The sequence below is a fragment of the Acidobacteriota bacterium genome, from assembly GCA_012517875.1.
Classification (GTDB): domain Bacteria; phylum Acidobacteriota; class JAAYUB01; order JAAYUB01; family JAAYUB01; genus JAAYUB01.
The window spans coordinates 1-57,671 of record JAAYUB010000026.1; the positions used below are offsets into that span (position 1 = coordinate 1).

General features: G+C 64.2%; 50 protein-coding genes (1 of these 50 running past the window's edge). 20 read left to right on the plus strand and 30 right to left on the minus strand.

Translation table 11 applies throughout. From position 1 onward, the window contains the following. Positions 1-35: 35 nt before the first annotated feature. Positions 36-1,970, minus strand: coding sequence for a hypothetical protein (locus tag GX414_03485; protein ID NLI46146.1), 1,935 nt, complete (start codon positions 1,968-1,970; stop codon positions 36-38). A gap of 123 nt (positions 1,971-2,093) precedes the next feature. After that, entirely contained in the window at positions 2,094-3,449 is a 1,356-nt protein-coding gene (locus GX414_03490) for a serine dehydratase subunit alpha family protein (protein ID NLI46147.1), read from the minus strand. Between the two features lie 154 nt (positions 3,450-3,603). On the opposite strand from GX414_03490, the gene GX414_03495 reads away from it, so the two are divergent. Then, positions 3,604-4,686 carry a DUF1786 domain-containing protein gene (locus GX414_03495; GenBank protein ID NLI46148.1) on the plus strand — a complete coding sequence of 361 codons (1,083 nt, stop codon included), beginning with the start codon at positions 3,604-3,606 and terminating at the stop codon, positions 4,684-4,686. A gap of 33 nt (positions 4,687-4,719) precedes the next feature. Here GX414_03495 and GX414_03500 read toward each other — a convergent pair whose 3' ends face one another. Further along, a complete protein-coding gene (locus tag GX414_03500; GenBank protein NLI46149.1) occupies positions 4,720-6,201 on the minus strand; it encodes a hypothetical protein in 1,482 nt (493 codons plus the stop codon). Between the two features lie 203 nt (positions 6,202-6,404). On the opposite strand from GX414_03500, the gene guaA reads away from it, so the two are divergent. Beyond that, positions 6,405-7,940, plus strand: coding sequence for a glutamine-hydrolyzing GMP synthase (gene guaA / locus GX414_03505; GenBank protein ID NLI46150.1), 1,536 nt, complete (start codon positions 6,405-6,407; stop codon positions 7,938-7,940). Positions 7,941-8,030: 90 nt separating this feature from the next. Here guaA and GX414_03510 read toward each other — a convergent pair whose 3' ends face one another. From GX414_03510 to GX414_03520, 3 genes are all read right to left on the minus strand, one after another. Beyond that, on the minus strand, positions 8,031-8,405 hold the full coding sequence (locus tag GX414_03510; protein ID NLI46151.1) for a diguanylate cyclase: 375 nt from the start codon (positions 8,403-8,405) through the stop codon (positions 8,031-8,033). Beyond that, positions 8,402-8,728 carry a DUF134 domain-containing protein gene (locus GX414_03515; protein NLI46152.1) on the minus strand — a complete coding sequence of 109 codons (327 nt, stop codon included), beginning with the start codon at positions 8,726-8,728 and terminating at the stop codon, positions 8,402-8,404. Before GX414_03515 ends, GX414_03510 begins: the two co-directional genes overlap by 4 nt. Before the next feature lie 109 nt (positions 8,729-8,837). Continuing rightward, on the minus strand, positions 8,838-9,296 hold the full coding sequence (locus GX414_03520) for a porin family protein (protein ID NLI46153.1): 459 nt from the start codon (positions 9,294-9,296) through the stop codon (positions 8,838-8,840). A gap of 353 nt (positions 9,297-9,649) precedes the next feature. Between GX414_03520 and GX414_03525 the strand changes: the two genes are divergently transcribed. The 8 genes from GX414_03525 (at position 9,650) to GX414_03560 (ending at position 19,990) form a co-directional block, all read left to right on the plus strand. After that, positions 9,650-11,902 carry a penicillin acylase family protein gene (locus GX414_03525; GenBank protein NLI46154.1) on the plus strand — a complete coding sequence of 751 codons (2,253 nt, stop codon included), beginning with the start codon at positions 9,650-9,652 and terminating at the stop codon, positions 11,900-11,902. Between the two features lie 50 nt (positions 11,903-11,952). After that, positions 11,953-12,843 (plus strand): D-alanyl-D-alanine carboxypeptidase, encoded by an 891-nt coding sequence (locus tag GX414_03530; protein NLI46155.1) that lies wholly within the window; start codon positions 11,953-11,955, stop codon positions 12,841-12,843. 31 nt (positions 12,844-12,874) lie between these two features. Next, positions 12,875-14,494 (plus strand): tetratricopeptide repeat protein, encoded by a 1,620-nt coding sequence (locus GX414_03535; GenBank protein NLI46156.1) that lies wholly within the window; start codon positions 12,875-12,877, stop codon positions 14,492-14,494. 397 nt (positions 14,495-14,891) lie between these two features. Then, positions 14,892-16,400 carry a PLP-dependent aminotransferase family protein gene (locus GX414_03540; GenBank protein NLI46157.1) on the plus strand — a complete coding sequence of 503 codons (1,509 nt, stop codon included), beginning with the start codon at positions 14,892-14,894 and terminating at the stop codon, positions 16,398-16,400. Between the two features lie 20 nt (positions 16,401-16,420). Then, on the plus strand, positions 16,421-17,650 hold the full coding sequence (locus tag GX414_03545; protein ID NLI46158.1) for a PLP-dependent aminotransferase family protein: 1,230 nt from the start codon (positions 16,421-16,423) through the stop codon (positions 17,648-17,650). Positions 17,651-17,675: 25 nt separating this feature from the next. Further along, the gene (locus GX414_03550; GenBank protein ID NLI46159.1) at positions 17,676-18,467 is read left to right on the plus strand and encodes a PhzF family phenazine biosynthesis protein; all 792 of its coding nucleotides are present in this window, start codon (positions 17,676-17,678) and stop codon (positions 18,465-18,467) included. A gap of 120 nt (positions 18,468-18,587) precedes the next feature. Continuing rightward, entirely contained in the window at positions 18,588-19,649 is a 1,062-nt protein-coding gene (locus tag GX414_03555; protein ID NLI46160.1) for a threonine aldolase, read from the plus strand. Between the two features lie 11 nt (positions 19,650-19,660). Further along, the gene (locus GX414_03560; protein NLI46161.1) at positions 19,661-19,990 is read left to right on the plus strand and encodes a multidrug efflux SMR transporter; all 330 of its coding nucleotides are present in this window, start codon (positions 19,661-19,663) and stop codon (positions 19,988-19,990) included. Positions 19,991-20,041: 51 nt separating this feature from the next. Here the strand turns inward: GX414_03560 and GX414_03565 are convergent, their stop codons facing one another. Next, positions 20,042-21,286 carry an adenosine deaminase family protein gene (locus tag GX414_03565; GenBank protein NLI46162.1) on the minus strand — a complete coding sequence of 415 codons (1,245 nt, stop codon included), beginning with the start codon at positions 21,284-21,286 and terminating at the stop codon, positions 20,042-20,044. Between the two features lie 98 nt (positions 21,287-21,384). Here GX414_03565 and ffh point away from each other — a divergent pair, with 98 nt between their 5' ends. Continuing rightward, positions 21,385-22,950, plus strand: coding sequence for a signal recognition particle protein (ffh, locus tag GX414_03570; protein ID NLI46163.1), 1,566 nt, complete (start codon positions 21,385-21,387; stop codon positions 22,948-22,950). Then, complete coding sequence (locus GX414_03575; protein NLI46164.1) at positions 22,950-24,506, plus strand: oligosaccharide flippase family protein; 1,557 nt, start codon at positions 22,950-22,952, stop codon at positions 24,504-24,506. The genes ffh and GX414_03575 overlap by 1 nt, the downstream gene beginning before the upstream one ends. 69 nt (positions 24,507-24,575) lie before the next feature. Here the strand turns inward: GX414_03575 and GX414_03580 are convergent, their stop codons facing one another. From GX414_03580 to GX414_03610, 7 genes are all read right to left on the minus strand, one after another. Further along, positions 24,576-25,049 (minus strand): Rrf2 family transcriptional regulator, encoded by a 474-nt coding sequence (locus GX414_03580; GenBank protein NLI46165.1) that lies wholly within the window; start codon positions 25,047-25,049, stop codon positions 24,576-24,578. Positions 25,050-25,101: 52 nt separating this feature from the next. Continuing rightward, entirely contained in the window at positions 25,102-25,710 is a 609-nt protein-coding gene (locus GX414_03585; protein NLI46166.1) for a threonylcarbamoyl-AMP synthase, read from the minus strand. A 144-nt stretch (positions 25,711-25,854) separates the two neighbouring features. Next, the gene (locus GX414_03590) at positions 25,855-27,171 is read right to left on the minus strand and encodes an ATP-dependent 6-phosphofructokinase (GenBank protein ID NLI46167.1); all 1,317 of its coding nucleotides are present in this window, start codon (positions 27,169-27,171) and stop codon (positions 25,855-25,857) included. A gap of 54 nt (positions 27,172-27,225) precedes the next feature. Then, positions 27,226-27,810, minus strand: coding sequence for a helicase (locus tag GX414_03595; GenBank protein NLI46168.1), 585 nt, complete (start codon positions 27,808-27,810; stop codon positions 27,226-27,228). A 76-nt stretch (positions 27,811-27,886) separates the two neighbouring features. After that, positions 27,887-29,362, minus strand: coding sequence for an insulinase family protein (locus GX414_03600; protein NLI46169.1), 1,476 nt, complete (start codon positions 29,360-29,362; stop codon positions 27,887-27,889). Beyond that, complete coding sequence (locus tag GX414_03605; GenBank protein ID NLI46170.1) at positions 29,359-30,870, minus strand: insulinase family protein; 1,512 nt, start codon at positions 30,868-30,870, stop codon at positions 29,359-29,361. Before GX414_03605 ends, GX414_03600 begins: the two co-directional genes overlap by 4 nt. 155 nt (positions 30,871-31,025) lie before the next feature. After that, a complete protein-coding gene (locus GX414_03610; protein NLI46171.1) occupies positions 31,026-31,745 on the minus strand; it encodes a DUF4097 domain-containing protein in 720 nt (239 codons plus the stop codon). A 234-nt stretch (positions 31,746-31,979) separates the two neighbouring features. On the opposite strand from GX414_03610, the gene GX414_03615 reads away from it, so the two are divergent. From GX414_03615 to GX414_03645, 7 genes are all read left to right on the plus strand, one after another. After that, positions 31,980-32,969 carry a MoxR family ATPase gene (locus GX414_03615; GenBank protein NLI46172.1) on the plus strand — a complete coding sequence of 330 codons (990 nt, stop codon included), beginning with the start codon at positions 31,980-31,982 and terminating at the stop codon, positions 32,967-32,969. 4 nt (positions 32,970-32,973) lie between these two features. After that, positions 32,974-33,867 carry a DUF58 domain-containing protein gene (locus tag GX414_03620; protein ID NLI46173.1) on the plus strand — a complete coding sequence of 298 codons (894 nt, stop codon included), beginning with the start codon at positions 32,974-32,976 and terminating at the stop codon, positions 33,865-33,867. A gap of 197 nt (positions 33,868-34,064) precedes the next feature. Next, positions 34,065-35,663 carry a B12-binding domain-containing radical SAM protein gene (locus GX414_03625; GenBank protein NLI46174.1) on the plus strand — a complete coding sequence of 533 codons (1,599 nt, stop codon included), beginning with the start codon at positions 34,065-34,067 and terminating at the stop codon, positions 35,661-35,663. Between the two features lie 169 nt (positions 35,664-35,832). Then, a complete protein-coding gene (locus GX414_03630) occupies positions 35,833-36,108 on the plus strand; it encodes a hypothetical protein (protein ID NLI46175.1) in 276 nt (91 codons plus the stop codon). 152 nt (positions 36,109-36,260) lie between these two features. Continuing rightward, positions 36,261-37,454, plus strand: a complete 1,194-nt coding sequence (locus GX414_03635; protein NLI46176.1) for an aminopeptidase — start codon at positions 36,261-36,263, stop codon at positions 37,452-37,454. A gap of 334 nt (positions 37,455-37,788) precedes the next feature. Then, on the plus strand, positions 37,789-37,938 hold the full coding sequence (locus GX414_03640; GenBank protein NLI46177.1) for a hypothetical protein: 150 nt from the start codon (positions 37,789-37,791) through the stop codon (positions 37,936-37,938). Positions 37,939-38,884: 946 nt separating this feature from the next. Further along, positions 38,885-39,292 (plus strand): hypothetical protein, encoded by a 408-nt coding sequence (locus GX414_03645; protein NLI46178.1) that lies wholly within the window; start codon positions 38,885-38,887, stop codon positions 39,290-39,292. A gap of 141 nt (positions 39,293-39,433) precedes the next feature. Here the strand turns inward: GX414_03645 and GX414_03650 are convergent, their stop codons facing one another. The 4 genes from GX414_03650 to GX414_03665 all read right to left on the minus strand — a co-directional run bounded on the left by GX414_03650 (position 39,434) and on the right by GX414_03665 (position 44,866). Then, positions 39,434-41,200 carry a hypothetical protein gene (locus GX414_03650; GenBank protein ID NLI46179.1) on the minus strand — a complete coding sequence of 589 codons (1,767 nt, stop codon included), beginning with the start codon at positions 41,198-41,200 and terminating at the stop codon, positions 39,434-39,436. Next, the gene (locus GX414_03655; GenBank protein NLI46180.1) at positions 41,197-43,236 is read right to left on the minus strand and encodes a hypothetical protein; all 2,040 of its coding nucleotides are present in this window, start codon (positions 43,234-43,236) and stop codon (positions 41,197-41,199) included. The genes GX414_03650 and GX414_03655 overlap by 4 nt, the downstream gene beginning before the upstream one ends. Positions 43,237-43,324: 88 nt before the next feature. Beyond that, complete coding sequence (locus GX414_03660; GenBank protein ID NLI46181.1) at positions 43,325-44,224, minus strand: hypothetical protein; 900 nt, start codon at positions 44,222-44,224, stop codon at positions 43,325-43,327. A 66-nt stretch (positions 44,225-44,290) separates the two neighbouring features. Next, positions 44,291-44,866: a GNAT family N-acetyltransferase gene (locus tag GX414_03665; GenBank protein NLI46182.1), complete on the minus strand. Its 576-nt coding sequence runs from the start codon at positions 44,864-44,866 to the stop codon at positions 44,291-44,293. Between the two features lie 149 nt (positions 44,867-45,015). Between GX414_03665 and GX414_03670 the strand changes: the two genes are divergently transcribed. Beyond that, positions 45,016-45,606, plus strand: a complete 591-nt coding sequence (locus tag GX414_03670; GenBank protein NLI46183.1) for a hypothetical protein — start codon at positions 45,016-45,018, stop codon at positions 45,604-45,606. 51 nt (positions 45,607-45,657) lie between these two features. Here GX414_03670 and GX414_03675 read toward each other — a convergent pair whose 3' ends face one another. The 12 genes from GX414_03675 to GX414_03730 form a co-directional block, all read right to left on the minus strand. Further along, positions 45,658-46,005, minus strand: a complete 348-nt coding sequence (locus GX414_03675) for a hypothetical protein (protein NLI46184.1) — start codon at positions 46,003-46,005, stop codon at positions 45,658-45,660. Positions 46,006-46,067: 62 nt separating this feature from the next. Further along, a complete protein-coding gene (locus GX414_03680; GenBank protein ID NLI46185.1) occupies positions 46,068-46,688 on the minus strand; it encodes a hypothetical protein in 621 nt (206 codons plus the stop codon). A 192-nt stretch (positions 46,689-46,880) separates the two neighbouring features. Then, positions 46,881-48,074 carry a PP2C family protein-serine/threonine phosphatase gene (locus GX414_03685; GenBank protein ID NLI46186.1) on the minus strand — a complete coding sequence of 398 codons (1,194 nt, stop codon included), beginning with the start codon at positions 48,072-48,074 and terminating at the stop codon, positions 46,881-46,883. Further along, positions 48,075-48,377: a hypothetical protein gene (locus GX414_03690; protein ID NLI46187.1), complete on the minus strand. Its 303-nt coding sequence runs from the start codon at positions 48,375-48,377 to the stop codon at positions 48,075-48,077. It abuts the gene before it with no gap. A 303-nt stretch (positions 48,378-48,680) separates the two neighbouring features. Next, complete coding sequence (locus GX414_03695) at positions 48,681-49,445, minus strand: ParA family protein (GenBank protein ID NLI46188.1); 765 nt, start codon at positions 49,443-49,445, stop codon at positions 48,681-48,683. 150 nt (positions 49,446-49,595) lie between these two features. Then, the gene (gene truD, locus GX414_03700) at positions 49,596-50,774 is read right to left on the minus strand and encodes a tRNA pseudouridine(13) synthase TruD (GenBank protein ID NLI46189.1); all 1,179 of its coding nucleotides are present in this window, start codon (positions 50,772-50,774) and stop codon (positions 49,596-49,598) included. A 36-nt stretch (positions 50,775-50,810) separates the two neighbouring features. Continuing rightward, entirely contained in the window at positions 50,811-51,893 is a 1,083-nt protein-coding gene (locus GX414_03705) for a toxic anion resistance protein (GenBank protein ID NLI46190.1), read from the minus strand. Between the two features lie 17 nt (positions 51,894-51,910). Continuing rightward, positions 51,911-52,558: a DUF2059 domain-containing protein gene (locus GX414_03710; GenBank protein NLI46191.1), complete on the minus strand. Its 648-nt coding sequence runs from the start codon at positions 52,556-52,558 to the stop codon at positions 51,911-51,913. A gap of 34 nt (positions 52,559-52,592) precedes the next feature. After that, positions 52,593-53,363 (minus strand): 16S rRNA (uracil(1498)-N(3))-methyltransferase, encoded by a 771-nt coding sequence (locus GX414_03715; protein NLI46192.1) that lies wholly within the window; start codon positions 53,361-53,363, stop codon positions 52,593-52,595. Then, a complete protein-coding gene (locus tag GX414_03720; protein ID NLI46193.1) occupies positions 53,333-55,462 on the minus strand; it encodes a hypothetical protein in 2,130 nt (709 codons plus the stop codon). The genes GX414_03715 and GX414_03720 overlap by 31 nt, the downstream gene beginning before the upstream one ends. A gap of 50 nt (positions 55,463-55,512) precedes the next feature. After that, on the minus strand, positions 55,513-56,034 hold the full coding sequence (locus tag GX414_03725) for a hypothetical protein (protein ID NLI46194.1): 522 nt from the start codon (positions 56,032-56,034) through the stop codon (positions 55,513-55,515). Between the two features lie 166 nt (positions 56,035-56,200). Then, positions 56,201-57,671, minus strand: the 3' portion of a protein-coding gene (locus GX414_03730) for a hypothetical protein (protein ID NLI46195.1). The gene runs 449 nt beyond the window's last position; only the last 1,471 of its 1,920 coding nucleotides appear in the window; its start codon lies beyond the right edge, outside the window; its stop codon occupies positions 56,201-56,203.

A 57,671-nucleotide genomic window follows, 5' to 3' on the forward strand; every position in this document is an offset into this window, starting at 1 on the left:
GGCTTCGTTGTAAACCGGAATCAGCACAGATAGCTTCATGGACCGACCCCAGGCGAAACGGGCGACGGCGCAACACCGATCCCGACCGGTGGAGGTATGGCGAACAGCTTGACCGGCCCGCGGGTATGAATTATCTGCAGGTAATGGTCCTGGAATTCCGGTTTGAAAAATTCTGACACGCGTCGGCGGTCCACGTCGGGCGTCAGCCAGTCGGTGTTGACGATGACGTGGGTCAAGCGCGCACGGTGGCACCGGGTGAGGATGACCTCCGGATCGTGCTCGGTGCCGGCGAATGCCCCTTCCTTCGAAAAGGCGTACAGCAGCGGCCAGCGGCTCCAGTAGGCCGCCGCATCAAACGAGAGCAGCCGCACCGAACCGGTCAGATTGCGGTTGGCCCAGTCATAAACCGGAAAAAATGGATTCCGGGCGGCAAGATACTCCTCGCGTGGCATGATCCCCACTGCTGTCTTCAGTTCGGCCGCCCCCACCCGGATCTGAAAGGAGACGCCGGGATGCACCCATGGATAGACGAGCGGTGACAAGTATGCGAGCTGGAGCGCCAGCCCCACTCCCCAGGCAATCTGGAAAGCGCGGCCCCAGCGTTCACCCAGAACCAGCGGCCGCAGAATCAACCAGGCGGCCAGCGGCAACACGGGCAGCAGGTAGCGGATCTCCTGGGCGGTGAAGAACCAGACCAGCGTACCGAACCCGAAGGACAAGGCGAACCATCGGTCCCAACCCGAGCTGCGCCGCCACCACAGCGCCAGCAGGGGCAGGGCCAGGAATACCAGCGGCCCCGGACCGCCCCGGAACGCTTCGGGGTGGATCAATAGATTCCAGGGCAGGGCGGCCAGCGCGCTCCATTCGCGTCCGAAACCGAAAGCGAGTTGTTCCCGGCGCACCTCGGCCACGATCGATGGCGTGATCAGGTCAGAGTGGAAACCGGGCAAGGGTATCGGGAAGAGCGGATTTCCTGTCAGGAAATACGTGCGGAACAGCCATGGCGCGACAATCAGGACGGCCAGGGCGCTGAAGATGCCGGCGTGGAGAAGCACGTCGCGTCGCGGACGGCGCAGGAAGGCGCCGAACACGAGCACCGCGCCCGTCAGCCAGCCCAGCCACGGCAACGCCGTGAGCTTGGCAGTCAGTGCAAAACCGGTGAAGATGGCGGCTAAGGTCAACCAGCCTTCTGTACCAAACCGGCGCCACCTGAACAAGCACAAGATCGCCGCAAACAGAAACAGCGTCACACCCAGATCGGTATAGGCCGAGGACATCTCCCACATCACCACAGGCAGCACCAGCCAAAAAGCCGCGAACAGCCAGGTGCCTCCGGGTTCGAGCCGCTCCTCCACAAACACGCCGGGCAGCAGCGCGATCAGGGCACCCAGGCAGAAATGCAGCAGCTTCGCGCCGATTTCTCCGCCCGCCAACCCCGCCGCGCCGAAGAGCGCGGCAATGGCGTTGGGAATGTACGCGTTCCAGTTGCTGGGTTCCACCGGCAACACCCCGGTGGCGGCCAGCTCGCGGGCCAGCCAGAGATGAGTGCGCAAGGCGTCGAAATTGAGTTCCGGCACAAAGCACAGCAGGAACGGCGCACCGAGCAGCACCAGGGCCAGCGCCGGCCAGCGGCCGTGATCGCACAGGCATGCCCACACCGGCCGGCCCGGCTGACCGCGCTGCCCCCACCACCAGAACCCGACGGCCAGCGCCGCGACCACCGGCAGCCGCACCAGGCCCACCAGTGACAGGCCGTAGAACAGTTGGGCCATGGCGCCCAGTCCCAAGGCAGTCTGGAACGCGAACGTGAAGGCGCTGTGACGCCGGGGATGCTCCTCGACCGGCAGGATGAACCCTTCAATCCGGGCACCCAAGCCGCGGCAGCCCGCCACCAGGACGGCGACCCAGGCCAGGGCGAACCCGGACTGGATAACGGCTGGCAGAGCATTGAGCCAAGGCAGTGGAGTCATCTCCCGGTCCCCGCAGAATCAAGTCTCCGGCGATCGACCCGGCCTGCGCCGCTGGCGGCAACATCTGTCCTGCTGTCGACCGGTCCAGCGCCCCCCCGCTGTCCGGTTGCCCGTCCGCGTCACTCAGCGGCGGGCCTTTTCGTCCATGATCTCGATGATCTTCCGATCCACGGCCCGCATGGATCGGCTCAGTTCCGCCAGGTTACGGATGGTGGCTTCGGGTGTCAGCGCGACGATGCCGTCATCCGCCGACACCTCCATCTGTTTCATGGCCATCTGGGCCGCGCGGGTGGCCATATCCGCCGAGGAACTGACTTTCAGCGCGCAGCCCGGCTTGGCGCCGTCGCAGATCATCCCGGAGAGCGTGGCCGCCATGATCTTGACCGCCCGTCCGATGTCCGTGACATCCCCGCCCATCGCGTAGGTGATGCCGCAGGCTGCCCCGATCCCGGCCTTGATGGCCACGCCGCAGAGCGCGGACAGGTAACCCACGTGCAGGGTGATGTGCATGGTGACCAGGTGGGCCAGCGCCACCGCCTGAACCAGCCGGTCCTCCGGCAGGCCCGCACTGCGGGACCAAGCCACCACCGGGATTGTCGCGATGATTCCCTGGTTGCCGGATCCCGCGGAACTCATCACCTCCAACGGGAAGCCGGACATGCGGGCATCACTGCCCGCCGCCGCGACGCTGGAGACGTGATGGGGCAAGTCGACGTGGTCGTCGGTGTCGCCGCCGGCGCCATGAAATCCCGCGCCCAGGCCCAACGGTTCGATCAACCCGGCCTCGCAGACACGCATGTTCAGCGCGATGGTCCGGCGGATCAGCTCCACAACCGGATTTGGCAGATCAGCCACCAAGGCGACCATCTCGCTGAACTGCATCTGGCGCAACGTTTCCAGGTCCGCGTCGGCCGATCGGTTCCCGGTGGCCTCGGGCTGATCGCGATAGGTTTCCCGGCCACCGGCAAGCAGGCGCACGATGTGCGTGTGTCGGTCCTGGATGCTGCAGCCGCCGGCAAGAATATCCGGTCCCCGCTGAAAGCGGACTTCCGCCTCGATGTACAAGTCGACCGGCGGCAGGTTTTCGTCGACAGTCACCGAGACGCGGCCTTGGTCGATGAGCCACCGGGCCTGGCCGACCGTGGCGTCGTCCACCTGGTTGAACAGTTCCAGTTCCAGCAGCGGATTGCAGAAGGCGCCCAGCGCCGCCGAGATGTAGATGCCCTTCAATCCCGGAGCATTGGGGATCGGAATAGCATATGCGTTCTTGTAGATGCACGGGGTGACCCGCACCGTGATATCCCGGATGTCTGCGGCCCTCAATCCGGACACCGGCAGGTCACGTTGCCCCACCACCCAGCCGCCGGCGGCCTGGACGGCCGAGCCGACCGCCAAGGCCACCGCCACCGGTTCCGTGCAACCGAGAGCCGGTTTCAGAATGGCATGAAACAGTTTTTCCAAATTGATCGGTCCGCTCATCCGGGCCTCGTGCTGACGATATCGATCATTGCGTCCAAGAGTCGTTATTGTACCGGCATGCCCCCCGGGCAGCAACCATTTCTTCCGGGCCGGGGCGAGCAGCCGGACCGCCGTCTCTTGGCGGGTGAATCCGGTTCGGCTATAATCCAATTCCATGGACCCTGCCGTTTTCTGTGACCTCGGACTGATGGTGACGCCGCGCGCGTCCCGCGTTCTGCTTCAATCCGGGACCAGCGCCGGCATCGAACTGCGTCTCACCGGTTACGCCGAGCGACTATCCGAACTGCTCCGAACCTGCTGCGAGGAACGAGTGCCGCCCCATCTGGGCGGCATGCTCCCACTGGCGGTGGAGCATGTGGATGCCATCCGGCTTCTGGCGGGGGCGGACATCCCCATCTGGGCCGACCGCGAATTCCAGCTGCAGCTGGAGCGGCTGTTTCCCGGCACCGATCTGCCGCTGCGTACCGCAGCGCATCCACCGGCCGCGACATTCCCCGTCAATCCCTGGACTCTCGTCCGGGATCCGGTGTGGCGGCTGCTGGTGGAACTGGCCATCCCGCTTCCCCGGCGGCTGATCCTGGCGGTGGAGGAACCGTGGATGTCGTTGCATCGGTCCCGCGATCAGGCCGGCGACCTGTTCAGCCATTTTTTGGACTCGGGCGGCGCCGCGGCCGACCTGGTACATCCCGCCGTTCAGCCTTATCCGTCCTTGGCCTGGGGTCTGAGCCGGGTCTTCTCGAACAGCCTCTTCGTCGCCCCGCCGGCGGCCGCACTCATCGGACTGCAAGCCGGTCATCCCCTCCTGCATCCGGCCCAGCCGGCGCGCTGGTTCCTGGTGCACGCCGGTGTCGCGATCACCACCGTCTGGGTGCTCAAGGGATCGCAAATCCGGGCGGGGCTGGCGCACCGGACCGACCGACTGACACCCGCCAAGCTGGGCGACTATCTGATCCAGCTGGCCAGCGGCCACGATCTCAACAGCGAGGTGCGGCTCGACGGCGGGTTGTTCGCCGCTACTCGACTCCTGCCGGAAGAAGAGGGCCCCTGGCGGCCGGTGATCGTAACCGGTCCCGGTGCCGAACCGTTGGCTCTCTGCGCCGACGGTTGGCCCCCGGAGCTGTCCGGCCGGGACTGGGAGGCCGAGGGCCTGCGTCTTCTCCTGGCCCGTCCCGGCTGCCGCGCCGTGGCTCGCCCACCCGGCGCGGACACGCTCCCGCCAGACGGATCGGTCATCTGACCCCGCTGCCACTCCTGACCAACCGACTGCAGGTCAGTCCGCCTTCGACGGCGGGGGTATCTCATAATTCACGTTGACCTGAACCTTCTGATAGTCGCTGAACCGGGAGACCACCCGGACATTGACACCGGAAACCAGCAGCACCCTCGCGGCGATGTTGCCGTCGGTGAGATGCGGCAACCACACCTCGCCGGCCACCTTCCGCTGTTCCACCAGAAAGCGTGTGTTCGGCGCGACCGAGGCCAGCAGCCCCCCGCCAATCTTGAACTTGTCCGTAAGCCGCGCCTCGACCCGGGCGACCTCCCGGGCGTCCTCGTCCACCCAGATGGTCCCGGCCAGTTTGCCGAGAAGGGTCTCCGTCTGGCTGCGCGGCTTGAAATCGGCTCGCGGCTCGAAGTCGAAGGCGATGACTTCCTGGCCATGCAGCTGCTCCCGTCGGAGCGAGTGGATCTCCGCAGCCCGAAGAAAGATCAGCACCGCGTCTTCCTCAGCCGCCGATCCGCGCCGTTTGGATTTCCTGTCCGAATCTTTGATCATCTTCTCGACCTGTTCCGCGACGCGCTTGTCCTCTTTTGCCTGTTCCTTGGCTGACAAGGGCTTGCCGTTCTTGCTCACCAAGCGTTCTACAAACGCCCCGTTCACCGGCGTCACGTCGTAGGTCGTGGCTTCTGTCTTTTTGACACGACCGGATCCATCCATCTCCTGAACCGTCCGGTTCTCGCGGAACGTGTACCGCTCCCGCATACGGGCGTTCTTCTCCTGGTTGGCGGAGATCTCCCGCAGCAGCACCGCCGGATCAGGCAGCGGCCGGCCGCCGGCCTCGGCTGGAAAACGGAATGTCTCAGCGGCCAAACCTGAACCATGGCTGACGCGCGCCAGCGTCACACGGAATTCACCGGCCGGACCCTGATACGCCAGGGCGTATGGCTCCAACACACCGTCCACGCGACGGAAATCATCAAACTGCCACGACTCCGTTCCCGCATCCGTCCGGCGTTCCTGCCGAAGGAGCAGATAGTTCGCGGAATCGAACACAAGGGTGACCGTCTCCTCACCCTGCGTCAGGTCGACGGCGACCGCGGCCCGGTCCTCCACCCGAACGGTGCGTACCGTCGGCCCCAGCCGGATCCGGTGGCGGGACAGGTCCCCCAGCCGCGCGGCGGTCAGCAGCGCCCGCAGGCGCAGCGCCGCGGCGTCTCCGCCGACCAGTGTCCGGAGCCCCGCCGCATCCCGCCGCCAGGCGGACATGCCGTTGTAGCATTCGGTAAAAGCGACCGCACCCAGCTCCACGTCCAGGCGGTACCGGTCCGGCACCGACATCCGCAACGCGAACCGACCGGTGCGCCCGTCGGGAGCGACGGCGGTACCCGACCACTCCGTCGCCCGCACGGCTTTCACGGCTTTTCCGCCGATGGCCGTCCGATACTTGTCGATGATCTTCCCGGGTGACTGGGCGCCGAGCGCGAGCGCCAGACTCCCAATGCCCAGCAAACAGGCAACCAGCAAACGTTTCATCTTCCCTCCGGTTTCCTTTGCACGTTAGACCGGTGATTCAGATTCAGGCGTCCACCGGAAAGTTCACCGGAGCCGATTTGATCTGTCCCGGCCGGGTTTGTTAAGATGCACTGTATCGCAGGTCGCCGGCAACCGCAAGCTTCGGGGCGGGTCCCGGGCGGCGCTCCGGCCACCGCCGAACACCGTCTACCGGGAGCGATCGCATGAAGCCACGCCACGAGATCCTGATCCTGGATTTCGGTTCCCAATACACGCAGCTGATTGCCCGTCGGATCCGCGAGTGCCGTGTCTACTGCCAGATCGTACCCTTCAACGTCTCTCTAGACGCGGTTCGGCGGCGCCCGGTTAGCGGCATCGTGCTGTCAGGCGGACCCATGTCGGTGCTCCACCCGGACAGCCCCCTCTGCGATCCCGGCGTATTTGAGCTGGGCGTGCCCGTGCTGGGCATCTGTTACGGGCTCCAGCTCGCCGCCCGGTTGCTCGGCGGCGAGGTGCGGCAGGGCACCTGCCGGGAGTATGGCCGGGCCGTGATCCGGCGGATCGGCCAGACTCCGCTGCTAGACGGAGTCCCCGATGAAACCGTCGTCTGGATGAGCCACGGCGACGATGTCCGGCGGCTGCCGCCGGGTTTCCGGGCGGTTGCGGAGTCGGACCAGACGATCGCCGCGGCTGAACATTCCGACCGGCGCTGGTACGGGTTGCAGTTCCATCCCGAGGTGGCGCATACCCGCGAGGGGACGCGGATCCTTCGGAATTTCCTGTTCACCATCTGCGGCTGCCGGCGATCCTGGTCGCTGGCCTCGTTCGCCGGAGAGCAGGTGCGCCGCATCCGGGAGCAGGTGGGCGCCGGCCAGGTGATCTGCGCCCTGAGCGGCGGTGTGGACTCCACCGTGGCGGCGACACTGGTCCACCAAGCGGTGGGTCGTCAGCAACTGTGCCTCTTCGTGGACAACGGGTTGCTGCGGCAGGCCGAATTCACCGCCGTGCTGGAGCGCTACCGGCAACTGGAGCTCAACGTCGTGCCGGTGGATGCCGCCCGCCGCTTCCTCGCTGCGCTCGCCGGGGTGGCCGATCCGGAAGCCAAGCGGAAAATCATCGGGCAGCTGTTCATCGAGGTCTTCGAAGCGGAAGCCCGCAAATTGGGCCGGGTGGACTTCCTCGTCCAGGGCACGCTCTATCCTGACGTCATCGAGTCGGTGTCGGTTCGGGGCCCGTCCGCGGTCATCAAGAGCCACCACAACGTGGGCGGCCTGCCCGACCGGATGAATCTGAAGCTCATCGAACCGCTCCGAGAGTTGTTCAAGGACGAGGTGCGACGGCTGGGCCGCCGCCTAGGCATCCCCGACACCTTCATCCAGCGGCAGCCGTTTCCGGGACCCGGTCTGGCGGTGCGCCACCTGGGACCGGTGACTCCGGAAGGCCTGGACATCCTCCGTCGCGCCGACGGCATTGTGCTCGACGAGATCCGCGCAGCCGGTCTGTACACGAAGCTGTGGCAGTCGTTCGCCGTGTTGCTGCCTGTCCGCAGCGTCGGCGTGATGGGTGACGAGCGGACCTACGAATACACCGTGGCCGTGCGGGCGGTCAAGAGCGAGGACGGGATGACCGCCGACTGGGTCCGCCTGCCCTATGCCGTGCTGGAACGAATCTCCACCCGCATCGTCAATGAGGTCCACGGTGTCAACCGCGTGGTGTACGACATCAGCGCCAAGCCGCCCAGCACCATCGAATGGGAATGATCTTGCAGCCAGCGACGCATCCGCTTGCCGGTTGTCCCGTCTCACCCGATCGAAACCGTCACTCGTTGTTTCGGCGCCAAACCCGCCGGCTCAATGATCGTGACCGTGCCCGTGGTGGCCACAGGCTGTCTCACGGGTGATTGGAACCAAGCGTCCGGCGGCGAAAGCTACCAGCGCCTCCGCCACCGTGGAATGCTCGGCCCGGAACACCTGGATGTTGGCCGACTGAAGCTTGAGGCAGGCGCCCCAGCCGATACCGCCCACCACCAGTGCCTCGACCGATTGGCCCGTCAACGCGGCCAGCGGCTGGCACATGCCGTGGGCGTGGTGCTGATCGGCGTTGACCACCGCTTGCGTGGCGCGCGTTTCGGTATCCACAATCAGAAAGACAGGCGCAGACCCGAAGTGCGGGCACAACGGGCTGTTCAGACCTCGGTTTTCATCCACCGGGAAACAGATGTTCATGATGAGACCTCCTGATCTTCCGGATCGGACAAGATCAAAGCACAACCCTCCATGAGCGCCCGGGCGACTTTGTACCGGGCCCGCCACACCAGCCGCTGCACCGTGCCACGCGAAACGCCCATTCGGCGCCCGGCGGCATATTGTGAGAGCCCAAGCAGATCGCACAGGCGCAACGTCTCCAGTTCGTCCTGAGCCAGATGGATGGGCTCCAGGTCACGCAGAGGAATACGGGTGGGCTTGAAAGCGCGGCCGCCATACGGGCAGCCGCAGTGTCGGGGTTTGCAGGGACGGGGGCTCACGGGTGATCGCCTTGTTATGTGCATATGCACATAACAAGAGTAGACCAGGGGCCGGCTGTTGTCAACACCTCATGTCGAGATTGATGGGTTGCCTGAAATGGCTCGCGGAACTGCCGGTCGGCCGGGGTGGCAATCAGAACGCCAAGACCACGCCACCGCGTAGCGAGTTGGTCCAACCGGCGTCATCGTCGTGGACATAGGCATACTCGATCCGGCCGGCCACGTTGGGCAGGATGAATACCTTGGTCCCCACACCCAACTGGAGGTGGATGAGATTGTGGGTACCCGCCAGACCGTAGAATTTGAACCGGCCCGGCAGCGGGGCCTGCAACAGCGCGTTGAGATTGAGCCAGGTGTCGGAGTTGGGATCGTCGCTGCAGTGTTCCACCCCGCCCTCCACCATGAGATAGGGCAGGACATGCCGGCCGTAGTTGAATCCAACCAACGTGGCCGACCAGTCGCCGTAGAGGTCGGATACCCCCGCCCACACGAAGATCTCATTGTCGCGGTCTCCGAACAGAATGGACTGGGCCGGGGCGGTGCCGGCCGCGGCCGCCAGCAGCAGAATCACCAGTAATGCGCGTTGGACCATAGAGCCTCTCTTCGCCCGGCCGAACACTGGCTACGCCGGTTGCAGCGACGGGCACGTTATGCAAGATGGACGAATTTTATCACACTGCGCCTCGGCATCCGGGCAGTGCACTTTTCGGTTGCATCCCGTCCACCAGACCCGCTACCATCTGACCCATGAGCACCGCCGCCGAACCGCCTCCGCCACCTCGCCCTCGACGGGCTGTACGGCGTCTGATCCGCCCCATCTTTCTTTGGACCGCCTCTGCCAGCGTATTTGTCGTCGGCTCGTTTTTCGGCTGGGCTTGGTTTACCGTGCGCGGCAGTCGCCCCGTTCTGAACGGAACAATCGCCGTAGCTGGACTGAACCACCCGGTGACCGTGTCACGAGACGCCCGCGGGGTTCCATGGATACGCGGCGGCTCCCGGGTGGATGTCGCGCGCGCGTTGGGCTTCATTCACGCCCAGGAGCGCTTCTTCCAGATGGACCTGCTGCGGCGGCAGGCGGCCGGCGAACTCGCCGCCCTGCTGGGCGGCCAGGCGCTGGAATGGGATCGCCAGGCCCGCAGCCACCGGTTTCGGAGCCGGGCGAAAGCCTCGGTGGCCGCCGTGCCGCCCGTCGACCGCCGCCTCATCGACGCCTATACCGCCGGCGTCAACGTCGGTTTGACCTCCCTGAGCGCCGCACCGTTCGAGTACCTGCTCCTGCGCGTCGAGCCCGAGCCGTGGCGGGCGGAAGACACAATGCTGGCGCTGGTGGCGATGTTCTTCGCTCTGCACGACACCAGCAACCGGATGGAGTCCGACCTTGCCGTCATGGCGGACAAAATTCCACCCGCACTGCTCCCTTTTCTGGCGCCACCGGGAACCACTTGGGACGCCCCGCTCCAGGGCGGCAGCATGCCCGTCCCCGATCTGCCTTCCGCCGACCTTCTCGATCTCCGCCGCCGGCCACCGGCTCCAGTGCAGGCGAATCGGTGGACTGCCCCGCTCGATCCCTGCTTCGGCAGCAACAACTGGGCGGTTGCGGGACAGAGGACGTCTCACGGTGGCGCCCTCCTGGCCAATGACATGCATTTGGGATTGCACCTCCCGAACACCTGGTATCAGGTCGCCATGGTCTGGCCGGCCAACGACGGCGAACGGCAGGTGGCTGGCGTCACCCTGCCCGGGACGCCCGCCTTGGTCGTCGGCACCAACCGCCGGGTCGCGTGGGGATTTACAAACAGCTACGGCGACTGGCTGGACTGGGTGATTGTGCATCCCGATTCCGGGGACCCCGGCCGCTACCTCACGCCGGCAGGTCCACGGAAGTATGAGAAAATCGTGGAGCGCATAGCCGTGCGGGGCGGTGCGCCGGTTGACCTGGAGGTCGTGAACACAATCTGGGGACCGGTAGTGGGCCGCGACCACCGCGGCCGGCCGCGCGCTCTCCGGTGGACCGCCCACGAGCCGGACGGAATCAACCTCCGACTCCTGGACCTCGAAAACGCACAGACTGTCGACCAAGCGATCGAGTGGGCCGCCCGCTGCGGCATCCCGCCTCAGAATTTTGTGTGTGTGGATGCTGCCGGGCGGATCGGCTGGACCATATGCGGCCGGATCCCTCGCCGCGTGGGCTTCGACGGGCGGCGGCCGGTTTCTTGGGCTGACGGCACCTGTCGGTGGGACGGGTGGCTGCCGGCAGCGGAATACCCGCGCCTGGTTGATCCGCCGTCCGGGATCATCTGGACCGCCAACAACCGTGTGACGGCGGGCGGCGATCTCCTTCGCATCGGCGATTCGGGATACGATCTCGGCGCCCGGGCCCGCCAGATCCGCGACGGCCTGGCCGCCATATCCGCGCCGGACGAGGGGGCCATGCTGCGCCTCCAGTTGGACGACCGGGCGGTGTTCCTGACCCGTTGGCGGGATCAGGTGCTGGCGCAGCTCACACCAGAGGCGGTAACCGGTCATCCGGGTCGCGCCGAGTTCCGGCGGCTGGTCCAGCACAACTGGAACGGACACGCCAGTACCGACTCCGCCGGATATCGCCTGGTGCGGGCTTATCGCCTGACGCTACTGGAGCAGGTGTACGGCTGGTTCATCGCCCCCTGCCGCGCCGCGGATCCGGATTTCGGCGAGTCGGGTCGCAGGCAGTGGGAAGATGTGCTGTGGCGCCTGGTGACGGAGCAGCCGCCTCACCTCCTCGACTCCCGGTACCGCGACTGGCCCGCGGTCTGCCTGGCCGCGGTGGACCGGGTGGTGGCCGAGCTGACAGCCGGCGACCGGTCGTTGGCGGCGTGCACGTGGGGTGACCGGAACAACGTGAAAGTCCGCCATCGCCTCAGCGGGGCGGTCCCGCTCCTGGCCGAGTGGGCAGACATGACCCCGCGCCCGCTGCCGGGTGACTCACACATGCCCCGGTTCCAGTCACCCGGCGCCGGCGCCTCCGAGCGGTTGGTGGTTTCCCCCGGCCGCGAAGAGAGGGCGATCTTCCACATGCCGGGCGGTCCCAGTGGCCACCCGCAATCCCCTTACTACGGCGCCGGCCATGCCGACTGGGAGGAAGGATGTCCTACGGCCCTGCTGCCCGGACCGGCCCGTTGGATTCTGACTCTGACGCCTGCGGCGACACGGCCGGATTGATTGTCCCCCTCGCCCCACCCGGCCTCGCCGCCGCACCGAGGAGCGAAATTTTGCGCCGGATGTTCGGTAATCTGCTGTTTGTTCTGGTGCTGCCGGCGATGCCGATCCTCAGCGGCACACCGCCAGCCCCGGCGGCGCGCCCGTCGACCGGCGCCTTGCCCGCAGCAGCCCCTCCCGGAATCCGCTCGCCGGCGGCCATAGTCGCCGACTTGAACACGGGCCGGGTGCTCTACTCCAAAGAGGCCGATCAGGCCCGGCCGGTGGCCTCGCTTACCAAGCTCATGGCCGCCCTCGTTCTCGTCGAGTCCGGATTGGATTTGAACACATCCCAGACCATCACCAAAACCGATCACCGCTTGGTGAAGCGGGGCGCCCCGTCGCGCCTGCGCTCCGGTTGCGCGTACACTCACCGCGACCTGCTGCACGCCGCCTTGATGGTATCCGATAACGTCGCCACAGTCGCACTGGGCCGTTCCATGGGTTGGACACCCGAGGCGTTCGCCCACCGGATGACGCTCCGGGCGGTGGAAATGGGCCTGAGTCACACGCGATTCACGGATCCGACCGGTCTGGACGCGGGCGATGTGTCCACCGCGCGGGAGATGCTCGCCATCCTGCAGGCAGTGCTCAATCAGCCGGTCCTTCAGTCAACCTGCCAGAAAGAGCTGTACGTCATTATCCCGGTCAGCGGCAAGGGTCACCCCATCCTGTACCGGCACACCGACGCCTATATCCGCCGCCACCCCTGGGACATCCTGGGTGCCAAGACGGGCTACACCCACCCGGCCCAGTACTGTCTGGCCATCGGCGCGGCGCTGGACGGACGCCCCATCGGCATGGTCTTCCTGGGCGCCATCGGCGACCTGACCCGTTTCGGCGACTACTCGCGCGTCATGCGCTGGCTCACCAAGCAGTCCAGACCGCCAGCAGTCACCGGTTGACCCGAAAGGCTGTATCGGCTGGAGGTTGCATTTGGCATCGACATCCACAGGAGCGACCGCTCCGGAAAATAATGCGCTAGCTTCCGGTCGTCGCCACCCGGCTCGCACAGCGTTGGCCCTTCTGCTGCTGGCCGGCTCCGTGGTCGTCGTGTACATACAGGTCTGCAATCACAGCTTTATCAATTTTGACGATCACGGATATATCACCGAAAACGAGATCGTGAAGGGCGGTCTTTCCTGGAATGGGCTGGTCGCCGCGCTCCGATCCTTCAAATGCTCAAACTGGCATCCGCTGACGTGGCTGGCTCACACGGCGGACTATGCGTTGTGGGGTGATTGGGCGGGCGGGCACATTCTTGGCAACATCTTTCTTCACCTTGTCACCACGTTGCTGGTGTTCGTATTTTTCAGACGACACAGCGGCAAGTTCTGGCCGTCATTCTGGGTAGCGTTGGTGTTCGGTGTTCATCCCGCGCATGTGGAATCCGTCGCCTGGGTTTCGGAGAAAAAGGACGTGTTATGCGCCCTGCTCGTTTTGGCAACGCTGCTGATTTACGGGGAGTATGCGCGCAAACGGAAACGACGGGCCTGGTGGGGCGCGCTGGGCGTGTTCGTTCTGGCTCTGATGGCCAAACCAATGGCGGTCACCGTGCCGTTCCTGTTGTTGTTGCTCGATTTCTGGCCGTTGCGGCGTGTCGGGCGGGCGGGTACTCCCGCTAAGGACGGGGTGGAAGGCATCGGCGGGATGAGCGGGGTGATCGGTTTGGATCCGCGGCTGTGGTCCCTGGTGGGGGAGAAGATTCCCTTCTTCATGCTCAGCGCCATCTCCGCTTTCCTGACGCTGATCGCCCAGGAAGGCGCATTACAACGCGGGTCGGATATCTTGCTGGCGGACCGGATCGCCAACGCCGGCCTGTCGATCTGGAAGTACATTTTCAAAATGGCGGCGCCTGTTGACCTGGCATTTTTTTACCCGTATCCAGACAGCCCCCCGCTGGCTCTGTCGTTGTCGGCGCTGGCTGGCTTGATTGCGGTGACGGTCCTCCTGTACCGCCTTCGGCAAGCTCAGCCGGCCTTGCTGGTGGGCTGGCTCTGGTTTGTCGGAATGCTGATCCCGGTGATCGGGTTGGTTCAGGTAGGTGTCCAGGCCATGGCCGACCGCTATACCTATCTGCCATCCATCGGATTGAACGTAACCGTCGTCTGGGGGGTGGCGGCTCTGACGGCCCGCGGCCGGCGGGTGCTCGTCGTCGCGCTGGCCGGCGGGACTCTTTGCCTGGTGTACGCTGTGAGCGCCCACCGGCAGGTCGGCTACTGGAAAGACAGCGAAACGCTGTACCGGCGGGCGCTGTCCGTGAACGCCGCCAACAGCGAGGCATGGTTCAACCTGGCCGTGTATTATCATCAGAACAAGCGCCATGACGAAGCCGAATCTTGCTATCAGCGCGGCCTGCAAATCAATCCTGATGACGCCAACGGCAATTACAATTACGGCGTGCTCCTGATCGAGACCGGCCGCCTGGACGAGAGTATCGCCTTTCTGGAAACGGCTTGCCGGCTCAACCCCCGATATGCCAAGGCGAACTTGCTGCTCCTGCTGGCGCGCACCGAGCAGGCCAAGCGCGGGTCAGACCTGCCGGCCCACCCGTGACGACATTCGCCCCAGCACCTCCCGCATCAATCCACACCAATTAGTTAATGCGGACGGAGGCCGGCTCGGCTATACGAGAGGCGACTCGAGACACGGCATCGAATCCGCCCGCCGCATCAACATGTATCATCTTTTCAACACGCTCGACCATCCCGCAATCCCCAGAGGCGTTGTGCCCCCACGCATCGAATGCTCATGGGCCATTCAATGTCTCGCTTGCTACTCAGCCCAGACATCCAAATGATCGCCATAAACAAGAAATTGGTACCCTCAAACAGACCAATTGGATGGTACAGATCGTTCCGAATTGGCCCTTGTGCGCCCAAAAATGATTCCATATAATCCAAATTGGACTGATCCAATTGGATAAATACTTGGTTTTGCCGTGGAGCCGCCCATGGAACTGACTATCGACCGAACCAGCGCCGTGCCCATTTACCGACAGATCGTGCGGCAGGTGCGCGGCATGATTCTGGGGGGCACGCTGCCGGACGGTTTCCGCCTGCCTCCTGAGCGCCGGCTGGCCCAGGCCCTTGGCGTCAACCGCAGCACGGTGGTCACCGCCTACGACGAGTTGCGGGCCGACGGGCTTGTCGACGCCCACGTGGGCCGCGGTACCGTGGTGGTCCGCCATGCCCAGCCGGTTGCCGCGGCGCCCACCGGCGGTGAGCTGCCGTGGCCGCAGCTTTTTCGCGAAGAAACTTCGCGTGCCCAAGACCCGCTGGTGCGCGATCTGCTGGCCCTCACCGAGCGGGACGATGTGATCAGCCTTGCCATTGGGCTGCCGTCGCCCGAACTGCTCCCCCTGGACCATTTCATTTCGATCCTCGGCGAGCTGGCTGCCGAAACGGGACCGGCGCTTATGCTCCACTGCCCCACCGAGGGGCTCACGGCACTACGCGAAACGTTGGCCGGCTGGCTGGCGGCGCGCGGCATCCCGTGCAGCCCCACTGAAGTATTGATTCTGTCCGGCTCCCAACAGGGACTGGACCTGGCCGCCCGGGCGCTGGTGGAGCCCGGCGACACCGTGGTGGTGGAGGAACCGTCATACTTCGGGGCGCTGCAGGTCTTCCGGTCCGCCAGGACCCGACTGGTGGGCGTACCCGTCGACGCGGAGGGGCTGCGCACCGACATTCTGGCCCGGGTGCTGGAGCGCGTCCGCCCGAAGCTCATATATACTCTGCCCACATTTCAGAATCCATCGGGTGCGGTGATGAGCCTGCCCCGGCGACGCGAGCTGCTGGCGCTGGCGGCCCGCCACGGCGTGCCCATCCTCGAGGACGATCCGTACTCCGAACTCCGCTACGAGGGCACCATGGTGCCGTCGCTCAAGGCGCTCGACAGTGGCGGGCACGTTCTGCATCTAGGCACCTTTTCCAAGATCCTCTTTCCCGGCCTGCGCCTGGGGTGGATCGTGGCCCCGCGGCCGGTGGTCCGCCGTCTGACCCTCCTCAAACAGGCCATGGATCTGCACTCCAACACGCCGGGCCAGTACGTCCTGGAGCGCTTCATCCGCCGCAGTCTGATGAACGAGCACCTGCATCTGCTGCGGCGGGCCTACACGCAGCGCCGGAACGCGATGGAGGAGGCACTCCGCCGCCACGCCGACACCCGTCTCACCTGGCTGAAGCCGGCCGGCGGATTTTATTTTTGGTGCCGCCTGCCCGAAGGCGTGGAGCGCTCCCTGCTGCTGGCCGCGGCCACCGAGCGCGGTGTGGCCTTCCTGCCGGGGTGGGCCTGCTACGCCGAGGAACCGGGCGAGCCGTACCTGCGACTGAACTTTTCATACCCCCCGCCGCACCAGCTCGCGGAGGGGGTGGACCGATTGATGGCCGCCATCCGGGCGGCTACTCTGCCGGCCGGCCGTCGTTCCGCCGCCACGGTGGGCACCCGGCCCATCGTCTGATTCGACAGGAGGAAGACACCATGTTGACACCACTGGCCGAACGCATGAACGGCATCAGGGCTTCGGAGATCCGGGAGCTCCTGAAGTTCACCGCGCGACCCGAGGTCATCTCGTTCGCCGGCGGTCTGCCGGCGCCAGAGCTGTTCCCCGTCCGTGAAATCGAGGCGGCAGCGGTGTCCGTTCTGGAGCTCGAGGGGGGCCGGGTGCTCCAGTATTCCTCCACCGAAGGCGATCCGCGTTTGCGCGAGATCATCGCCGCCCGGATGAACCGGGTGCAGGGAACCTGCCGCACCGCCGGCGAGGTGCTCGTTACCACCGGCTCCCAGCAAGGTCTCGACCTCACCGGCAAGATCTTCCTAGACGCCGGTGACGTGGTCTTGTGCGAGAGCCCCACCTACATCGGGGCCATCCAGGCGTTTTGCGTTTTCCAACCCCGCTTCGTCGAGGTGCCCACCGACGATGGCGGCATGATCATCGAGGAGCTGGAACGACGCCTCGCCGCTGAGCCGCGCGCCCGAGTGATCTATGTCGTCCCCGATTTCCAGAATCCCACCGGTCGCCGCTGGCCCACGGCGCGGCGGCGGGCGCTGCTCGAGGCGGCGGCCCGTCACCCGGTAGTCGTGATCGAAGACAGTCCGTACGCCGAGCTCACCTTTGACGGCTCGCCGCTGCCGGCGATACAGTCCATGGACGAGCGGGGGCAGGTGATCTATCTCGGCACGTTCTCGAAGACCTTCTGTCCGGGCTTACGGCTGGGCTGGGTGGCCGGACCCAAGGAGTGGGTAGAGAAATACGTGCTGGTGAAGCAGGGCGCCGACCTGCACACCTCCACTTTGCCCCAGCGATTGTTGCAGCTCTACCTAGACCGATACGACTTCGACGCCCACATCCAGCAGATCCGCACCCTTTACCGCCGCCGCTGCGCCGTCATGTTGAAAGCGATGGACCGGGCTTTCCCGCCGGGCGTCCGCTACACCCGACCCCAGGGCGGCCTGTTCCTGTGGGTGGAGCTGCCGGAGCAACTCAACGCCCGCGATCTGTTGACGGCCAGCCTAGCCGAAAATGTGGCCTTTGTTCCGGGGGGGGCGTTCTTCCCCAACGGCGGCCACGAGCATACAATCCGACTCAACTTCTCCAACATGCCGGAGGAGCGGATCTGCGAAGGTATCCAGCGGCTGGCACGGGTGATCCGCGACTCCCTGGCCGCCGCACCCGTTGCAGAAACCGCTTCGGTCGACGCCCGGGCATGAGTGACTTTCTCACAAGGTAACAGACATGACCCAACCCATTTACCAGGCCGATGCGTTCACCGCCGAGCCCTTTGCCGGCAATCCGGCCGGTGTCTGTCCGCTGAAAACCGGCCGGCCCGACACATGGCTTCAAGCCGTGGCACAGGAGATGAACCTGTCCGAGACCGCCTTCCTGCTGCCTGCGACAGACGGCTTTCGCCTGCGCTGGTTCACACCCACGGTGGAGGTGAACCTGTGTGGACACGCCACCCTGGCCAGTGCGCACATCCTGTGGACGGAAGGGTACGCCGACCCGGCACGGGAGCTCCGCTTCCACACCCGGAGCGGACTCCTCACCGCCCGCTCCGACGGTGACTGGATCGAGCTGGACTTTCCCGCCCGCACGGAGAATCCCGTGGAGCCGCCGGACGGCCTCGAGGAAGCGTTGGGCGTCCGAGTCGCCTATGCGGGGCGGAATGTGGACGATCTGGTGGTCCTCCTGGAGAATGAAGACGCTGTCTGGGCTGCCCAGCCCGACTTTGCCGCGCTGCGCCGGCTGCCCGTTCGAGGCGTGACCGTCACCGCGGCCGCCGATGACCCACGCTTCGACTTCGTGTCCCGGTTTTTCGCCCCGGCGGTGGGCGTGAACGAAGATCCGGTCACGGGCTCGGCCCATTGCTGTCTGGCGCCCTTCTGGCGGGCTCGCCTGGGCAAGGACGCCATGACCGGTTTTCAGGCCTCGACACGGGGCGGTGTGGTCCGGGTTCGGGTGGCCGGCGACCGCGTCAAGCTGAGCGGGCAGGCGGTCACGGTGATCCGCGGCACGCTGACAGACTAATCCTCGGCACTTTCCGCCATCATCTTTGCCCATCAGCACGCCACATCGGTTGGGGGTGGCGATCCATGCCCAACTGTGCTGAAATAGCCTGTTACGCAACCAGTTTTTCGAGGAGGCATCATGACGGAGCGGTTCATCGACCTGCGGTCCGACACCGTGACCCGGCCGACGCCGGCCATGCGGCAGGCCATGTTTACGGCCGAAGTGGGCGACGATGTCATCGGCGAGGACCCCACCATCCACCGGCTGGAAGCGCTGGCCGCGGAAATGACGGGCCGGGAGGCGGCACTGTTTGTCCCCAGCGGCACTTTCGGCAACCAGGTGTGCATCATGACCCACTGCCGGCCCGGCCATGAGGTGATTGTGTCGGAGCTGGGACACATCGTCCAGCACGAGGTGGGCGGCGCCGCGGTGCTCTCCGCCGTGCAGCTGCGGACCATCTGGCCGCGGGGGAGCGCCATCACCTGGGCGGAGATCGAGCCGCGCATCCGGCGGGGCGACGACATCCACTTCCCGGACACCGGGCTCATCGCACTGGAAAACGCCGTCTGGGACGGCACCGTCCAGCCCCTCGAGGAAATGGCGGAGATCCACGAGAATGCCCGTCGCCTCGGCATCCCCGTGCACCTGGACGGAGCCCGGATCTTCAACGCCGCCGCCAGCCTTGGCGTGCCGGCTGCGGCGATCGCCCGCCTGGCCGACTCAGTCATGTTTTGCCTGTCCAAGGGGCTGGCCGCTCCGGTGGGTTCCATAGTGGCGGGCGACGCCGATTTCATCCACCGCGCCCGCAAGATGCGCAAGCTCATGGGTGGCGGCATGCGCCAAGCGGGGATCCTCGCCGCCGCCGGCATCGTGGCGCTGACGGAGATGGTACCGCGGCTGTCCGACGATCACCGCCAGGCGCAGCGGCTGGCGGCGGCCTTGGCCGCGCGGCCGGAGTTGGAGCTGGCTCCGGACCGGGTGGACATCAACATGGTGTTCGTCCGTTTCCGGACCGGTTGCGGCGCGGAGCCCGAAGCGCGATTCGTCGCGGCACTGCGCCGTCGCGGCATTCTGACCTACCCGCCGGAGGGCGGTCGGGTGCGTTTTGTCATTCACCACGACGTAACCGCCGCAGACATCGACTGCGTCATCACCAGCCTGGACCCGGCACTGGCCGAAGTGCGGGCCGGCCGCTGCTAGGGGAGGGCGCCATGGCCTGGATCTACCTGCTCATCGCCGGCGGCTGCGAGATCACCTGGGCGGTGGCCCTCAAGTACAGCGTCGGATTCAGCCGTCCCGTTCCCAGTGTCATTACCGTGGTGGTGGGGCTGCTCAGCCTGTTCTTCCTGTCGCTCGCCGCCCGGCAGATTCCTCTCGGCACCGCCTATGCCATCTGGACCGGCATCGGCGCCGTGGGTGCCGTGGCCGCCGGGGCGATCCTCTTCGGCGAGCCCGTGGGATTGGGTCGCGGGTTCTTCATTCTCCTGATCGCCGCCGGAATCGTCGGCCTGAAGCTGATGGATGCACCGGTACGGGCCTGAGCTCTCCGGAGCGTCAGGCGGATCGCCCATCCGCCGGCGGGGCAAGAAGCGTCATACTTCGCCGCCGCCCAGCGTCTCGGGCAGATGCTGCCGCTGCAACTCTTCGTAATAGTTGATCACGGAGCGGACGTAGCGGCGTTTCTCCTCGTAGGGCCCTGGATAGAAACTCCGCTTGAAACCATAGACCAGCAGATCCTTGAGCTCCTTCGCCGTGATGGGAAAGTGTTCCAGGGCCAGGCCCAGCTCCCGGCACATGGTGGTCCGGGAGACCAGGCGGTTGTCGGTGCACAGGGTGCAGCTCAGGTTGCTCGCCCGCATTTGTCCAAAGGAGTGTTCCGCCAGGTTGTGGATCTGGGGGTTTGTCTGCAGGTTGCTCGAGAGGCAGACTTCGATGGTGATCCGCCGGTCGGCGATGTACTGGCTGAGCCGGTTCACATAATCCCGCCGGTCGGCGATCTCCGGCGAGCGGATCATGTCATCGCTGAACAGGAAGCTGCCGTGACCGATCCGGTCGGCGTGGCACTCGGTGATGGCCTGGAAGATGCTCTCCGGGCCATAGGCCTCGCCTGCGTGGACCGTCTTTTTCATGAAGTTCCGGTGGACGAAATCGTAGGCATCCTTGAAGTCCACCGCCGGGTAGCCGAACTCGTCGCCGGCCAGGTCGAAACCAACAATCGGCACGCCGCAGCGGTCGCGGATGTCCACCACCGCCCGCGCCAGCTCCACCGCCGCGAGCTGGAACACCTGCTTGGGCGGCGAGTAGCTGTGCAGCTCAAAGAACCGGCGGTAGAACTCCGAATAGACCGGTTCGAACTTGCGCATGGCACAGGCGATGATGCCGTAGGCGAAGCGCGGCTCCCGGCCGCTCCGGACGCCCTCGCTCCGGCTGTTGTAGTGGGCGGCCGCCCGCGCCAGCCCCCGGTCTACCGCCTGGAGCACCTCCTGGAAACCGAGGCCGGGATGCACGTGCAGGTGGGGGGCGAAGCGCACCTCGATGTAGCGAACCCCTTCGAGGATGTTATCCTCCATCAGCTCGTAGGCCACCCGTTCCAGTGACTCGGGATTCTGCAGCACCGCGACGGTGTACTGAAAACCGTGCAGGTATTCGGTCAGGCTGGCGTACTTTTCCTTGAACACCTGCTCGAACAGGCCGTCCACCGTGTCCGACGGCAATTGCACCCGGTGCTGGCGGGCCAGGTCAATCAGCGTCTCGGGCCGGAGGGAACCGTCCAGGTGCAAATGCACATCCGTCTTCGGCAGGAGACGGATCAGGTCGGCCGGGAGCTTCATGGGCACCTCAATCGGGGAAAATGGGACATTTATTGTAACCCATTCCCCCTGGCAGGCGAAATGTATTACAATGGCCATTCGATTCGCAGGAGGGCTGTGGCACCATGTTGGAAAGCTTGACCCAGGGATTCCGAACCCTCCGCCAGCGGCTGCAGGGGCTCGAGACTCTGTCCGAAGAAAAGATCGACGACGTGCTCGGCGACGTCCGGCGCTCGCTGCTTGAGGCGGACGTAGCCCTGCCTGTGGTCCGCAAATTCCTCGCCCAGGTTAAAGAGAAAGCCGTGGGCGAGATTGTCCAAACGCGGGTGTCTTTCCAAGACCAGAAAATGAAAGTCTCGCCCGCCGACGTCTTTGTCAAGATTTGCGAGGATGAACTCATCGGCCTGCTCGGACCGGTGGACACCTCCCTGCGCTTCCGCACCAGCGGACCGGCGGTGGTCATGCTGGTGGGCTTGCAGGGCTCCGGTAAAACCACCTCCGCGGCCAAGCTGGCCCGCCTGCTGCAGCGCCAGGGCCGTAACCCGATGCTGGTGGCCGCCGACGTTTACCGCCCCGCCGCCGTGGAGCAGCTGCGGGTGCTCGGCGAACAGTTGGGCGCGAGCGTGTTCATCCGCGACGGCCTCAGCCCTGTGCTGATTTGCAAGGAAGCGGTCCAGGAAGCGGTCAAGACCGGGCGCGACACCGTGATCCTGGACACCGCCGGCCGCCTGGCTATTGACGAAAACCTGATGCGCGAACTCGAGGACATCAAGCGCGAGACGCGTCCCGACAACATCCTGTTGGTGTGCGACGCCATGATCGGACAGGATGCGGTGCGGATGTCCGATGCGTTCAACCAGCGGCTGAACGTCGACGGCTTCATCATGACGAAGCTTGATGGCGACACTCGCGGCGGCGCTATCCTGTCGGTCAAGGAAGTCACCGGCAAGCCCATCAAATTCGTCGGCGTCGGCGAGCAGCTGGACCGGCTTGAGGAATTCCGGCCGGAAGGCTTCGCCTCGCGGATACTGGGTTTCGGCGACATCGTCGGCCTAGTGCGCGATTTTCAGGACGTCGTGGACCAGAAGCAGGCCGAGGAGGATGCCGTCCGGATTCTGCAGGGCGAGTTCAGCCTCAAAGACTTCGTGGACCAGATCAAGACCATCCGCAAGATGGGACCGCTCAACGAAGTGATGGAGCGCGTTCCCGGCATGTCTGACGCGTTCCCCAACGGCGTCCAGATGGACGAGGGCGAGCTGAACAAGATGGAGGCGATCATCGGCTCCATGACTCCGCAGGAGCGGCAGCGTCCCCAAATCATCAACCAGAGCCGGGCGGCCCGCATCGCCCGCGGCTCGGGTTACAAGCCGCACGACGTGCGCAATTTGATCGCCCAGTTTCAGAGCATGCGCAAACTGTTTGCCCAGATGGGCCAGTCCACGAGTTGGCTTGGCCGCATCCCGGGCCTGAAGAAGCTCGATCAGATGATGCAGATGCGCCAGATGATGGCCGAAGAAACCGACCTGGACACGGAAAGCCTCCTGGCCGGTCTGAAGAATCCCTTCAAGAAGAAGTTCCAGCCGGAATTCGCCACCAAGTCGCTGAGCGGCGACGACTGGAAGAAACTCAAGAACAAACGCAAGTCGGAGCGCAAGGCGCGAAAGGACCAGCACAAGAAAAAGAAGAAGTGATGTCCCAGCCGCCAGACCTGAACGCCGAGCAGCTCCCCGGCGTCGCCAAGGGCGCCGCATTCACCTTGGTGTTCGAATTCATCGACAAGCTGCTCGGTTTCGTCTTTGCCGTCCTGGTTCCGAAGCTGATCGGACTGGCCAATTTCGGCGTTTATAACATCGGCGTCTCCCTCACTCACATTTTCTCGACACTCTCGCTGGCGGGGCTTTCGCAAGGCGTGGTCCGCGACGGAAGTGTCCTCTATGAACACAGCCAATGGGGACGGTTGCGCGGCACGTTCCGGTTCGCCCTGACGGTGAGCGCCACCGCGGCGATCGGATTCGGCGCGTTGCTCGTCGTGTTCGCCCGCCCGCTGGCCGTCTTGTTGCTCCACGAAACCGGTCTGGCTTGGACTCTGTGGCTCGTCGGGATCGCCATCCCGGCCACCGCCGTCTGCGGCCTCCTGGTGCAGATGTCGCTGGCTCTCCGGGTGGTGCGGCACACGGCCGTCGTCAAGTATTTCTGCGAGCCGTTTCTGAAGCTGGTCTTCTTCACCGGGCTGTTCGCGCTGGGCTGCGGCCTCGGCGCGGCGCTGGGCGGATTCACTCTGGCCATGGTCGCCTGCGCCGCCCTCGCCGGGCTCCTGTTCTACCGACTCCTGCGGCGGGTGCCTCCGGCCCCGACCGAAGTCATCGACCGACAGCGGCTGCTGCTGTTCTCGCTTCCCCTCGTGGGTCCCATGATCATGGCCAACGTGCTCACCTGGGTCGACATCATCTTGCTGGGCGTCTATGCCGACAACTCGGTGGTGGGGCTCTTTTCGCTGGCGCTGAAGGTCGTGCTGATCCCCGAAGTCATCCCGCGCGCCTTCGCGGCGCCCACCACCCCCCGCATCGCCGCGCTGCTCGCGGACAACCGGCTCGGCGACTCCTGGAATCTCTACCGGGAGGTGGGCCGGTGGACACTGGGCTTGGCCCTGCCATGCTATCTGTTTCTCATCCTGCGGGCCGATCTGTGTCTGGCCATCCTGGGCCCCCAGTTCGTTCCGGGTTCCCTCTACATTGCCGTCCTGTCGCTCGGCCCCCTGCTGGTCGCCGGCCTGGGGCCCGCCGAAGCAACGCTGTCCATGGGCGGTCACTCCCGCCTGATGCTGATCAACACGCTGGCTGCATCCAGCCTGAATCTGGCGGCGGCGCTGGCGCTGGTGCCCCAGTTCGGTGCCCTGGCCATGGCGTGGATCATCTCCGGCACCTGGCTGGCGTACCGGCTGGCGATGGCCATGGAAGTGTATTTACTGTACGGCTTCTTTCCCGTCTCGCCTCGCGTTTTGTCCGTCACGCTGGCGGCGGTTCCGGCCGCGCTGTACCTGTACTGGATGCGCCGGGCGCCGCTGACGGCATCGATCCCGCTGGAGCTTGCGCTCGAGGTGACCATCTTCAGCCTCAGCTACGTTGCCGCTTTGCTCGTGCTGGCGGTGAACCGAGAGGACCGATTGGTGCTGGTCCGGATGATTCAGCGGATTCGGGACCACCTGGGAGAGCTGCGCCGGGGCCGGTCGTCGCGCAAGTTCCTCTGAGCCGCGTGCGGCGGTTGTCTTTCGATCGTGCTCTAAAGGAAGAAAGGCCGGCATGTCCGGCCCGAATCGTTATCGAGAGGCGGATTTTACTGACGGCTTGTTGTCGAGGTTGATTGCGTCGGGTTTGATACGGCCCGCAAGAACATCGGCGACCGTGATGGCCTTCATCTCCATCTGGACAATACGATTCAGCCGCTGCCACACCTGCCGGGCCGAGCAATGGGTATGGCGGCCACACTGCGGCTCATCCAGTTCCAGACACGGGACAAATTCCAGCCGGTCTTCGGAGGCGGCCATGACCTCCCAGACGGTGATTTGATCCGGGGGCCGGGCCAGGCGGTACCCGCCGCCGGGTCCCCGCAAGGCTTGAACGATCTTCGCTTCGCGCAACCGGATGAGAATCTGCTCCAGATAGTCCTGGGAAAAGCCCTCGCGTGCCCCGATGTCTTTCCGACGGACGGCCCGCTGGTGGTCGCCTTCCTGATGGCAGGCGATGTCCAGCACCGCCCGTAGTCCATATCGGCTCTTGGTCGTGATGTTCATGCGGTTCCCCCGTCGGACTCCGTCCGGGCTGTCGCGCGCCAGGCGGCCGGCATCAGGCCAGAAACGAGATGTCGCCGGCCCCCTCGCGCACCACTTCGGGGGACGGCCCGGTCAGATCGATCACCGTGGACGGCTCGGCGTAGATCTCCCCGCCGTCGATCACCAGATCGATCACCCCCTTCAGGCGATCGTGAATCTCGTTGGGATCCTGCATGTTTTCCCCGTAATGGGGATGCAGCGACGTGGAGATGATAGGGTTCTCCAGCTGTTCGGTCAAAGCGAGGCAGATCTCATTCTTCGGGATGCGGATGCCCACCGTGTGCCGTTTGGTGAGCATGATCTTGGGCACGATGTTGTTGGCTTCCAGGATGAACGTGTAAGGACCGGGCGCAACGCGCCGCATGATCCGGTAAGCGAAATTGCTGATGATGGCGTACTGGCTGGCCATCCGGATGCTGTCGCAGATGAAGCTCATCGGTTTGTGGCGGTCCTCGTCCTTGATGCGATACAGCTGGTTGATGGCCTTCTTGTCCAGGATGGAGCAACCGATGGCGTACACGCTGTCGGTGGGATAGGCGATCACGCCGCCACCCCGTAGGATTTCCGCGGCGCTCTGGATGTGCCGGAGCTGGGGCTGGTGCGGGTTGATTTTCAGCAGCATGAATCGGCCTCGCGCGCGTGTAATTCGTTTATTACTTTAATGTTAAAGCGTTTGTTTGTCAATCGGAAACTCGGCCGGCCGCAGCCGTGACCATTGTCCACGCCGGGTCAACACCGGAGCGGCGGGCCGCCGACCGCGGGTAAGCTACTCGTTTTTCAGGGAGGGTTGCCCGGTGGATTCCATCACGGCCAGCCAGATGCTGCCGCGGGGATCCAGGAAGCGTCGCTTGCGGATGACTTCCCGCATGGGCACGTGCACGAACTGGTTATGCCACGACCCCACCACCAAACCGGTTTTTCCGGCCATGCCGGCATGGACCGCGTTCTGGGCCAGGAAGCCGCAGAAGGTGTGATCGCTGCTGTTAGCCGGCACGCTGCGGATCTGGTAGCTCGGATCGATGTATTTCAGCGAGATCGGCGGGCTGGTGGTCGCAAAGTGGGCGTTGATGCGGTCGCGGAGGAACGTTCCAATATCGCCCATATGGGGATTGCCGTCTACATCGAAGCCGCCCGCTTCACCGAAGAACTTCTGACCGGCGCCTTCGGCCGTCACGATCACGGCGTGGCGCCGGGCGAGGAGGCGGTCCCGCAGCACCGCCAGCAGGCCGGCGGGCCCGTCGAGGTCAAAATCAACTTCGGGTACCAGGCAGTAGTTCACCTCCTTCAACGCCAGCGTGGCGGCCGCGGCGATGAACCCCGAGCATCGGCCCATCACCTTGACCAGGCCGATTCCGTAAGGTGCTCCTTTGGCCTCAACGTGGGCGCACTGGATGACCTTGGCCGCCTCCTCCACCGCCGAATCGAAGCCGAACGTTTTCTCCACCAAGTGAATGTCGTTGTCGATGGTCTTGGGAATGCCAACCAGCGCGATCTTGAGCTGGCGGTCGGTGATCTCCTGATAGATCCGCTGTGCCGCCTTGAGGGTGCCGTCCCCCCCGATCATGAACAGCAGGCGGATGTTCATTCGGTCCAGACAGTCACAGATCGCACCGACGTCCTGCTGGCCGCGCGACGATCCCAAGACCGTCCCTCCCTGCGAATGAATGTCGGCCACCGTGTCGGGCGTCAGCTCCAGCAGGTCGTGCCCGTAGTCGGGAATGAAGCCCTGCAGCCCATATTTAACGCCGTAGATGGTCCGGACCCCGTAGATGTAGTGCAGCTCGTTGACCACCGCCCGGATCACGTCGTTGAGGCCGGGACACAGTCCGCCGCAGGTAACCACGGCCGCTTTCAGTTTGGAGGGGTCGAAATATGTCCTACGCCGAGGGCCGGCAGGCTCGAAGCTGATTGGCTCCGTGCCCTGCGCCAGGCAGCGACGGAAGTGGTCCAGCGACAGATCCAGGAGGACGCGGTCCGTCTCCTCGACAAAGTGCCGGTAGCGAATCCTCGACTCGATGCCGGGTGTGCCCAGCTCTTCAATCCGGGTGTCGATCACCTCGCCCTGCTGCATGCGTTCCTCCATCGATTGAGTTTCGCCATCGGCCGGTTCCGCTTGGAAACCGATGCCGCCGCCACCCTAGCGGTTCCAGTCCACCGGTGATGTGCGGATCTCGCCGAAGCGATCCAGATATTTCAGGTGCCCGTGATCCCGGCCGTATTCGAACACCTGACGGGTGATGTCCACATCGTCCCGGCAATAGCGCTCAATCAAATCGAAGCGCCCCTCCTTGTACCAGCGCAGCGCGTCCAGCCCCTGACCGGATTTTCCCCGGCCCAGCGTGGCTTTGGCGATGCTGTCCAGGCTCACGCGAAAGCCCCACTGCTGGGCGATTTTTTCCAGCAGGTCCAGGGTCTTCCTGGCGCCGAGTTGGCGGAAGTCCACATCCGACCGATACCCCCGCAGGACCGCGTAGTCAAAGATCTTAATATTGAACCCGATCACCCGAGTGGCGGCGAGCAGCTCATCCACCAGCCGGCCCGCATCCGCTTCGCGGAAAGTGGTAAACTCGCCGGTGGAGTAATCGTACAGGACCGCCAGCGACAGTTTGAGTTGATGGATGTTCTGCTTGCCGCCGACTTCTTGGAAACTGCGCTGGGTCTCCAGGTCGAACACGACCTCGCGTTCGGCCGGTCCAAAGAGACTGCGTTGCAATGATGCCATGTGGAATCCTGTGGTATGCGGGTTGTTGCGCAGGTGCAGCCGGCAGCAGGGTCGCCGCGCTCCAACGCGCCGGCGCTCACTGCCCCGGCGGCGGCTGCCGATCCGGCCGGCTGGCCGACGCTGCCTCGCTCAGGCGGTAGATCGTGCCGAACTTTTTCAAACCATCTTCGATCTCCCGGACGTTCCCCACCACAACAAAGGTCATGCGGTCCGGATTCAGGTATCTCCGGGCCGTCTCCTGGAGCTGGACCCGGGTGATGGCGCCGGCATGCGCCTGATACTCCTCGAGGTAGCTGCGCGGCCGGTTCAGGATGGTCAGCATCAGAAAATTGGCCAGTACGTCTTCCACCGTGGCGAACCGCTTGACAAAGCCGTTCTTCAGGCCCGAGACCCCCGCTTCGAACTCAGTCTCTCCGATCTTGCCGTCGCGGAACAGGTCGATGATCCAAAGCATCGCGTCCAGCGCCCGGACAGTGGTGTCGGTTTTAGTTCGGCACCGGGCGACAAAGGCAGGGCGGCCCAGTACGTCGGTGTCGAAGATCGAGTCCACCCGATAGGCCAGACCCTCCCGGTCGCGAACCTGCTGGGTAAATCGGGAGGCGAAACTGCTGCCGCCCACCATGTGATTGAGCAGGTGGATGCGGTGGATGTCCGACAGATCCCGCGCCACCGACTGGCAGCCGAAATAGATGGAGCACTGGTTGATGTTCTTCTGCAGCAGGAACACGCCCGGGTGGTCCTGAGGGTCGGGCGGCGATGGAGGCGGTATCTCACGTGCGGTCGGATGTCCCGTATAGAATTCCTCCCACTTCTTGAGCACGCGGCCGGTATCAAAATCGCCGGTGACGACCAGGGCGAGGCCGGCGGGTCCGTAGTGGTCGCCGAAGTAGCGCTGGACCTCGGCCAACGTCACCTTCTCGAGGCCATCCGCCGAGTGCAAGTAACCGTACGGGTGAGTCGCGTACAGCAGCTGCTGGAATTTACGGCCGCATAGGTAGAACGGGTCCTCCGCCGCGGTGTCTTCCTCCGTCCGGATCCGCTGGACGACGTAGTCAAACCGCTCCTGATTGAAGGCGGGCCGGGCCAGCAGCTTGGCGATGATTTCGATGAGCATGTCGGCCTGGTCGCTGCCGATGGTTGCCTGGATGGTCACAAGGTCCGGGCCGCAGTCGATGTCCAGATTGCCGGCGTAATAGTTCAGCAGAGAGTCCAGTTTCTCCACCGTCATGCCCTCGCTGCCGCTCTCGCGGAGCATCCGGGCGGTCACCCGCGCCACCTGAGGCGGATAGCCCGTTTCGAACACCGCTCCGGCTCGCACCACGACGCGGACGCTCAGCAGCGGGATCGAGCGGTCGCTTCGGCAATAGAACGTCACGCCCGCCTTGGAGCGAACCACCTGAAAGTCCTTGCCCTCCGAGGGCAATTTCCAGTTTAGAGGGACCGACGCTAGACGGCTGATGGTCCGACTGCCGCGGCTGACGGATTCGTCGGCCGGCATTGCGGCCGCCAGGGCCAGGCCGGCTGCCACGGTGATGAGCAAACGGGCGATCATTTCGTGCTCCTTTCATTCGCGGACGGCCCACTCCAGGCCACCGTGCGGTTGCTGGGCGTGAACCACTCGCGGGCGACGCGCTGGATGTCGCCGGCGTCGATGCTCTGGAGACGGCTCAGATACAGGTTGTAGGCGGACGGGTCCGTGAAGAAGTCCTGACCCTCGGCCAGCACCGCCGCCAACGCCTCGCCGTCGCGCAGCTGCCGCAGCAGACGGCCCGTTAGGAAACTGCGCGCTTCCTCCAACTCACGCCTGGAGACCGGCTGGTCCTTGAGCCGATTGAGCTGGTCCAGGACTGCCGTTTCCAGCCGCTGGAGTCCTACCCCGTCGCCCGCCACCGCGGTCACGGTGAAAAGGCCCGGGTGGCGCTTCATCTCCCAAACCCCGGTTCGGACATCCGCTGCCAGGCCTGTACGGATCAGCTCCTTGTAAAAAACGCTGGTCCGCCCCTGACTCAGGAGGGTGTCTATCATTTCAAACACCGGGTAGTCCGGATGCGTCACCGCGCATCGGTGGAAGCCGACCACAAGCCGGGGAGCGGCATCTTGCACAATGGTGAGTCGCCGCTCGCCCAACTGAACGGGTTCGGCGGTCAGGGTGACCGGTTTGGTGATGTCCTGCCGGGGGATCTTGCCGAAATACCTCCGGATCAGGTTTTCAGCCTGATCGGCCTGAAAATCCCCCACCAGGACAAGGATGGCGTTGTTGGGCGCATAGTAGAGCCGGTGATAGTCCACGATGTCCTGGCGGGTCAGGTTTTCGATATCCGCCCGCCAGCCGATGACATCCCACTGGTATGGATGGGCCATGTAGGCCGCGGCCAGGAAGTTTTCGAACAGGACGGCTTCCGGCTGGGTCTCGGTGGTTTGCCGGCGTTCCTCTAGCACGACATCGCGCTCAGAATGGAACTCCCGGAAGAAAGGTTCCCGCATCCTGGCCGACTCGAAATACGCCCACGCCTCGAGGCAGTTCGACGGAAAGTACTCCATGTAATGCGTCCGGTCGAAGCTGGTATCAGCGCCCAGCCGGGCGAAGCCCACCTGGAACGTCGCCACATCCAGGTCGTTCTGGATGGTCACCAGTTTCTGGCTCGCCGAGAGCCCCTTGATCTTGAGAAGCAGCACCTCGATCCGGTCATCCAAATCCGAGGGTGCGCGGCCCAGCACTTTCAGCCGGCGAAGCCGGAGCACCTCGCGGAACAGCTCGTCCTGCTTTTCCATCAGCGGGAGTTCCAGCTCGTAGTTCAGCGTCTGGATTTCCTTGGTGCCCTTGAACATCATGTGCTCGAGCATATGGGAAATCCCGGTGATGCCGTTGGTTTCGTTGCCGGAACCCACCTTGTAGCGGATCAGCGAGTGGATGATCGGGGTTTCGTGGCGAGGCACCAGGACGACCTCCAACCCGTTCTCCAGAGTGAACGTCTTCATGGGGATGTGGATCAGGTCCGCCGCGACGGTCAGGACCGGGCTCGCAGCAACCAGACTGGCAATCAGGAGCAGTCGTCTCACGAGTTCCTCCCGGCGCCGTTTTTGTTATTATACGGAAATGCACGGTCCGGCCGGTATCGTTTTCACGAACCAGCCCGAAAATCAGAGGATGCGGTCCGGACGGGGAAGGGGATGCCCTCGGCGCGCGCGACGGGCGCGTGCGCCGAGTGGGCGCTTCAGCGCAGGACGATGTCGCCGCTGACGGTGCTCAGTGTAATCTTGCCGCTGCCCTGGCCCAGGCGGCCGGTGACCTTTTCGGAACCGTAGCCCTTTTTCGTTTCGGATTCTTCCATCTTCTGCTTCACGGTGAGATCCCCGCTGATGGTGCTGAGGCGGCAAAAGGCGTCCCCGCCGCCGGCGAGCACCAGCGTGATGTCGCCGCTGACGTTGCTGATGGCGAGCGAGTTGGCGTACCGTTTATCCAACCGACAGACGACGTTGCCGCTGACCGAAGCGAGATCCACGTCGGACGGCGCGGCCGCCGTGAGGCTGAGCTCCCCGCTGACGGTTTTGAATTCCACCGCCCCGTTCAGGCGCTCCAGCGTGACGGAGCCGGAGATGGACTTCCCGTCCACCATGGCGCCGGCAGGAGCAAAAATCTTGAAGTTCACCGAGCCGCTGCTGCCGAAGAAACCCGGGTTGTTGTGGATCTCCCGGATCACGATCTCGCCATCGCGCTGGGTGACTTCGGGTGTAACATTATCACCGACCACCACGGAATCCACCTTGACATCGGGTTTCTCCCAGCCGGTCACGCTGATGTTGCCGGAGACGGTCTTGATGCGAAGCACCACCCGGTCGCCGACCTTGAATGTCTGGGTCGCCGCCGACACAGCCACGCTCAGAACCAGTAGCGCAAGCATCACGATCAACGTGGGGCGGTATTTCAAGATCATGCCAGCACCTCCTGCCAGGTTTCACTACATGAGACGCACCGATCACGGTATAAAGTTGCATGCGGGTGGTGCACCGTCATCTTACCATGGCCGAGCCGTCGGCTCCATCATCCGGTGCATCTTGACTCCCGCCCCACTCCGGGTATGATAGCGACGGACCGTCCGGCGACCAGACCCGGAGGCATTTGTACCGGTCCGCGGTATCCGCGGACCGATCCCCGTCCAGGAGGCGGTATGGCCAACGTCGACATCCAGCGGCTCAACGAACAGATCCAGGCGGACAGCGCGTTTCTCAACGACATCCGGACCGAGGTCCGGAAAGTGATCATCGGGCAGGAGTATATCGTCGAGCGGCTCCTCGTGGGCCTGCTCACTCACGGGCATATCCTCCTGGAGGGCGTCCCGGGGTTGGCCAAAACGCTGTCGGTGCAGACGCTGGCGCGCACCATTGCCTCGCGGTTCCAACGCATTCAGTTCACCCCCGACCTGTTGCCGGCCGATCTTACCGGCACCATGGTCTTCAACCCGAAAACCGGTGAATTCCACCCCCGCCAGGGCCCCCTGTTCGCCAACCTGATTCTGGCCGACGAGATCAACCGCGCCCCTGCCAAGGTTCAGAGCGCCCTGCTCGAAGCCATGCAGGAGCGGCAGGTGACCATCGGCGACACCACCTTTCCGCTGCCCCAACCGTTCCTGGTGCTGGCGACGCAGAATCCAATTGAACAGGAGGGGACCTACCCGCTGCCCGAGGCCCAGGTAGACCGCTTCATGCTCAAGCTGCGGATCACCTACCCCAGCCGGAAGGAGGAACGCGATATTCTTGACCGAATGGCCACCGCTCCGGAGATTCCCGTCCGTTCCGTCGCCAGCCCGGAGCAGATCTTGCAGGCGAGCGAGACGATCCGCCGCATCTACGTGGATGAAAAGCTGAAGGACTACGTGGTCAACCTGGTCTGCGCCACCCGCACGCCGGCCGACTTCGGCCTGGATCTCAAGGCTCTGATCGATTACGGCGCCTCCCCCCGGGCCACCATCTTTCTGATCCGGGCGGCCATGGCGCACGCTTTTCTCGACGGCCGCGGCTTCGTGATTCCCGAGGACATCAAGGCGATGGCTCTAGACGTCCTGCGTCACCGAATCATCCTGAGCTACGAGGCCGAAAGCGAGGAACTCACCGCCGACGATCTCATCACCCGCGTCTTCGACGTCATCCCCGTGCCCTGACCGGATGTGCCCCGTGAGCCTCTCCCCGGACATCTACCGGAAGATCCGGCAAATCGAGATCGCCACCCGGCGGTTGGTGGACGAGGCGGTGGCCGGAGAGTATCACTCCGTTTTCAAGGGCCGCGGGATCGAGTACAGCGAGGTCCGGCCTTACCAGGCCGGGGACGATATCCGCACCATCGACTGGAACGTGACTTCCCGCTCCGGTTCCCTCCATGTGAAGAAATACGTCGAGGAGCGCGAGCTGACCGTGCTGCTGCTGGTGGATGCCAGCCGGTCTACAGGCTTTGGCTCGGGCACCAAGAGCAAAGAAGAGGTTGCTGCCGAAATCGCAGCCATCATCGCCTTCTCAGCCATCCGCAACAATGACCGGGTGGGCGTCGTGCTGTTCACCGGCGCCGTGGAAAAGTATATTCCGCCGCGCAAGGGCACGCGCCATGTGTTGCGGCTGGTGCGGGAGATCCTGGCCTTCCAGCCCGCGCGGCCGGACACGAGCATTGGAAACGCTCTGGAGTTTGCTTCGCGTGTGCTTAAAAAGCGCAGCATTGTCTTCCTGATCTCGGATTTCTTCGACGCCGGCTACGCCGACGCTCTGCGCGTTGCCGCCCGCATGCACGACCTGGTGGGTATCGCCATCACCGACACCGGCGAGCGGTCGCTGCCGCCGTTGGGATGGCTCCGCCTGGCCGATCTGGAGAGCGGTCAGCTGCGACTGGTTCCGGCGTTCTGGCCGCCGACACGGCGTCGCTATCAGGAGGCCATGGACGCCCATCGGCGCGAGCGTCAGGCGCTGCTACGCAAGCAGCGCGTCGACCAGGTGGAGATTCTGGCCGACGCCTCGTACGAAAAGCCGCTGCAGCAGTTCTTCCGGCGCCGCGCCCGCCGGCTGCGGCGTTAAGCTATAACCACGTCAAAATATACCGGGACACCGGCGGCTATCGGTGTTAAGATATCAACAGTTCGTTGTTTTTGGGTTGCCGTATCACCACAGGCCGGAAAGACACCCGATACTGACCAGAGCAGAAAACACGATCTTCCATTGACCCACTGCCCAGCCACTCATACCGGTCAATATTTCCCGGAACAGGCCGGCTTATGCACATCCTTCTCTACGTACCCGACAACCAGGTAACCGATAATTTTGTTCCCCAGCTCTGGCCAATCCTGCTGCAAAATTTGACCCCATCGCAACACCCGGTCTCCATCATTGACGGAAATGTTGACCGCTACGATGAAGTCGGCTTAGTTGAGTTTATCCATCAGCATCACATCGATTTGGTGGGCATGGGCTTCATGACACGCATGGCCCAAAAGGCCTATCGGATGGCCGATGCCGTTCGAGCCGCCACCACTATCCCTGTCATCATGGGCGGACCGCACGTCAGTGCGCTTCCCGATGAAGCGCTGGGCAGCCAGGGTGGCCCACGGCACGCCGACGCCGTCGTGGTCGGCGAAGCTGAGGATCTCTGGCCCGAGGTTATCCGTGACGTAGCTGACGGACGGCTTCATCGCATTTATCAGGCTCCAACCTGCGCCGGGGCTGCGTCTAAGCCATCCCTCCAAAACTATCCCATCATGCCGTGGGACCAAATGGATATGGATCGATTTGACCTGATGCGCCATGTGCCTGGTGTGGTCCGCAAACTGTTCGGCCGCCTGGGCATCCCGTTCCAACGGGCTTTCGTCATCCCCGTCGAAACTGGGCGCGGCTGTCCCTACGGCTGTGAATTCTGTTCGGTGACCGGTTTTTTTGGCGGCCACGTTCGTTTCCGCACCACCGACAATGTGATAGAGGAAATCCGCCGCCTCAAAGCGTTGGGCCGGCGTGAGAATGCTCTGATGATGGTTTTTTTTGTCGACGACAACTTCGCGATCGACCGGCGCCGCACCAAAAACTTGTTGCGACGCATGATCGCTGAGGATGTCTGTCTCCCGTGGGTGGGACAGGTCAGCGTCAACCTTCTTCGGGATGAAGAGCTGGTTGAACTGATGTCCGCCAGCGGTTGCCGCTGGATTTTCGTTGGGTTGGAATCGGTAGTGCCAGCCAGTCTCGCCGAAGCCCATAAAGACTTCAACAAACCGGGTGAATATGCTGCCACACTAGCCCTCTTGGCCAAGCATGACGTGTACGCCATCACCTCTTTCATTTACGGCCTGGACGGCGATGAAACCGGCGTTTCAAATAAAACACTCGAGCGGATCGGGACCTGGCCTCCCGTATTACCGGTCTTCGGATTGCTGACGCCCTACCCGGCCACACCCCTCTATCGGCGCCTAGAAAAGGAACGCCGTCTGTCGCGCCCCCGCCATTGGTTGGATTTTCAAGCATTTAAGACCGCATTTACCCATCGCCGGATGACAGCCGCAGATTTAGAAGCGGAAGTGTACCATTCCTGGCTTCACAGCTACCGGCCATCCACGTTCCGCCAGTCTCAGTGGTGGCTGAAACGGAACCAAAAGAATTTCGGGTATCAGTTCATGCACTTCATCTCGCGGTTGTTTTTTAGGGGGATCTATTTCCCCCAGAAAAGCCGTTGGGCCTGGTTCCGGCTCTTAATCGCCAACACCCCAACCATAATCAGTCTGATTCGTTCCGGCTTGACCAGGCGCTCGACTGCCGCCCCCGCCAACGCACCGGAACCCGCACTGCAGGTCAGAGCCGCCGTCTCGTCGGCTCAAAATGTCCAACGCTGAAGGAGCCTCTCCCAACAAACGAGGGGCCATTGCAATCCGGCGGCACTGACGCCGCTCGCATCAGTGCATAAAAACCACTGTTCCGCCTGTCTAACGCAATAGTTCCGGTGACCGCCGATCCGGCGCATACGATTCGCGGACCGGCATTCGCCCAGCCCAAGGAGGACACATGCCGAAACTGTTCCGGACAGACATCTTGTCAGAAGCCAACCTGAAGGTCTTTGTGACCGACATCCGCTCCGAGGCCGATCTGGCTGTTTTTGAGACCACGAGCCCGTGGGACGCCAACACGAGCGCCGTCTGGTGCTACACCGATATCCAGAGCGATGCCGACCGGATCGTTTACTTCACTGACAACCAGTGGGACGCCGACCTGGTGGTCTACAAAACCGACATCCAGTCGGACGCCGGGTGGATCCACTCGGCCAAATCTGACCGGCTCTAATCGCGTCGGGATCTGCACACACGCTACGGAGGCTCCCGACACCGGGAGGTCGCCGCTGGCTTGCCACCTCCCGGGGTGCAATTGGCGCAGCGTCCGCCGAGCGGTATAATGGTTTACGTACCGCCGCTGAATCGAAGGCAACAGGAGGCCATATGCACCCCACCGTCTCCGGCCGGGACTTGGAAACTTGGGCCGGATACATGCTGAACCATTCACTGGGCGGCATCGCACCTGACGATGTCGTCATGATCAAGGGCGAACCCGTGACGTGGCCGCTCATAGCTGCCCTCCAGGACAAGGTCATTGCCGCCGGCGCCGTCGCCGACATCTACCTGGTAGCGCCGGACAACGACCGCGGCCGGGTATGGGGCGCCGCCATGGCCCGCCTTGGCACACCCGAGCAGATCGCCCGGGTGCCGGCCTGGCACCGGCAGCGCTATGAGGCCATGACCAAGTATATCGAAATCCTCGGCGCCGAGCGGCCCGAGCTTTATGCCCACCTGTCGGCGGAGGCGGCTTCGGCCATCGTCAAAGCCGACGAGCCATTCAAGAACATCCGGCTGGCCAAGCAATGGCTGCTGACCCTGTTTCCAACACAGGGCTTCGCCGAGCTGGAGGGGCTGACACTGGAGGAATACACCCGGGTGATCGTCCGCGCCTCCACCACCGATCCGCAGATGCTCGAAGCCGTAGAGGATGAGATCCACCGGATCATGTCCCGCACCCGCCGGATGCGCATCGTCACTGCCTGCCCCAAGACCGGCCGGTCGCTGGAACTGGACCTGTCAATCGCCGGCCAGCGCATCGTCAAGTGCGTGGGCAAGCGCAACTTCCCCGACGGCGAGGTTTTCACCAGCCCCGCCGCCAACTCGGTGGAAGGGGAGATTTATCTGGACCTGCCGGTCCTTTACTCCGGAGCCACTATCCGCGGGATTTACCTCCGGCTCGAGGGAGGCATCATCTGCGAGTATTCGGCGGACGAGGGACTCGACGTCCTGCGCGGCATCATCGAAACCGATGACGGCTCCCGCCGCCTCGGCGAGGTGGCCCTGGGCATGAACAACGGCCTGGAGCGAGCCCTCAAGCATCCGCTGTTCGTGGAGAAGGTGGGCGGCACCCTGCACATCGCCATCGGCAACAGCTACAAGGAGAGCTACGTGGACGACCCCGACTCGCCGGAGGGGAAGGCCCGGCTGGAGGAGCTGCGCCGGCAGGGCGCGTACAACACCTCCGCTCAGCACGTGGATATCGTGGCCGATTTCCGCCCCGGCGGCGCCGGACGGGTCGTCTGGCTCGACGACGTCCAGTTGGCGCTGCGCGACAACATCTGGGTGGTGCCGCGCTGAGTCTTCCCGTTATCTAAAGTGAGGCTGATTTGATGGTACGCCGCTTTCCGATTCAGCCCTCCTCTGTCCTTGGGAGGAGACAGACATGATCAGGGGACTGGCGTGGTTGTTTGGATGCTGCGGCTGGTGCTGCTCGGCACGGCGGGCATAATTCTGTCTGCTGGCGCGTACGCGGAGGACACGTCCGCAGGACAAACCGCAGCCGGTGTTCCGGTTCAGCGGGTGCTACGACGACCGGATGCCCGTGCAGCAGCGCCCGCCGGATGACTGACTCGCACGGTTCAGTCAACTGACTGGCAAGTTACTCCCGCCGCCGGAGGAAATTTTCGAACGCGTGTCCATCTCCGACCGAGCCACCTTCAAAGCTATTACCCATGCCATGATCAATTCAACGCTGACTGACGAAACAGAAGCCCCGCTTGGCAACGTACTGGATCTGGCCCTCTACATGGAAACCGTGAAGAGCCAGATGCCCGGCATATGAGGGGAACTGCAGTTGCGCATGTACACACAGTTGCGCCCTGACACCCTGGTTGTCTTGCATCGCTGCCGGGAATTCAGGCAGGGCTCAGACAACGTCAGCTACCACAAGGACTAATCGCAGAAATTCCGCCAGCAGGGCGGCGTGCCGTCCATACAGATATCGATCTCCACCGACGGCCACCGCCCGGATGTCGACGTGGATAACCGGTCAGCCAAATAACCGCCGCCCTTTTCAACGGCCATCTCTCGTCGGCCAACTCCGACGTCCGCGCGGACGATAACGCCGAGCGTCACAACACCCGGAGGTCGAGTCTGACCGACTGGTGGCGGATCTTTTTTGGGCTGCCGTTCCTGGACGCGTTGGGAGAGGACACGGGCGATCCGTTCATCCCCTAAGGAAACACGGGCCGGGCGGAAGATAATCTCCGCGACGGTGAAAGACTTCCTGTCCGCCTGGCTGGTGGAGCAACGGCCGGGAATGTCCGTGCACTATGAGATGGCTCCCTTCCGCATCTTGAAAGCCATGGCGGAGGCCATCCGGGTCATCGGGAAAGTGTCCAGCCTGCACGGCGTGGTCCATCCGGTCCGGCTGGACAATCCACGCCTGCAGCTGGCGAAACACGTTGACCGGGCGCTGGTCTTCCTGTACCGCGTCCCCACCGCTCTCGGCGATGCCATTTGCTGCGAAGAGGGATTTCGGATGTCACCGGACCTTGCGCCCCCAACGGACTCTGACCGCTACGGCCGGTTCTATGCATCGGCGTTCTATCTGTCCATCCCAATCCGGCAAGGCGCCACTCTCTACATGTTGTGGGAGCGGGAGGACAAGAACCGTAAGATCGTCGCATCCAAGATCGAACCCGACAAGGCCCCGCCGATGGACACCCGACCTGCGCCCCGCCGCAGCTCCCGCCGCGGCTTCGGCGCCCGTTGCCGGCGATCCGGGGATGATCGCGGCCGCCACGGATTTCTTCACCGCCTGGCTCCTGGAGCAGGATTTCGACTGGAGCCACCGCCACATCGCACCCCGTACCTTCCCCTGCCTGAACTACTTTCTGCCGGCGGACACACCGCCGATGGACTCACCGGAGGCATTCGCCGGCTTCATCTGCGCCAGCATGGCAGGGGTCTGCGAGAAGATGGGCCCGGTGACCGGGCTGGAGGGTGCGCTGCACACCGCCACCCTGGCCAACCCAGCCGTCCAAATGGTCCGACATGATCACATGAAAGCCTTCACCATTTTCTGCATCCCGAATCCCTATGATGATGCCTTTGACTGCAGCCAACCGTTCGAACGGGACCTGCGCCTGGCGGTCCCACCTACGGCAGCTGAAACGGCACGGCCTTCTCGCTGAAGGCGGCCGGCACCTAGCCAGCCGTCACCTACCTGGTCTGGCGGCAGGAGGACAGCGTCTGGAAGATCATTTGGTACTATTTGGAATTGCCCTGACCATGGGCCAGGCGCCCGTTCGGTTCGAGCGGGCGCCCGGATACGCTCAGGGAATCTGCGCGCTCGCCCGCCGTACGCCCGCATGTCGGGACGTGTACGTCACTTCCGCTTGCCCCTTACCCGACACCAGAAACTGGTACTCCATGCGACCGAAACCAGGCACCGTCAGGAACTGGACCTCCGGACGGTGGTCCACGAAGTCCACTTCGCCGGTGGCAGGATTGATCACCCGCCCACCGGCAACCACCTTCACACCTGACCCGGCCAGCACAAGCGTGTCCTGCGGGTAGAGCTCCACCCGCCGCGCGTGGGCGGTCATGGACGGCATCGCCGCCGGATTGCTCAGGCGCACCGTGACCCGGTGCAGGCCGCCGCCCGCCGGCTCCACGGCGGCGACTTCGAGACCGACTTCAGGCGTTTGCTTGGCTGAGAACAGGACCGCCGCCGCGTTTCGATGGAGCATCTGCCGCAACAGGAACGGGGGCGGTAGCCGGGTGCTCATCTTCACCCAACCGCCGATCTCGATCTCACCGTACTGCGGGTGCGTGAAGGCGCGCCACGGTTGGTACAGTTCGCCTCCGGCCAGGTGGTCGTTGAACCGGAGCCGCTCCAGGGTCCGGGCGGCATCGTCGCCGAACATGGCGCCGGACTCATAGTCGGGGTCTACCTTGCGCTCGGCCGACTGCTTGTTGAAGCTCTCCTCCTCCGACGCGTACAGCTCGCCCACGAGGACGTAGGCGCCCTGGGTCATGGCCAGCCACTCGCTCGAGTCGCCGTAAGTTTCGTAGAGATCCCGCCAGCTCAGCATGTAGCGGTAGCCCGGGGTGATCTTTTCGGCCTGCTTGCCAATGTAGTCGTAGACCGCCACGTCTTCGGGCGGATACTCGCCCTGACTCTTGGCGCTGGGCCCGCGTAAGTACATGCCCCCGAAGTTGTGGAACGTCCAGGCCATGTTGATGTTGGGGCGGGCCTGGATGAATGCGGCCAGCTCCCGCAGGCCCCGGCCGGCGAACGGGTAGGGTCCCGCCCCGCTCTGGACATAGGCGGGCATCCAGTCATAGCCCCAGTTGCGGTTTGGGTCGACGTACCCTTCCGCATCCTCGTTGACCCGGCCGTCGCCGTCGTTGTCGATCCCTTCCGAACCCAACAAGACCCATTCGGCCTTTTCACCGGGCTTGACCCGGACCATCAGGCGGGGATCCTCCGGGTGGGTGCGGTGAGTCCCGAACGGATCGCGCCGGCGCATGGTGCAGATGTTGCCGTCCCCGTCCAGGTCGTCGGGAAAATCCTCGTCCACGAGCCCGTCTTGGTCGTCGTCGAGCGGGTAGCGGAGACTCCGGTTGTTGCTGTGGCTGCCGGGGTCGGCGAAGAAGTGGTGCCGGCCGTCGGGATTCACCACCGGCACCACATAGAAACAGCGCGTGTCCACGAGACGGGTGATTTCCGGATTTTTGCCGTAGCGGGTGAGAAGCTCATTCAGGAGATACAGGCACACCTCGCCGCCCTGAATCTCGTTGCCGTGGATGTTGCCGTCCACGTAAATCGCCGGCTTCTCCAGCTCCGCGCCGGTAGCCGGGTTGTTCACGGTGAGGCACCAGATGACCCGCCCCTCGTCGCTGTGGCCGGCCACGTCGAGCCGGGTCAGCTTGGGGTAGGCTTGATGGAGCGCCTCGAGCGCCCGGCCCGCTTCCTCGTAAGTGTAGTAGTTATCGAACGACAGAGGCACGGCCGCCTGCGCCCTGTCCGCCCGGACGGGGAGGGCCAGCGCCAGGATGATCATCAGGCAGAGGCCGCATGGCGTGATGCGGTTCATTGGACACCTCCCAGCTGGACGCTAATCTCGTCGCCCCACGCCGTGGCCGTGGTGGCGGTGATGGTGGCGCTGACGGGTTGGTCGGTCTGCACAAGCCAGGTGACCGTTTCGGCGCCGTGACCGGCAACCTGCCGCACCAGGCTCCGGGGCCGGCCCTCCAGGAACCGGAGGCCCGCACCCTTCAATTCAAGCACCACCGGTGTGTACTGTGAATTGCGCTGCGCCATCGCCGTGGTATACGGCAGGTAACCGGTGTTTTCCACCCAGGCCTTGACCCGGTGGATGCCGCCGCCGAGCGCCGTCACCTCCACCTTCGTTAGGCGGATCCGCGCCATTTTGTCCGCGAGGGTCAGCACCCACGGGACCTGACCCTCCAGGAGCGGGAGCAACTGTGCCGGCGGCGGCGTCCCGGTGGCGTACGGCGCAGCGCCGCCGATTTCCAACGCCCCGAGTGTGGGGTGCTGGAAGGGTTGCCACGTCACGTATCCCGCACCGCCTAGCACCTTGTCACTGAAGGCCAGCAGGGCTTCGGTTTCCGTATCGAGACCCTCGGCACTTTTCGGCTTGGGCATGGTTTTCATCATCTCGGCCATCTTTTTCGGTGTCATCATGCCCGCCTTGACGGCATTGATGACCATGGCCGGCTGGATTGATGAGGGCGCCCCGGATGACTTGATGAAGGCGGCGATTTTTTCATCGCCCAAAGCCAGGAACTCCCCGCTGGTCATGGTTTCCAGTTTCTCGGGCGTCAGCGCATCCGGGTCGGCCCCGGCCGGCTTGGCCTTCTCCACCACGGGAAGCGTCCAGAAGTCCATGGCGAAGGACGGCCGGCCCAGATGGTAGTAGGCCCACAGCTCGAAGCTGCCGTCCCGGTCGGCCGGTGGGTCGAGGCGCTTGGTGTCTAGTTTCCGATCCTTCAGAAACTCGTTGTACTGCTTGGATAGCACCTCATAGAACTTCAGGTCTTCCGGGAGCGGATTGACCACGGGCCCGAGACCCAGGAAGCTGGCCACCATCGCCTCGGTGAGTTCCATGCCCGGCGGGGCCAAGCGCTTGGCGACCTCCATGACCTCGGCCATGGTGTAGGTCTTGTCCGCCTCGAGGCCGATCCACTTGGCGATGCGCTCGGGGATCTTGATCCGGTTGAAGTCGGCGGTGCCGGTCCGGCCGCCGCGGGGCGGGTTCAGACAGAAGTTCGACCGGCCGAAGGTGACCACCAGCGCGATCTCCGGATGGGCGAAGGCGAAGGCGACAAGCGCGTAGCTCTCCGCCTCGCTGCCGGCCCAGGCGCCGCCGGTGGGTGTAAACGGTTTGAACAGGTGGGGGAAGTTGAGGCCCACATCCACCCCGCCCGGGCCGTCCTCGTTGTAGCGGCCGTCGCCGTCGTTGTCGATGCCCTCGGTGTAGAGCTTGAACTGACCCTTTTCCCCCTTGGACCAGTCCGCCTTGCGCAGGGCGCGGGGTTCGCCTTCCACCGGGATCCACTCGCCGGCCGGATCGGGCACCCGCATCTGGGTGATCAGCCCGTCGCCGTTGAGATCGTCGGGCCCGTCCTCATCGATGCGGTCGTCCTGGTCGTCGTTGAACGGCCGGTCGTTCCGGTTGTCCTCGACGAGCGGCCGGCGGAAGAAGCGGGCCGCGGCGTCGGGATTGCCCAGGGGGGTGATGTACCAGGTGCGGTCGCCGCGGGCCTCGGGCTTGTCCAGCAGGAGCTGCGCCAGGTACAGGGCGGCTTCGCTGGCCACGGGGACGCTGCCCTCCAGGTTGGCCGCCACCAGCACCGCCGGCAGCCGGTGCGACGGCGCCGCCGTCTCGGGACCGATCTCCAGCAGCAGGAGCGGCCGCCCGCCCGGGCTGTCCGCCAGTGCGTGCACCCGTGCCGCGTCCGGGTGCACCTGGGCCAGTTGATGCAGCCGGGCCGCGACGACTTCGGGATCGTGGTATCGGTCAAAAGCGAACGGCGGCGTCTCGCCGGCGCCGGCGGCTCCTGCCGCCAGCAACACCAGCCACACCGCGAGGAACAGTTTGGGTCGCATGGTCACCTCGTCATCGATGCTGGAGAACAAAATTGTCTTACGGAATTTCAGCCGGGATGTTCGTCCACGCACGCGGGGGATCTTCCCACTACAGCTGCGGCCCGCCGGCTTGGACCAGATCGGCAAGTCCGGCCGCCAGCACGGCGACCGTCTCGTCCGGAACACCGTCGGGCGTCTCCGACTGGAGGCGCAGGTCCACCGGGTCGTTGACGTAATCGACCGCCACAAACAAGCCGTCGTGGGTCCGGGCAATTTCCGAGGAGAACAGCTCCAACCCGCACACCCAGGCGATGGACGCCGACACCGAACGCAGCGGCCCCAGCCCGAAACCGGCTTCTTCCTCGGCGGTTACCGGGGCGTAGACGTGGGTCTTCGGGTTCCACCAGAACGGAAACACCCGACCGGCGAAATGGATCACCCGGAACCAGCCGGGCCGGCCGTTCAGGTCCGCCGGACGGACCATGGACTGCAGCAGGTAGCGGTCGGCGGCGAACTCCTGCCGGCTGGCGACCACCTCGTCCAGCGTGGTGGCGCCCACCACCACCCCGTCGCCGCCGCCGCCTTGGGCCGGCTTGATGCAGAAACTCTCGCCGAGTGGCGCGAGATCGAGGGGCGGCAGCTCCGGCACCCGGTCGAAGGGCGGCAGGATGATGGTGCGCGGCGTGTGGGTGGCATGGCTCAGCACGATATGGACCGTCGCCTTGTCCCACTGCAGGCGCGCCCGCTCGTACGGGTTGATCCGATAGACGCCGCGGTCGCTGGCCCACTCCACCACTTCCAGAAACCGTTCGTCGGTGTCGGAGGCGCGGTCCAGCAACCCGTGGAAGGTCAGCCAGCCCTCCCGCAACTGCCGGATGCTGTCGGCCAGGTTGGCCGGGGTCACCTGGATCAGGCCCAGCCCCCGGCTGGCGCACGCGGCCTCCAGCAGGCGGATGAAGCCCGCGTCGTGTTCCCAGTTCCAGCAGATACAGAACGTTCGGTCGGCCATTCACCCACCCGGCTCATACTAACTCATGAACAGATGCGGACGCCCCGCCATCGGATCCGCCCGGATTCACTCGCCGGCCAGCCGGAGCCGGTACCGCTGCTTCCCGCCGTCGGGATTGCCCGCCAACACAAAGCCCGCCCGCTCGAACTGCGCCCGGGTCCCCGTCCAGGCAAAGGCGTCCGGCTGGCGGCCGGTCCGGGCCGGCTTGACCGGATACCCTTCGACAATCCGGCCGCCGCGGGCCCGGATCGCCGCCACCACGGCGGCCAGCAGCGCGGTGGCCACCCCCCGGCCGCGATGGTCCCGCCGGACGAAAAAGCACGGCACCGACCACACGGCATCGGCGTCCGGGCACCGGAGGCTGGGCGCGCGATCCAACCGGGCGAACGACGGACGCGGCCCGTAGGTGCACCAGCCCACCGGTTCGGCATCCGCATAGGCGAGCACGCCCATGACCGCGCCGTTGGCGATCCCCCGACGCAGCCGCCGCCGGGCCGGCTCGCCCTTGACCGCGTCCCACGACTCGCCTTTGGCCAGGCGCCAGTACCAGCACCAGCACCCCCCGCAGGCGCCGCGGGCGCCGAACAGGGACTCCACGTCGGGCCAGAGCGCTGTGGTCACATCGCGTGTCCGGATCTCCATGCCACCTCCTCCCGCCCCCAACATCCGCCGGGCCGTCGACCAGTTGAACCTTCCGCTCGGCTCGTCGGTCTATTCATGCGGAGATATACCACGCCCGGCCGCCGGGACCAAGAGCGAATCCCGACGCCGGGCCCGCAGAGGGAGGCCACATGAACCGGGGAAGACTGTTTTCAATCTGCGGAATGGTGTTGTTGCTGCTGGCGCTGCTCGCCGGATCCGTCGCCGGAGAGGATTCAACCGTCCACTACCGGCTGCTGGCCACATCCCGCACATCCACCATGGAGAAGGAGTTGAACGACGCCGCCCGCGACGGATCCCGCTTCGAGGCGTTCATGGGCGGCGGCACGCTGGTGCCCGGCCACGAGCTAGTGGCCATCATCCGCCGCCTGCCGACGGACGACACGGAGCGGTACGAGTACCGGCTGCTCGCCACCAACCGCACGTCCACAATGGAACGGGAAATGGCGCAGGCGGGTGCCGACGGTTTTCTCTACCGCGGCCAGACCATCTACGACAGCACCTTCGGCGGCCGCGAAGTGGTGGTGGTGCTGGAGCGGCACGCCGGCGGGCCACCCCGCCGGTACCAGTACCGGCTGCTCGCCACCAACAAGACGTCCACCATGGAAAGGGAATTGCAGGCCGCCGCCCGGGACGGGTTCATCTTCCTGGGCGAGACGGTGGCCGAGACCGCCTTCGGCGGCAACGAGGTCGTGGTGATCCTGGGCCGGCCCGGCAAGTGAATCAGTTCATTGTCGGGCCTGGCGCCGGATGGATCGGCACGGAGCGTACCGCTACTTTCCCGTGCCGCCGCCTGGATTCACAATCATTTCCGGATCGTATGGGACCAGCGTGCCGTGATCGTTGTCGTAAAGCGCCACAAAGTATTTGCCGGATTCAGGCGGCGCGTTGGCCACTGTTGCCTTGAGCACGCCCGGAGTGGTTCCGACAGGAAAATGCGGAACCAGTGGCGAAACCCCGACGAAATGAATGCCCAGCTTGGCGGGGCGATAATACCATTCGACGATGTCATCGGCAGTGACATAGAAACGATGATGAGGGTAGAAGTGGACTCCATCGCTGGAATAAAGGATTCTGACGGGGGGATCAGACAAACTTAACAAGACCTGTTCCGCGCCCATAGATTTATCCTCCTTCCCGTTGGTTTCCGGATCCCTTGACCCGGCTACGGCCTTAATTCTTTCTATTTTCTTGGGTTCTGTCCGTTCGTCGGAACGGTATTGACGATCTGTCCGAATCGCGGGTCCTGTCTCAGGGCGGCCAAGTCCGGATCATTGGGCAGATCGGACAGCGATGCGTTGCGGACCACTGCTTCGCCCAGAGCGGCCAGCGCTTCATCCCGTCTGCCCGACAGTTCATACACGCGGACCGCCCGGAGCAAGACTTCAGCGTCCCGCGGCGCCAGGCGGCGAGCCTCGCCGATCTCGGCCAACGCCTCCGCGCCGCGCCCGCCCAAAGCGTAGTAGAACGCCAGCCGCGAACGCAGGGCGGGATTTTTCGCCCGTTCCCGCCGTTTGCCCTCGGCGAGCCCGATGGCCTTCGCCAGGCTGGTCCGAGCCTCCGCATCGCGACCGGGCAGCCGGCGATAACACTCGGCGAGATTGCCCCGGATCACGAAGTGGTCGGCTCCGGCGCCCAGGGCGGCGGCCCGCTCGAACATCCCGGCCGTGTCCACAAAACAGCGCTGGTAGAAGAACATGGTCCCCCAGTTGGACAGAGCGGCCGCTGACAGCTCCATGCTCATCTTCAACACCCGGCTGATCGCCACCTCGGCCTGATCGTACTCCTCCAGCTTGAAGCGCATGGCGACGAGATTGCTATGGAGGGTGATGTTTTCGGCGCCCGCAGGCTGCCCTGTTCGAACAGTCGCGCCGCCTCGGCATAGCGGCCGATGCGGTAGTAGAATGCGCCCGGGTTCGAGTAATCCAGCCAGCAATCCGGCCGTAGCCCGATCAGCCGCCGGTAGTGGCCTTCCGCCTCGTGAAGCCGGTTGCGCTCATGTTCGGTGCGGGCGAGCAGGAGGACCGCCTCGAATAGAGCGGGCTGCGCCCGCAGCGCCTGCAGCACCCGCCCCGTGTAGAACTCTTGCATGAGATCCACGAACTCGGGATGCAACTTCAGCTTGAGCATCCGGAGGAACAGCCCCATTGCCGCCTCCTTGCCGCAGATCTGCCATGCCGTTTCCAGACCGGTCGACACACCGCTTGAACACCACCGCGGTCATGTCATCGGCCTGGGCCCGATCGCCCGCGTGCTCACAAACCGACCGAAACACCGCTTCGATCAACACCTCGGCCGGCTGCTCCCGGTTGTCGCGGATGACCGCCTCCAAGCGGAGTTCGCCGAATTCCTCGTCCTGCCCGTTCATCGCCTCGGTGACCCCGTCGGAGAACAGCGTCAACACGTCTCCGGGTTGGAGTCTCACCGCGTCGTCCGAATAGGCGGAATCCTCCAAACAACCCAGCACCATTCCGCCCTGAGTCAGCCGGCGGGCGGCGCCGGCCGCATCCATCAGGATCGGCGGGCAGTGTCCGGCGTTGGCGAAGCAGAACCGGTGAGCGGATGTGTCGAGACATCCGAAAAAGAGGGTTGCGAACTTCTCCGCCGACGTGCTGTGATACAGCATGGTGTTGGCCCGCTGCAGGCAATCGGAGACGCTGGCGCTGACCTTGGCCTGTCCCCGGATCGTGGCCTGGAGATTGGCCATCAGCATCGCCGCCGGCATGCCTTTCCCCGTGGCATCGCCCAGACAGAACGCCACGTGGTCTTGCTGCACCTCGATGAAGTCGAAATAATCCCCGCCCACCTGGCGGGCGGGCCGGCTGCGACCGGCGATGTCATAGCCCGTGATGGTCGGCGGCAGTTTCGGCAGGAGATTGACCTGCAGCTCGAAGGCCAGCCGCAGTTCCTCCTGCATCCGCTGCAGGGCCTGCTCTTCCTCAAACAACCGGCTGTTCTCAATCACCTGCGCCGCCTGGGCTCCAATGATGCTCAGCAATCGTTGGTCATCGTCGGTGAAGCTGTCTCCCGTTTTTTTGTTGAACAGCGCCAGCATGCCGATCATTCGACCTTTCGACATCAGGGGCACGCCCAGGAGTGACCGGATGGGAAATTCCTGATTGCCGGGCACGTGGAAGCGTTCGTCCCGCAGCAGGTCCTGCACCAGCAGCGGCCGGTGATATTTGAGCATTTAGCCGGCCAATTGCTCGTTCAGCCGGTAGGGAAGCGCTTCGCCGTCGGTGCCGGCCTTGCGCACCGTGGTGCGGAACGGGTTGTCGCCGCCGTGTTCATCCAGAAGCAGGATGGTCCCCTGTTCCACCTTGAGGTGCTTTCGGCATTTCTGGAGAGTGAGGCTCAGGGTCCGGTCCAGCGACAGGGTTGAGTTGATGGCCGTGGCGATCTTGTTGAGAATGGACAGTTCCTCAATCGCCCACCGCAAACGCGCGTTCTTCCGACTCAGATGGTCCGGTGACGACCGGTGTTTTTCGTCCATGGCCGCAGCGCCCCCCGCCCGAGCGAATCGGTCACGGAGAATTGGCACCGTTACCAATTCCGCAGATCCGCCATTCGGCTTGCCTCCAGCCGACACGCCCTGTGTGTGACACCGTACTATCGATCCCGTTGAAACGCCGCTTGTTGCGCTTATTAAAACCAACGCGTTACGTTTTCACAATTTTTTCATGAACTCTTGAGGACACCCCGCCGGAGTGTGGCCGGTTGCGAACGGTGAATCGGACCGGCTTCGCCTGAAGACAGCCCGATATTCGCCCGACGTCAGAGCGCGGGAATCGGGCGGTCAGTTGGATTGGTAACGGGAATTCTCTTCGACGATCTTCCGGATGAGCAATCTGAAATCCTTAGCGCCGCGGGACTCGGGATCGTATTCCAGAACCGTCTTGAAATGGAAGCAGGCCTCGGACACCTTGACGTTCGTGTGAATAGGATTGGTCAGATTGTCGCCGAAGATGTCCTGCAGCATCCGCATGATCTGGCGGGTCTTCTTGTTGCGGGAATCCACAAAATAGGGGATGACGTTGCTGATGGGGATCTTGCGGGCCAGATGCACCTCGGCCCGTGAAAACACGTGGATCAACTCCCGGACATTGGCCAGCGCAAGGTATTCCATGGCCACCGGCACCCATGCTTCGCGGGCGTAGGAGATCGCGTTCGCGTTGAGGAGCGAGAAGCTGGGCGCCGTGTCCATAATCATGAAGTCGTATTCCGGGGCCCGCGCCAGCACGCGGTCCAGTACTTGGGCCCGGTTGGGAATGCTGTTCTCGATCAGCCAGGTGTTGATGTTGGACAGCGATTTCGACGCTGGAATGAGGTCCAGGTTTGGCCGCACGTTCACGATGGCCTGCTCCAGCGGCACTTCCTCCCGGTACACTTCGGTCAGGCTGTACCTGAATTTCCGGTCCAGCACAAAGGTGGCGTTGGCCTGCGGATCGTTGTCCACCAACAGGACGTGAAAGCCCAGTTCGGCCAGCCCGAAGGACACGTTGACCGCCGTGGTGGTCTTGCCCACTCCGCCCTTGAAATTGATCACCACAACTCTGCGCATGTCAGCCAGTCAAAGGAAGAATCACCGATCGATGGGCACTATTCTACCGTGAAACGGGGCAGGGATCAATCGGGTGGCGGGTGTTCCGAACTGACCGGGGCCCGCACGCCGGAGTCAAACCCCATGCCGTCGCGGATGGACGGTTGCCGATCAGCCACCCAGACGCTTGATCAGCACCGTGGCGTAGGCGCCCCTCGGCAGGAAGAAATCCAGACCGATGGCGCATCGTCCCGGATTGAGGTCGTCCGGTTCCGCAGGAGCCACCGCCAGTCCCTCCGGCAGCACCCACGCGGACCGTTCCGTGGCCTGAACCGACAGTCCGGGTATTTTTCTTACCCGGAGATGATCGAGGCGGATGCCTTCTTCGGCAAGCACATCCTCCACCATCGCCCGGATCGCCGGATCGGCGATCACGCTGTCAGATGCCGGCACCGGCAGTTTCAAGGTTCCGAGCTCCGCCCGCAATTCCATCGAGAGGCGCTCCGGAAAAACCATTTCCCCAACCAGATAGCGGCGGCGGCGGAGCGGGCCGTCCGCCTCCGGGTGGCGGCGGAGCAGCCATCGCGACAGAATCTCGTTGAACAAGAACGATTGATACGCGTTGAGCGCCATCTGCAGCCGATCCTTGTCGACGGCCGCCAGCGCCCGGGTGTACGACCGCTCGAAGGACTCGGTGGTCAGAACCTGCAGGACCTTCCGGTACGGACCGAACGGCTGATCCGGCATCTGGCGCCAGCGCCCCCAGTGGGCCAGCACGGCGGCCTTGAGCGCGCGCTCCCGCGGCGGGTCCCAGCGGGACGGCTCGAAGAACAGCCGCAGCGCCCGCTCGCGCTCGCCCAGGAAGATCGCTTTCCCCATGAAACCGCGACCGTGGCGAGCCGAACCGAAACGTTGGTCGTCGAAGTAATTCGGAAAACCGTCGCGCCCCGCCGCCGCGGCTGCGTCGCGCACCGCCGCCGCTTCGCCCGGAGCGACGTCCCGCAGGGTGATCCGGAAGCGGTTTCCGCGCACGTCCCGGGCGGACAGGGGCCGGCGTGAGAATCCCACCGCGGTCAGTTCGTAGTTGACGTCGGTGACCACGTCCGGCAAGTCGGCCCGGTCGGGTACGGCCACGTGTTGCGTCGTGTCGCCGTGGCGGTCCTTGATGCCGCCGAGCGAAATGTCACCACGGCGAACGTGCAACCGTCGGGCAAGTACATCCAGCAGGTCGAAGGTGTCCCAACTCCGCTTGCGCAGTAGGTACACGCGGAACGCCGCTGGTTCCCGGCCGATCGCCGTGCTCAGCACTTCCTCGACCAAAAAATCTTCGGGGAGAACTTTGAGTTTCATGCGGGGTATCGACTGACACCCGGATCGGACCGTCGCCTATTTGCCGGTGGCGGCCAGTTTGTCCTTCAGCTCCTGTTCCAGGCGGACGAGTTCCTGCTCAGCCGCCTGGCGCCGATTGCGGCCCTCCCGCTGGATCCGGATCACTTCCTCGATGGTCGTGATCAGGTCGGTGTTGACCTTGCGGACGGTCTCCACATCCACGATTCCTTTCTCCGCTTCCTTGGCGATCTCCACCGTGCTCTCCTTGAGCAGTTCGGCGTTGCGCCGCAGCAGCTCGTCGGTCGTCGCGGACACCTCGCGCTGCAACTCCAGCGCCTTCTTCTGGCGGATCAGCCCGATGGCGATCACCATCTGATTTTTCCACAGCGGGATGGTGTTGAGAATAGAGCTCTGGATCTTCTCAGCCAGCTCCTGATTGCCGGCTTGGATCAGCCGGATCTGGGGGAGCGTCTGGAGCGACACCGTTTTGCTCAGCTTCAGGTCGTGGAGCCGTTTTTCGAAGCGGTTCGCCAGCCGGCCCAAATCGTCGGCCCGTTGGATGTCAATGGGATCGCCGCTGTGTTCGGCCTTCGCCCGTGCGTCGGTCAGAATGGTCCGTTGAAATTCCGCCAACTTTTCCTCGCCTGCCTGGATGTAGACCTCGAGATCCTTGAAGTGGAGCACGTTCTGCTCGAACAGCTTGTCCAGCAGCGAGACGTCCTGCAGCAGCTGGTTCCGCGCCTTGTCGAGATGACCGGCGATCCGATCGATCTGGGTGCTGAGCGACTGATACTCGGCCATGAACCGCTTGATCCGATCGAACAGGCCGCCGATCAGCGGCAGGGATGCCAGGAAGCCTGGCCCTTCGGCCAGACGGTGGACCTTGACCGACTTGACATGCAGGAGGAGATCGGTGAGCATGTCGCCCACCTTCCCGGCATCCTTGGCCCGCACCTCGCCGAGCACCTGATCGGCAAAATGCGAGATCTTGCCCTGAACGTCCGCGCCGTACTCGAGGATGGCCTGGTTCTGGCTCAGATCGGTCTGATGTTTGATCGCGTCGATCCGCTCCCGGTCATGCGCCGACAATTGCACGGCTTGTTCCGGCGCCTCGGGCACGGTGGCGGGTTGTGATTCCATGATGTTCACCTCTTGATTCACGAATGGGCGCCCGCGGCAGGAGGCGGGGGCTCTACCGGCGCATCTTTCGGCGTCTGCTCTCGGGGCGGCTCAGGTTTCGGCCACGCCGCCTTCTCCTCCTCCATCACCTCTTGGAAAATTCCCAGCAACTGGGGCATCAATCGGGCGTTGGACCCGTCCACGGCTTCCTGGACCAGCTGGGTCGTGACGCGCAACGTTTTGCCGCCGGTGGGCGTCCGGTAGAAGGTGAGGAGGTCCTGGAGTTCCGCGTCCGTGTAATACTTATCATACAGGGGCATGTAGATTTCTTCAAGGATCTGGGCAAGCTGGATCCGTTCCTCATACAGCGTCCGGAAGCGTTTGGCGACGCGCTGGAAACTCTCAGCCACGGCCCGGTCGTGGGCGCTTCTCGCCGATTCCTCCTCCGGCCGGGTGAGTCCCGGCACCACCTGCGCCAGGATCTGAGGATAACGCCGCTCCAGATCCGCAATGAGCGCCGTTTCAATCTCACCGGTGAGCTTGGCCGGTTCAATGATGGCGATGATCTGAAGCACCAGTTCCCGTTTGGCCGGCGAAACGGGTGAACCGGTCGGCGGAGGAGCCGCTTCCTGAGCCGCCGCGAATCCCGCCAAGAACGCCGTCACCACCAACACGCGCCACATCATGTTTGTCTTCCTCCGAGACGATATCCCACCAATTTCACCGCCACCGCCACCGGCTCATCACCAGCGACAGCGCCGCCAGCGCGCCCGTTTCGGCCCTGAGCACATACTGGCCCAGATGAACGGGCCGGAATCCGGCCGACCGGGCGATGCTGACCTCGTCCTCGCTCCAACCACCTTCGGGTCCCACGGCGACGATGACCCGCATCGGTCGCTGGCCCTCCGCCGCGTCGGCGAGAAGGGGCTCGGCTTCGGCGGGGTGGCAGAGCCAGGCCTCGCCGCCAGGCGGGTTCCCCAGCAGTTCGCGGGAGGAAACCGGTTCGGCGATCTGCAACCGGTGGTTCCGGCCGCACTGCTTGAGGCTCTCCCGCGCGATCCGCTCCCACCGCATCCGCCGGCAGGGTGAAGCGTCGCGCGCGTCCGTTCGCGAGCAGTGGTCGGCCACCAGCGGCAGCAGCCGGTCCGCACCCAGTTCCGTCGCCTTCTGGATGATCCACGCGAAGGCATCGGGCCGGATCAACGCCGGGGCCAGGCAGATTTCAGGCAATTCGGGCGGGGGCACGGTCACAACCTGCGTGATGTGGAGCCGGCCTGCGTGCGCATCCAGCACGGACAACACCCCCGAGTATTCCCGCCCCTCGCCGTCGAAACCCGTCACGCGGGCCCCGGCTCGCAACCGGAGCACCCGGAACAAATGCCGAACCTCCTCGACGCCCAACCGGACTTCCTGCCCGGCGACGCCCCCCTCCACAAAAACGCGGACAGTTCGGCTGTGCGTCAGATCCTGAGGGGCCGTTTTTCTTCCCACGGGATATCCCAAAAAATCTCGATTCCTTCGATCCGGTCGCCTTCGATCAGATTGTTCACCACCTCCAGGCCTCCCGACACCCGGGCGAAGATGGTGTATCCGCCATCCAAGTGCGGCTGGGGTGACAAGGTCACAAAAAACTGGCTCCCGCCCGTGTCGCGGCCGGAAAGGGCCATGCCCACCATGCCCCTGTCATAGACCAGCGTATTGACTTCGCACGGAATCAACTGACCCGGGCCACCGTTGCCCGTGCCCAGCGGGCATCCGGCCTGGACCACAAAATCGGGGACCACCCGGTGGATCATGATGCCATCGAAATAGCGCTCGCCGGCCAGGCTTAGGAAATTCATGCACGTCAGCGGCGCGTCGTTACGGAACAGTTCGAGAAAGAAGGAGCCCTTGTTGGTTCGGATTTCCACCTGGCAGCCGTACCGGCCGCGCTTCAGAAAATTCCGGAAAAAATCCTCCGGCGCCGTGGGCATCGGAACGATCCGTGCAAACGGATCCGCCTCGCCCATCTGCTTCAGGGTGCGGGCGGCCCGCAGTCGGACCGGGTAGTACCGAGACGACAGCAGCCGGATGAGCAGGTTGCGTCCGGTTTCGCCGGCCCGCGGCAGCAGGGGCACCGCCGCAATCAGCGGATCCGCTGCGTCGCCGTTCAGGCCCTTCGCGACGAGGCGGCACACCGCTTCGGTCTGTTTCGCATCCAGCGCCGGGACCTTTTCGCGAAGCCAGTCCAGCGTGGCCGCCTGGACGAACGGATCGGGGTCCGCCAGGAGGCGCAGGACCTCGGTCGGCTCGCCGGGAGTTGCACCCAGCAACCGACTGACATAGAACGGCCGGGCGCTCGCCACCCAGTCCGCGTGCCAGCCATTGGGGCACTGTCCCTGTTCCAATCCACGCAGCCAGGCGAGTGCCGCCGGATCCTGGCTGGCGGCCGCCGCCTGGATCCAATGCAACGCCGAAGCTTGGTCGCTGAGCGGCGCGACATCCATCAGTAGCGGCATCGCGGTGGCCGGATCGCCAGCCACCAGGGCCTGGAAGCCCCGCGCCGCCAGAAAGCCGTCAACCGTCATCCAGCGGCGGACCGCGGTATAACCCGACGGATCGCCGGCCCGGCCCAGGGCGTCAACCGCCGCCTCGAGCTCCTTCCACAAGTAGGCGTGACGAACGCTCCCCTTGAGCTCGGACCGCGCCAGGATCGACTCGCCGTGTCTGATGATCGCGGCTGCGGCAGCCGTGGTTTTCAGGCGGCCCAGCGCGCCCAGCGCATGGACACGAACGCCGTGGTCCGGGTCGGCCAGCAGTGCAGACAACGTTGGCGCGTCCGGCGGCGACTGGACAAGCGGTGCCAGGTCTAGTCCGCCCGACCGGACCAGGGGATCAGGACTCACCAGCAGCCTGCTCAGGAGACCCGCAGGCAGATTCAGCACCAGGGACCGTCGGCGAGCCAGGCGAGCCAGCATCCGCCCCGCCGTGCCGCCCACCGGGCTCGGAAGCAGGCGGATCATGGCCGGGACCGCTGCCGCCTGCTCCACCCGGACGGCGGCTTTGATCCATTCCCGAGCGTAGAATTGCTGGGTCTCCTCGTTCAACTGACCCGGGTCCGGCGCGATCGCAGCCGGCGGGGGCAGAAATTCCAGCCGCCCGGTCTTGCCCAAGGCCTCCACCGCGCGGGCGCGGACGATCGCAGCCGGATCGGCCAGACAGCGGTGGATGGCATCCATTACCGATGGGTTCGGCGCCGCATCGTATAGACCCATGTTTTCCGCATCGAGGATCTCACCAATGGCCAGCAGGGAGGCGGCCCGCAACTCTGCATCCGTGGCGCTCAGCCCCTGCTGCAACGTGGCGAGAAACGCGGGTTGGCCGATCCGGCCCATCGCCAAGGCCGCACGACGGCGCACGACCGGCTCCTGGGCGTGGTCCAAGAACAGCCGCGGCAGAAAGTCATCGGCGCCGGCCCAGCGGCCCGCCTCGCACTGGAGGACCCGCAACTCCGTCTCAATGCGTCGTTTCTCTTCAGCTTCTCTGGCGCAGCCGATCAGCAGCAGGGCGCCGCCGAGCAGGGCCATGGTGACGGGTGCGATGCGCTTCATGCGTTTTCCTTCTTGCGGTCTGGGATTCGGTCTGCCAGAGCCAACGGCGGCTATCGGCGAACCCGATATCCATGGAGCTCAACCTCGATGCGGCCCGTCAGCCACTGGGGCGGAAAAGGCTCCACCCACAGGCTGAACTTCCGCATCTCCATGGGCTGGAGGGGAAAATCCGGTTGGATGGGGGTTTTAACGAATTGCTGCACCAGCCGGTCCTGGGCATCGTAGAGCGATGCCCGGATTTCGACCACTTCGACCAGGCGGTTTCCCTGGTTGATCAGGGTCCCCGCAACCACTGCCTGCTGTCCCCCCAGGAGGTTTTCGGACACCATGCCCCCGGCGTTGACGATTCTCAGGTACGGCAGATAATCAGGAAAGCCTGGCTCGCCCTGTCGCAGTACGCCGGCGTGGATGGTGCGGCCTTCCCGATATTGGGGGCCCTTTTTCTGAACGAGGACGATGGCACCAATCACCACCACGACCACGATCACCGCCGAGACGATAAGCCAGAGCCGCTTCCACGGAAATGGCCGCTTCTCTGTCGCCGCGCTGAACATCCCGGGGCGTTCCGGCATGTTTCCTCCTGCGGAGCGAAAGGCATTGAAACTCAGCCCAATATAGCACACCACTCCGGGCCGATCAAATGGTGGCAGACACCCAGAAAGTGGCATCCCCTTGAAAATAAAATCGCCAGGGCAACACCCCGGCGATGGTACACCTGAAACGATTCTATTATCTGTTTTAACCCAGAATCCGGTCCAACAGCGGCTGGTTCACCTGGATGAGTTTGTCATCCTGATACCGTTTGACCAGGGAATTGAGCAGCGCGTCCGTGAGCTGGCGGCGTTTTTCGCCCAGCAGTTTTTCGACCAGCGCTTTCCGCTCCGCGGCGAGCCTTGACAGATCGGGTTTCACCCGCTCCGTGACCTGGAAAACCACCTGGTTGTCGCGCACCGACACCGGCCCACCCACACCGTTCGGCTCGATGCGGAGGGCTTCCAGCGCCAGTGCCGGCGACGCTCCCAGCTGGTTCGAGATGGACCCGCTGACATTGAACAGCTCCGATGTCTCAACGGTAAGCTTGTATTTGGCGGCGGTCTTGTCCAGATCGCCCGAAGCCTTGAGCTCGGCCAGGAACACGCGTGCATCCGCGGCAGCCAGTTCCCGGGCCTTGGCGGTCCGGTAATCGCGGTCCACTTGCACCTTCACCTTGTCAAACGCCTGGACGTGCGGCGGAATGATCTTGACGAGCTGCGGGATCACGAAACCCCGGCTGGTTTGCTGGAGATCGCCCACCTCGTTGAGCGTCAACGCGAGAAGCGTGTCGATCTTGTCGGGCGGCAGGCCGAGCGAATAATCGGGTTGGGTTTTGTTGAACGGATTGGACAGTTCCACGGTGCCGCCGAACTCCTTGGCAACCGCCTCGAGATTCTTGCTCTCACGGGCTTTCTGCAGCGCCTGTCGGGCAGAGCCTTCCAGTTGCTGTTCGGCCCTGACGCGGCTCAGATTACGCGCGATGACCGAGCGGTAAAAATCGAAATCGCGCCGGTCGGTGCATTGGATAATGTGGAATCCGAACTGGGACTTGATCACTTCGGAGATTTGCCCCTTGCTCAGCGCGAAGGTCGCATCTTCGAACTCCTTGACCATGCGGTTGCGAGGGAAGAAGCTCAGATCGCCGCCGCGTTTCGCCGATCCCTCGTCTTCGGAGTATTGCTCTGCCAGCTTGGCGAAATCGGCCCCGGGGCGCAGGGCCAGCTCGCGGACGGTGGCGGCCTTCTGCCGCAGCAGTTCCACTTCGGCCGGAGTGGCGTTCTCCGGCACCTTGATCAGGATGTGCGAGGCCCGCACCATCTCCTGGTAGCGCTCCGCGCGGTTGGCCTCGTAATCGGCACGAATCTCCGCGTCGGTGACCGACGCCGCCAGCGCCGCAGCCAGTTTGTTGGTGTCCAGGATCAGTAGCTTGAATTGGCGCGTTTCGTCGATTTTGTAATTGTTCTTATTTGACTCGTAGTACTTTCGGGCGTCCGCTTCGTTATACACGACCTTGGGGGTATAGGCATACTCGCCCCACGTGACGTAGCGGATCTTCGCTTTGTCGTTTTCCTCCACAAACTTGGCCTGGATCTCCTGTTCGGAGAGCGCCGCGGAGCTGGCCAGGAAGTCCTGCAGTTTCTGGCTGAGCAGGTTCCGCCGGACGTTGGCTTCGTAC

Bases quoted from the DNA above. Each gene is read 5' to 3' on its own strand.
- GX414_03490 (NLI46147.1), bottom strand. From the start codon at position 3,449: ATGAGCGGACCGATCAATTTGGAAAAACTGTTTCATGCCATTCTGAAA.
- ffh (NLI46163.1), top strand. From the start codon at position 21,385: ATGTTGGAAAGCTTGACCCAGGGATTCCGAACCCTCCGCCAGCGGCTG.
- truD (NLI46189.1), bottom strand. From the start codon at position 50,774: ATGAAACTCAAAGTTCTCCCCGAAGATTTTTTGGTCGAGGAAGTGCTG.
- GX414_03495 (NLI46148.1), top strand. From the start codon at position 3,604: ATGGACCCTGCCGTTTTCTGTGACCTCGGACTGATGGTGACGCCGCGC.
- GX414_03665 (NLI46182.1), bottom strand. From the start codon at position 44,866: ATGGAGATCCGGACACGCGATGTGACCACAGCGCTCTGGCCCGACGTG.
- GX414_03650 (NLI46179.1), bottom strand. From the start codon at position 41,200: ATGAACCGCATCACGCCATGCGGCCTCTGCCTGATGATCATCCTGGCG.
- GX414_03575 (NLI46164.1), top strand. From the start codon at position 22,950: ATGTCCCAGCCGCCAGACCTGAACGCCGAGCAGCTCCCCGGCGTCGCC.
- GX414_03655 (NLI46180.1), bottom strand. From the start codon at position 43,236: ATGCGACCCAAACTGTTCCTCGCGGTGTGGCTGGTGTTGCTGGCGGCA.
- GX414_03705 (NLI46190.1), bottom strand. From the start codon at position 51,893: ATGGAATCACAACCCGCCACCGTGCCCGAGGCGCCGGAACAAGCCGTG.
- GX414_03615 (NLI46172.1), top strand. From the start codon at position 31,980: ATGGCCAACGTCGACATCCAGCGGCTCAACGAACAGATCCAGGCGGAC.
- guaA (NLI46150.1), top strand. From the start codon at position 6,405: ATGAAGCCACGCCACGAGATCCTGATCCTGGATTTCGGTTCCCAATAC.
- GX414_03585 (NLI46166.1), bottom strand. From the start codon at position 25,710: ATGCTGCTGAAAATCAACCCGCACCAGCCCCAGCTCCGGCACATCCAG.
- GX414_03670 (NLI46183.1), top strand. From the start codon at position 45,016: ATGAACCGGGGAAGACTGTTTTCAATCTGCGGAATGGTGTTGTTGCTG.
- GX414_03695 (NLI46188.1), bottom strand. From the start codon at position 49,445: ATGCGCAGAGTTGTGGTGATCAATTTCAAGGGCGGAGTGGGCAAGACC.
- GX414_03720 (NLI46193.1), bottom strand. From the start codon at position 55,462: ATGAAGCGCATCGCACCCGTCACCATGGCCCTGCTCGGCGGCGCCCTG.
- GX414_03690 (NLI46187.1), bottom strand. From the start codon at position 48,377: ATGGACGAAAAACACCGGTCGTCACCGGACCATCTGAGTCGGAAGAAC.
- GX414_03685 (NLI46186.1), bottom strand. From the start codon at position 48,074: ATGCTCAAATATCACCGGCCGCTGCTGGTGCAGGACCTGCTGCGGGAC.
- GX414_03660 (NLI46181.1), bottom strand. From the start codon at position 44,224: ATGGCCGACCGAACGTTCTGTATCTGCTGGAACTGGGAACACGACGCG.
- GX414_03555 (NLI46160.1), top strand. From the start codon at position 18,588: ATGACGGAGCGGTTCATCGACCTGCGGTCCGACACCGTGACCCGGCCG.
- GX414_03620 (NLI46173.1), top strand. From the start codon at position 32,974: ATGTGCCCCGTGAGCCTCTCCCCGGACATCTACCGGAAGATCCGGCAA.
- GX414_03630 (NLI46175.1), top strand. From the start codon at position 35,833: ATGCCGAAACTGTTCCGGACAGACATCTTGTCAGAAGCCAACCTGAAG.
- GX414_03725 (NLI46194.1), bottom strand. From the start codon at position 56,034: ATGCCGGAACGCCCCGGGATGTTCAGCGCGGCGACAGAGAAGCGGCCA.
- GX414_03625 (NLI46174.1), top strand. From the start codon at position 34,065: ATGCACATCCTTCTCTACGTACCCGACAACCAGGTAACCGATAATTTT.
- GX414_03600 (NLI46169.1), bottom strand. From the start codon at position 29,362: ATGATCGCCCGTTTGCTCATCACCGTGGCAGCCGGCCTGGCCCTGGCG.
- GX414_03610 (NLI46171.1), bottom strand. From the start codon at position 31,745: ATGATCTTGAAATACCGCCCCACGTTGATCGTGATGCTTGCGCTACTG.
- GX414_03560 (NLI46161.1), top strand. From the start codon at position 19,661: ATGGCCTGGATCTACCTGCTCATCGCCGGCGGCTGCGAGATCACCTGG.
- GX414_03540 (NLI46157.1), top strand. From the start codon at position 14,892: ATGGAACTGACTATCGACCGAACCAGCGCCGTGCCCATTTACCGACAG.
- GX414_03595 (NLI46168.1), bottom strand. From the start codon at position 27,810: ATGGCATCATTGCAACGCAGTCTCTTTGGACCGGCCGAACGCGAGGTC.
- GX414_03500 (NLI46149.1), bottom strand. From the start codon at position 6,201: ATGAAACGTTTGCTGGTTGCCTGTTTGCTGGGCATTGGGAGTCTGGCG.
- GX414_03580 (NLI46165.1), bottom strand. From the start codon at position 25,049: ATGAACATCACGACCAAGAGCCGATATGGACTACGGGCGGTGCTGGAC.
- GX414_03550 (NLI46159.1), top strand. From the start codon at position 17,676: ATGACCCAACCCATTTACCAGGCCGATGCGTTCACCGCCGAGCCCTTT.
- GX414_03675 (NLI46184.1), bottom strand. From the start codon at position 46,005: ATGGGCGCGGAACAGGTCTTGTTAAGTTTGTCTGATCCCCCCGTCAGA.
- GX414_03680 (NLI46185.1), bottom strand. From the start codon at position 46,688: ATGCGCTTCAAGCTGGAGGAGTACGATCAGGCCGAGGTGGCGATCAGC.
- GX414_03635 (NLI46176.1), top strand. From the start codon at position 36,261: ATGCACCCCACCGTCTCCGGCCGGGACTTGGAAACTTGGGCCGGATAC.
- GX414_03515 (NLI46152.1), bottom strand. From the start codon at position 8,728: ATGCACATAACAAGGCGATCACCCGTGAGCCCCCGTCCCTGCAAACCC.
- GX414_03520 (NLI46153.1), bottom strand. From the start codon at position 9,296: ATGGTCCAACGCGCATTACTGGTGATTCTGCTGCTGGCGGCCGCGGCC.
- GX414_03710 (NLI46191.1), bottom strand. From the start codon at position 52,558: ATGATGTGGCGCGTGTTGGTGGTGACGGCGTTCTTGGCGGGATTCGCG.
- GX414_03645 (NLI46178.1), top strand. From the start codon at position 38,885: ATGATCGCGGCCGCCACGGATTTCTTCACCGCCTGGCTCCTGGAGCAG.
- GX414_03510 (NLI46151.1), bottom strand. From the start codon at position 8,405: ATGAACATCTGTTTCCCGGTGGATGAAAACCGAGGTCTGAACAGCCCG.
- GX414_03590 (NLI46167.1), bottom strand. From the start codon at position 27,171: ATGGAGGAACGCATGCAGCAGGGCGAGGTGATCGACACCCGGATTGAA.
- GX414_03545 (NLI46158.1), top strand. From the start codon at position 16,421: ATGTTGACACCACTGGCCGAACGCATGAACGGCATCAGGGCTTCGGAG.
- GX414_03485 (NLI46146.1), bottom strand. From the start codon at position 1,970: ATGACTCCACTGCCTTGGCTCAATGCTCTGCCAGCCGTTATCCAGTCC.